Raw genomic sequence first — 57,294 nt, 5'->3', positions numbered from 1 at the left:
CACAGCATGCGCCGTTTTGGTTCCGCAGAACAACTGCGTAAAACAGCAGAAAGTACTCTGGCCACCGGCGATCCAGCATATGCGCTAGCCTTAACAGAACCTGGCGCGGGCTCTGATAATAATAGCGCCACAACAACCTGGACGCGTAAAAACGGCAAGGTTTATCTTAACGGCCAAAAAACATTTATCACCGGTGCAAAAGAATATCCTTACATGCTGGTTCTGGCGCGCGATACGGAGCCAAAAGATCCTAAAAAAGCGTTCACGCTTTGGTGGGTGGACTCAAATAAACCGGGCATAAAGATTAATCCGCTGCACAAAATTGGCTGGCACATGTTGAGTACATGCGAAGTTTATCTCGATAATGTCGAGGTGGACGAAAGCGACCGGGTCGGTGAAGAAGGCATGGGTTTCCTCAATGTCATGTACAATTTTGAGATGGAGCGTTTGATTAATGCGGCGCGCAGTACAGGTTTCGCCGAATGCGCATTTGAAGATGCCGCCCGTTACGCCAACCAGCGTATCGCCTTTGGTAAACCCATCGGCCATAACCAGATGATCCAGGAAAAGCTGGCGTTAATGGCCATCAAAATCGAAAACATGCGCAATATGGTGTTGAAAGTCGCCTGGCAGGCCGATCGGGAAGAGTCACTGCGTACCAGCGCCGCGCTGGCTAAGCTGTATTGCGCACGCACAGCGATGGAAGTGATTGACGATGCGATTCAGATTATGGGTGGGCTTGGTTATACTGACGAAGCCCGTGTCTCCCGCTTCTGGCGCGATGTTCGCTGCGAACGTATCGGTGGCGGCACGGATGAAATTATGATCTATGTGGCAGGACGCCAGATTCTGAAAGACTATCAGAACAAGTAAGGATCGTACCGGAACGTCTTATTCGGCCTGACTGCTTTACGGCATCAGGCCGAATAAATCAGATATATTTCGCCGTCAGGTATTTGGCAGCAAATACGCCTGCTCAACCAGACTATTTTTAAATTGCTTACGATAATCGTTGGGAGAACATCCTACATGCCGCATAAACAATTTGGCAAAATGGTCCACATTTTCATATCCTACCCGCCATGAAATTTCTGCCAGTGGCGACTCAGTGTTTGTCAGCGCAAACTTGGCCTCGGTCATACGTCGTTGAATAACATAGTTGATAGGGGATATATGATATTCTTTGGCAAATTCATGGCATATATAACTGACGCTGGCACGAAATTTTTTCGATAGCTGGTCAAGCGTGATTTTTTCACGATAATTATTATTGAGATAAACAAGCACATCCTTAATTAATACATCTTTTTTAATGTAGCCTTGTTCAGAACGATAGGCATTTTTAAAATTTTCATAGTAAAGTGCGGTCAGAGTGTAAGCAAATGCATCGTATACAGAGGAAGCCAATACGTTTTTCCCCTGCGGAAGTAACACGCTTAATTCATTAAAGATACTTTTAATGACCTCTTTCCCCTGAACCACGGAAACCACCGGACAGGAATGACTCTGCAATAGTTGGTTTTCTTCCCAACCTGGAAAACAAAACCCATACAGCGCACAGGTATAGGTGGTAGCCGGCGAATTGCTGTCGGATGCTACAGCGTGTAGCCGCCCCCGCTCAACGACGACAATATCGTCCGCATGCGCGACGTAGAGTGAAGAGTCAATAATTAACCTGGCTATCCCTTTTTTGACGTAAATAAGCTCTGTTTCATTATCATGCATATGATGGCCAGACTCCCAGTTTGGATCATCGCTAATGACAAAACGTGAAAATCGAGGGGTCTTGTCCTGTTCAAAAATCGTCTCCGCGGCGGAGTCAAAACAGCGCTGATACATAATAACCTCTGTCAGGTTTAAAAAGATAACCAGGATAAAATAAAGCGAGCGTCAGTGTTGTACAACCGTGGAGATTACCAGCAAAACAAGATTATTCGTTCCGAATGCAAGATATTATGTTCTTTTGCAGACAGCTCAGATTACCTGTCGATGGCGTATTATCAGACAAAAATACATAGCCGACATATCTTTGATGTTTTCTTTTAACCTCACAGAAACAACATCGCACGTTTCATGTTAAAAAATGATGATATGCTTCGCACTTATTATTCTCACTACCGTATTTATATTTTTATGACGCCCTTTTCAGATGGTTGCTAACGATTCTCTGTTCGCAGATTTTTTGTGCAAGATTGTTGGCAAGGAAAACAGATTGACCCATCGTAAACCTCTTCAGACTGCCGCAGACTATTTTCAGTCAGATTTACGTTACTTATCCGCACGCGACTCACTGGAGATGCAATGAAAATAATAACCTGCTTTAAGTTGGTGCCTGAAGAACAGGACATTACCGTGACCCCGGAGCATTCGCTCAATTTTGATCGTGCCGAGGCCAAAATCAGCCAGTTTGATTTAAATGCAATTGAGGCCGCCGCGCAGTTAGCTGGCGGTGGCGACGAGATCGCCGCGCTCACCGTCGGCGGCTCTCTGTTACAAAATTCAAAAGTCCGCAAAGATGTGTTATCCCGCGGGCCGGATGCGCTTTTCATGGTTCAGGATGCGCAACTGGAGCACGCCCTGCCCAAAGAAACCGCGCTGGCGCTAGCATCCGCGGCGGAGAAAATTGGCTTTGACCTGCTGCTCTTCGGGGAGGGCTCCGGCGATATTTATGCCCAACAGGTGGGCCTGCTGACTGGCGAACTCCTGAAACTCCCCGTCATCAACGCAGTAAGCCATATTCAACGCGACGGCGACAAAATCATCGTTGAACGCACACTGGAAGAAGACGTTGAAATTATCGAGCTCACGCTGCCCGCGGTGCTTTGCGTGACCTCAGATATTAACGTTCCACGCATCCCGTCAATGAAAGCCATTCTCGGCGCCGGGAAAAAAGCCGTTACGTCGTGGCTGGCGAGCGATATCCACTGGACCCCAACCACGCCACTGGCGGAACTGGTCGCCATCTCGGTACCGCCGCAGACAGAACGCAAGCATATCATTCTCGATAACGATTCGCCGGAAGCCATTACCGCACTGGCCGACCATTTGAAAAAATCCCTGAACTAAACCCAACGGAGAAAAATTATCATGAATCATTTAGCTAACGTATGGGTATTTAGCGATAACGTAGAGCGTTATGCCGAATTAATGACCGGCGCGCGGCAGTGGGGAGAAAAAGTTTACGCCATCGTGCAAGGAAACACGGAGATCGACTACGTGAAAGCGCTTGGCGCTGATGAGATAGTCGTTCTTGAATCGCATACGGATTTGCAGCGCGTGGAAAACTATGCCGAAACGCTGGCCTCATTATTAGGCGACCAAAATGGGCTGCTGCTCATGGCGGCGACCAAGCGCTGTAAAGCGCTGGGCGCCCGGCTGAGCATCCAGCTTGACGCCATGATGGTGAACGACGCGACGTCTATTGACCTCCTCGACGGGACGCTACACGCAGAGCATCGCATGTACGGCGGACTTGCTTTCGGCAAAGAGAAATTAAACAGTCCGCAGGCGATTATTACGCTGGCACCCGGCGTGCTGGAACCCGCCGCCCCTCTCCCCGGTCATACTTGCCCGCAGACCACGCTGGCATATATTGCCCCACGCCACGAGGTATTGTGCCAGCAGCGGCGCGCGAAATCGCTAAGCAGCGTCGATTTGAGCAAAGCCAAACGGGTCATCGGCGTAGGGCGAGGCCTGGCGGCGCAAAGCGATCTGGATATGGTGCATAAACTGGCGGCCGTTCTCGGCGCAGAAGTGGGCTGTTCCCGCCCCATTGCGGAAGGTGAAAACTGGATGGAACGTGAGCGTTATATTGGCGTATCCGGCGTTCTGTTGAAATCCGATCTCTATCTGACGCTGGGCATTTCCGGCCAAATTCAACATATGGTGGGTGGAAACGGCGCAAAAATTATTGTCGCAATTAACAAAGATAAAAACGCGCCCATTTTCAATTATGCCGATTATGGCCTGGTGGGCGATATCTATAAGGTTGTTCCTGCCCTCATCGACCAGTTAAGCCGCTAATTCCTTTTTCAACGCACATCTCCCGTCGTCGATACGGCGGGAAAGGAGCATAAAGCATGTCGGATGATAAATTTGACGCTATTGTGGTGGGCGCAGGCGTAGCAGGAACGGTCGCCGCGTATGTGATGGCAAAAGCGGGACTGGATGTACTGGTTATTGAACGCGGAAACAGCGCGGGCAGCAAAAATATGACCGGTGGCCGGCTCTACGCTCACAGTATCGAAAGTATTATGCCGGGATTCGCAACGTCCGCCCCCATCGAACGCGTCGTTACCCGTGAAAAAATCTCCTTTTTAACCGAAGAAAGCGCCGTCACACTTGATTTTCACCGCGCGCCCCCTACTCCGCCCCTTACGTCATATACCGTACTGCGCAACAAACTGGACCCGTGGTTAATGGCGCAGGCGGAGCAGGCTGGCGCGCAGTTTATCCCAGGTGTACGGGTCGACGCTCTGGTACGTGAAGGCAATCGCGTCACTGGCGTTCAGGCCGGGGATGATATTCTTGATGCGAATATTGTGATTCTCGCGGACGGCGTGAATTCCATGCTGGGCCGTTCACTGGACATGGTGCCTGCCTCGTCTGCGCATCACTATGCCGTCGGCGTAAAAGAGTTGATTGGGCTCTCTCCGGCACTTATTGAAGAGCGTTTTAATCTGGCGTCCCATGAAGGCGCCGCCTGGTTATTCGCTGGCGCGCCCTCCAACGGGCTCATGGGCGGCGGGTTTCTTTATACCAACCGCGATTCGGTTTCTCTGGGGCTGGTATGTGGCCTGGGCGACATTGCTCACGCGACCAAAAGCGTACCGCAAATGCTGGAAGATTTTAAACAGCATCCGGCGATACGCCCTTTGATTCAGGGGGGAACGCTGCTCGAATACTCCGCTCATATGGTGCCCGAAGGCGGCATAGCAATGATGCCGGAGCTGGCAAATGACGGCGTGATGATTGTCGGCGACGCCGCCGGTCTTTGCCTGAATCTCGGCTATACCGTCCGCGGCATGGATTTAGCCATCGCGTCCGCGCAAGCGGCCGCTCAAACCGCCATTGACGCTAAAGCGCGGCAAGATTTTTCCGCCGCGAGTCTTGCCGGTTACAAACGCGCGCTGGAGAAAAACGGCGTGTTACGCGATATGCGGCATTTCCGCAAACTCCCCGGATTAATGGAAAACCCACGGCTTTTTACCGAGTACCCGCGAATGGCGGCAAACATTGTGGGCGATCTGTTCACCGTTGATGGTGGTCCAGTCCCACCGTTGCGTAAAACTATCCTGTCACATGCGAAAAAAATTGGACTGGTGAATCTATTAAAAGACGGCATAAAAGGGGCTACGGCATTATGAGTTCGGACAATAAGGTGAATGTTGACGTCAAATTGGGCGTAAATAAATTTTACGTAGATGAAGGACACCCACATATCATTTTGCGCTCCTCGCCTGACATGCAGGAGTTTAATAAATTAATAAAAGCCTGCCCTGCCGGACTCTATAAGCTGGACGATGCGGGAAATATTCATTTTGACTCCGCGGGCTGCCTGGAATGCGGGACCTGCAGGGTTCTCTGCGGCAATACTCTTCTCGAAAAATGGGAATACCCGGCGGGAACGTTCGGCGTTGAGTTTCGCTACGGCTGACGCTCTGAAACACCGGATAACGACGCTACGGCGTCTTAGAGCCTATCCCAGTAGGCGTTATTGGCGCAGCCAGTTTGGACACGGACAGCGCGCAAAAACCGGAGCGTACACGTAGTACGTGAGGATTTTGAGCACTGCCCAGGTCTAAAATGGCAAGTAAAATAGCCCTAATGGGATAGGCTCTTATTCGGCTTGCCCCCGGAGATTACGTCATTTGTATTAATAGAGAACAAGTCAATGAGTGTTACATTAACGTTTGACGCCGCAAGGCGGAAAACCTATCGCGAGTCCGGCTACTGGGGCGATGCTTCACTGGGCGACTACTGGCGGCAAACCGCACGCGCCGTACCCGATAAAATCGCCGTGGTCGATAATCATGGCGCGTCCTGGACCTACGCCGCGCTCGACTACGCGGCAAGCCGCCTGGCAAACTGGTTACTGTCTCAGGGGATTCAACCGGGCGATCGCGTGGCCTTTCAGCTTCCGGGCTGGTGTGAGTTTACCCTCATTTATCTGGCCTGCCTGAAAACGGGCGCGGTATCTGTCCCGCTACTTCCCGCCTGGCGAGAAGCAGAGCTGGTTTGGGTGCTGAACAAATGTCAGGCTAAAATATTCTTCGCCCCCACCGTATTCAAACAGAATCGTCCGGTCGATCTTATCCTTCCGCTACAAAATCAACTGCGCCATCTGACGCATATTGTCGGCGTGGATAAACTGGCGCCTGCCACCACAGCGCTTGCGCTTAGTCAAATCATCGACCGCAGCGAACCGTTGCAGTCAGACATTAACATTCACGGTGATGAACTGGCGGCAGTGCTGTTTACCTCCGGCACAGAAGGAATGCCGAAAGGGGTGATGTTGACCCACAATAATATTCTTGCCAGTGAACGGGCGTATTGCGCGCGGTTGAATTTAACCTGGCAAGATGTGTTCCTGATGCCTGCGCCACTGGGCCACGCCACCGGATTTTTACACGGCGTCACCGCGCCCTTTTTAATCGGGGCGCGTAGCGTATTGCTGGACATCTTTACCCCAGAAGCCTGCCTTACCTTATTAGCGCAGCAACGCTGTACCTGTATGTCAGGCGCGACGCCGTTTATTTACGATCTGCTTTGTGCCGTTGAGCAACAGCCTGCCGACCTCTCCTCACTGCGATTCTTCTTATGCGGCGGCACGATTATTCCCAAAAAGGTTGCCCGCGACTGCCAGCAGCGCGGTATCAAATTATTGAGTATTTACGGTTCTACAGAAAGTTCTCCACACTCGATGGTTAATCTGGGTGATTCGACTTCACGCATGATGAATACCGATGGTTATGCCGCCACCGGTGTAGAAATTAAAATCGTGGATGAAGATCGCAATACGCTTCCAGCAGGCCACGAAGGCGAAGAAGCCTCGCGCGGGCCGAACGTTTTTATGGGATACCTGGACGAGCCGGAACTTACCGCCCGCGCACTGGATAACGAGGGCTGGTATTACAGCGGCGACCTCTGCCGCATGGATGAAGACGGTTATATCAAAATTACCGGGCGCAAAAAGGATATTATTATACGTGGAGGTGAAAATATCAGCAGTCGCGAGGTGGAGGATATTTTATTGCAACACCCCCGCATACACGATGCTTGCGTCGTTGCTATGCCTGATGAACGCTTAGGCGAACGTTCATGCGCGTATGTAGTCTTAAAACCGCCGCACCTTTCGCTGACGCTGGAAGAGGTGATCGCTTTTTTCAGTCGAAAACGGGTAGCGAAGTATAAATATCCGGAACGGATCGTCATCGTAGAAAAACTGCCCAGAACCGCCTCTGGCAAAGTGCAGAAGTTTCTGTTGCGGCAGGATATTATTGAGCGGCTGCGCCAGGAGCACACTGCGGTATAAATTGCCGGATGGCGACGTTAACGCCGCCATCCGGTATTACACTACTTCTTCAGTTCCGCCAGACTCAGCCAGGTCTGAACCACGGTGTCCGGGTTCAGCGACAGGCTGTCGATCCCCTCTTCCATCAGCCAGGCGGCAAAGTCTTCATGGTCGGACGGACCCTGACCGCAAATTCCAACATATTTGCCCTGTTTTTTCGCCGCGCGGATCGCCATCGACAGCAGCGCTTTCACCGCGTCGTTACGCTCGTCAAACAGTTCAGACACCACGCCGGAATCGCGATCCAGCCCCAACGCCAGCTGCGTCATGTCGTTAGAACCAATCGAGAAGCCATCAAAATACTCGAGGAACTGTTCAGCCAGCAAGGCATTGGACGGGATCTCGCACATCATGATGATCTTCAGCCCGTTCTCGCCGCGTTTAAGCCCCTGGCGCGCCAGCTCTTCGATGACCGCTTTCGCCTGGTCGACCGTCCGCACGAACGGGATCATGATTTCGACGTTGGTAAGGCCCATATCGTTGCGCACGCGTTTCACCGCTTCGCATTCCAGCGCAAAACAATCGCGGAAACTTTCTGCGACGTAACGGCCCGCGCCGCGGAAGCCCAGCATCGGGTTTTCTTCATGCGGCTCATAACGTTCGCCGCCGACCAGGTTGGCGTATTCGTTGGACTTAAAGTCAGACAGGCGAACGATGACGCGTTTCGGGTAGAAGGCGGCGCCTAACGTCGCGATCCCTTCCGTCAGTCGACCAACGTAAAATTCACGCGGCGAGTCAAACCCTTTCATCATCTCACGAATGTCGTTTTGCAGCGCGGCATCCTGGTCGTCAAACTCCAGCAGCGCGCGTGGGTGAACGCCAATCATACGGTTAATGATGAATTCCAGTCGCGCCAGACCTACGCCTTCATTCGGCAGGCAGGCAAAGTCAAATGCCCTGTCCGGGTTGCCGACGTTCATCATGACCTTCAGCGGTAGCTCTGGCATGGTATCTACGCTGGAGCTTTTTACGCTGAAATCCAGCATGTCGGCATACACATAACCGGTATCACCTTCCGCACAGGAGACGGTTACTTTTTCGCCATCTTTCATGCGTTCGGTGGCGTCGCCGCAGCCGACAACCGCCGGAATGCCCAATTCGCGGGCGATAATCGCCGCGTGACAGGTGCGCCCGCCACGGTTAGTGACAATCGCCGCCGCTTTTTTCATGATCGGTTCCCAGTCCGGGTCGGTCATATCGGTGACAAGCACATCGCCAGGCTCAATACGGTTCATTTCGCCGATATCATGAATAACTTTTACCGTACCCGCGCCGATACGATGACCAATGGCGCGACCTTCGGCAATGATTTTCCCCTGCGCATGTAGCGTATAACGCTCCATCACCTGGCCACGGGAGCGCACGGTTTCCGGACGTGCCTGCACAATAAAGAGCTTACCGGTATGACCGTCTTTCGCCCATTCGATATCCATCGGACGACCATAGTGCTGCTCAATCTGCACCGCTTGTTTCGCCAGTTCCTGCACTTCTTCGTTGGTGAGCGAGAAAATGTCGCGCTGTTGCTGCGGCACATCCTCAATCTTCACTTGCTTGCCGTGCTCCTGGGTGGCGGCGTAAACCATGCGGATTTTTTTCGACCCCATGGTGCGGCGTACGATGGCCGGACGGCCTGCCGCCAGGGTTGGCTTATGGACATAAAATTCATCCGGGTTAACCGCGCCCTGCACCACCATTTCACCCAGTCCCCATGCCGAGGTGATAAAGACCACCTGGTCAAAGCCGGATTCGGTATCGATAGAGAACATCACCCCTGACGAGGCGAGATCGGAGCGAACCATCCGCTGCACGCCAGCGGAAAGCGCTACGCCGCGATGATCATATCCCTGGTGAACGCGATAAGAGATGGCGCGATCGTTAAACAGAGAAGCAAATACGTGTTTCACTGCCACCAGCACCGCGTCGAAGCCCTGAACGTTAAGAAACGTTTCCTGTTGACCCGCAAACGAAGCATCTGGCATATCTTCCGCCGTGGCGGAGGAACGCACGGCAAAAGAGGCATTTTCATCATCCGACGAAAGCTGCGCATAGGCATCGCGGATGGCGTTTTCCAGCGCCGGCTGGAAAGGAGTGTCGATAATCCACTGGCGGATCTGCGCGCCCGCTTTCGCCAGCTGGGAGACATCATCAATATCTGTCTTATCCAGCAGCTCATAAATGCGCTGGTTTACGCCGCTTTGATCCAAAAACTGGTTAAACGCATCGGCAGTGGTTGCAAAACCATTCGGAACGGATACGCCCATGCCGGAAAGGTTAGTAATCATTTCACCCAGGGAGGCATTTTTGCCCCCAACTCTGTCTACATCATTCATGCCGAGTTGGTTATACCAAAGCACCAGCGGTGACGAGCCATTGTTGGACATCGAACAATCCTTTTGTGATAAATGAACGAGTTTAAGAAACACATAGTTGCGTATTTATCCTGGCATACTTAAACCCGCGAAAAAAACGGTGAATCGTTCAAGCAAATTTATTTTTTCATTTTTTCAGATTGTTTACGTAGTTGCGCAAACCCGCGCATAGCACGGCATTCCCTGAATAACCCCCGGTATAAACTGCGTTTCCAGGAAATGAAACACACTTTTCATTAATTATAAAAAGCGCCTGTCATTTTATAAAATAAGCGACAAGTTATACGTTTCCCGTTACTTTTAATTTATGCTTTCAGATAATTATGTTTACTCTTCAGGATGAACAGAATGGATAATGTTGTTGATCGCCATGTTTTCTATATTTCTGATGGTACCGCCATCACCGCCGAGGTCCTGGGTCACGCGGTTATGTCGCAGTTTCCGGTGACGATCAGCAGCATCACGCTGCCATTCGTGGAAAACGAAAGTCGCGCCCGCGCCGTCAAAGACCAAATTGACGCCATTTATCAGCAAACCGGCGTTCGCCCGCTGGTGTTTTACTCGATTGTTTTACCTGAAATTCGCGCCATCATCTTACAGAGCGAAGGTTTCTGCCAGGATATCGTCCAGGCGCTGGTGGCGCCGCTTCAGCAGGAGATGAAACTGGATCCGACGCCGATCGCTCATCGTACTCATGGGCTTAATCCGGGTAACCTGAACAAGTATGACGCCCGTATTGCCGCTATCGATTATACCCTGGCGCATGATGATGGCATTTCATTGCGCAACCTCGATCAGGCTCAGGTCATTTTACTTGGCGTTTCGCGCTGTGGAAAAACGCCCACCAGCCTCTATCTGGCGATGCAATTCGGTATTCGTGCGGCTAACTACCCTTTCATCGCCGATGATATGGATAATTTGACGCTGCCCACATCGTTAAAACCGCTACAACATAAACTGTTCGGCCTGACAATTGACCCTGAACGCCTGGCGGCAATTCGCGAAGAACGCCGTGAAAACAGTCGCTATGCCTCGTTGCGTCAGTGCCGCATGGAAGTGGCGGAGGTCGAAGCGCTGTATCGTAAGAATCAGATCCCCTGCCTGAACAGCACTAATTATTCCGTTGAAGAGATAGCCACCAAGATTCTCGATATTATGGGGCTTAACCGCAGGATGTACTAGCAAACTAGTTTAATGGGTTGGTTTTTGTTATCATGCCGTTCTGCCTGCGAGGTGTGACACGCCTCGCACTTGAAATCAGCAGGGATTGGTTTATCGTGATGCCCATCACTTCCCGGTAGTCCTGCCGTTGAAGCAACAAATTTCTGAGACTTGTAATGAACAGAACCGACGAACTCCGTACTGCGCGTATCGACAGCCTGGTAACACCGACCGAACTCGCGCAGCGGTATCCTGTATCGTCCTCCGTCGCCAGTCACGTTACCGACTCCCGACGCCGGATAGAAAAGATTTTAAATGGTGAAGATCCACGGCTACTGGTCGTCATTGGCCCCTGTTCGATTCACGATCTGAATGCTGCCATGGAATACGCGACGCAGCTCCAGGCACAACGCCAAAAGCATCAGGCGCGTCTGGAAATCGTCATGCGCACCTATTTTGAAAAACCGCGCACCGTTGTGGGATGGAAAGGCCTGATTTCCGATCCTGACTTGAATGGAAGTTACCGCGTCAATTATGGGCTTGAACTGGCGCGTCGCTTGCTATTGCAGGTGAACGAACTGGGAGTACCGACCGCCACAGAATTTCTTGATATGGTCACTGGCCAGTTTATTGCCGATCTGATCAGTTGGGGAGCGATTGGCGCGCGTACCACCGAAAGCCAAATCCATCGGGAAATGGCTTCTGCGCTCTCTTGTCCGGTCGGCTTTAAAAATGGTACGGATGGCAATACTCGCATTGCCGTTGACGCTATTCGCGCCTCCCGCGCCAGCCATATGTTTCTCTCGCCGGATAAAGACGGACAGATGACCATCTACCAGACGAGTGGCAACCCGTATGGGCACATCATCATGCGCGGCGGTAAAAAACCGAACTACCACGCTGAAGATATTGCCGCCGCCTGCGATACGTTGCATGAATTTGATCTGCCGGAACATCTGGTCGTCGACTTCAGCCACGGCAACTGTCAAAAACAGCATCGCCGCCAGCTGGAGGTATGTGATGATATTTGCCAGCAGATTCGTAATGGCTCCACGGCAATTGCCGGGATTATGGCCGAGAGTTTTTTACGGGAAGGCACGCAAAAAATTATCAGCGGTCAACCATTAATCTATGGTCAGTCCATTACCGATCCCTGCCTGAACTGGGAAGATACGGAAGTTTTGTTGGAAAAACTTGCCGCAGCGGTAGACAGCCGCTTTTAATAGCTCGCCCATCCTGCCGGGATGGGCGTTTCTTCGATGCGTTACCCGCCCTTTTCTCTCCCCGCGCGTATATCACTCCACAGAATTAGCACTTGCTGTTATCGCATTAATTATTGATAATAATAATCATTGTGAGTTTGATTATTAATAAATAACATGTCGCGTATGGATAACACCGAGCTGCCTCACCCTAAGGAAATAGACAATGAAACGCTTCTCCCTGCCGCTGAACGGCGCGTCAACAGTCAGGCGCTATTAGGTCCGGACGGCAAAGTCATCATCGATCACAACGGTCAGGAGTATCTGTTGCGCAAAACTCAGGCTGGTAAGCTACTGTTAACCAAATAACGCTCCGCCAGCAGACGATGCTGCTGGCGTCAGGCTAACTTGAACAACTGACCTCCAGCCGCTTTCCCCACTCCGGCGGTCGGCTGGCATAGTCATCATCTCGATCGGTAAAAGGTTGACGTAAAACTTCATGTAACCGATGCAGTTCCGCCATGTCTCCTTGTTCAGCCGCATCTATCGCGCGTTGCGCCAGCCAGTTGCGCAACACAACCGCAGGATTCACGCGTTGCATCTGCTGCTGGCGCAGCGCGTCATCCACCGCCTCTGTGCGCAATCGCGCCCGGTAGCGATCGAACCAGGCATCGAACGCCGCGCGATCGATAAACGTATCCCGCAACGGCGAGGAAGCGCTCTGTTGCTCCGTATGGCTTAACATCCGAAATGTACGGGTATAGTCACTCCCTTCGCGCGCCATCAGACTAAACAATTCATTCAGTAAAGCGTTATCGTCTTTTTGCTCGGTAAAGAAACCCAGCTTCTGGCGCATTCGCTGCCCATAGTGCGTTAACAACGCGTCCTGGTAACGATCCAGCGCTCTGTTTAACGCGTCGATCTCAATAAAAGGGGTTAACGTCTGCGCCAGACGTTGTAAATTCCACAGCGCCACCAACGGTTGATTATCGAAGCGGTAACGTCCCTGATGATCGGAATGGTTACCAATGAAGCCGGGATCGTAGTCGTCGAGAAAACCAAAGGGGCCATAGTCGATGGTCAGCCCCAGAATCGACATGTTATCCGTATTCATAACGCCGTGCGAAAAACCGACGGTTTGCCACTCGGCGATGAGTCTTCCGGTACGCGCCGCCACCTCTTCAAACCACAAAGCATATTTTTCCGGGACATCCTGCCATTGCGGCCAGTAATGACGAATAGCGAAATCAGCCAGTTGCTGAACTTTTTCCGGCTCACGGCGGTGGTAGAAATGTTCGAAATGACCAAAACGCATATGACTTTGCGCCAGACGCATTAACATCGCGCCCGTTTCCTGCGTCTCTCGCTGAACCGGCGTATCGCTGGCTACGATAGATAACGCGCGCGTAGTGGGAATACCCAGATAATGCATGGCTTCGCTGGCAAGGCTTTCTCGTATGGTTGAACGCAGGACGGCGCGTCCATCCCCCATTCGCGAATAGGGTGTTAATCCGGCGCCTTTCAGATGCCAGTCGAGGGTCGAGCCATACGCCAGGAGCTGTTCGCCCAGCAAAATACCGCGTCCGTCGCCGAGTTGTCCCGCCCAGACGCCGAACTGATGCCCGCTATATACCTGCGCGACAGGCGACATACCGGGTAATAAGGTTTCGCCGCCCCAAACGCCAGCGCCATTGGTAGCGTCAAATAACGACGCGGGAATTGCTAACTGCTGCGCCAGTTTGTCGTTATACCAAATCAGTCGCGCATTTTTTAACGGTGTGGGTAAAAGCGCGGTATACGTTGCTGGCAGTTCATCGCGCCAACGGGCAGTAAAAGACAGGGTCATAGGGCCTCCTGTCTTCAGTGTAGACGGTTAATCACCGGTTAAACACCGGCAAACAGAAAGGTTATCGCTGAACGAGTTTAATGAGCTGGCTTACCGGCACCGGAGGCCATAGTCCGCCCTGGAATGCGCTAAATCCCAATGGCGCTGCGCGCGAAAACATCGCCTCATTATCAATACCGGCAATCATCAGCGACTCGCAGCTGGAGGAGATCTGGGCAACAATAGCGTGCATGAATGGTTCGAATGAGATCATTTCAGCTCGCTGCTGAATAAAATTTTTATCCAACATGACTCGTTTGAAAAGCCCATCGAAAATAGCTTTAGTCGACGCCTCGCCTGCCCCAAAATTTGCCAGCATTAATGGGAAATGCATTGCCAGATTAGCTAACGTTTCATTGTTTTTGCCCTGGTTTAACCCAGGATAGTTCTCATTTATAGCTAATTCAAGAAACGGAAAGCGCGCTGCCCGGGAAAAAAGTTCGCTATCTAATAATAATAAGTCACTAATTGCGGGCGGTAAATTAAGCCATGCAATAAGTTTATGCTGAATAAAAAAGTGCTGACAGGTTTCTAACAACGCCAGTTTTTCAACAAACAGACAGTATTGTTCCTCCACCGAAAGACGAGGCGCTACCAACTCAGTCGGCATCCGCACGGCGCCGTCTTCAGCGGCAAACGTTGCAATAATCTCTAAACCAACAAGCCGAGCATTTTCATCCATGACGGGAAGGAAAAAGAGTTCGGAATGGTAAAGCTCATCAAGTGAAGCAATCATTACGCCAGTCCCATGGTTAGGGCGCTATTCGCCATCCAGTCACTACGGACGGAAACAGACGTAACTTCAGATACTAATTGAAGCGTCATCATTTTTCTTGTTTACCGGTGAACCGGTTCCTTTTTTTAACTTACTCTGATTATAAACCAATATCCAATGTTGTACTTTTCACAGGGCGTGAACACGCCCGTTTTTAATAAAAGTACGTTTGTAAATGCTACGGTTATATCATTATATATGATGACAACAGATGTCATAAGTTCAACCGGCGATATGTTAAAAATAGACTATAAAATTTATATCGTCTGCGAGGTTAAATTCGCCGTGCCTGCCAGAAGTTTTTTCGCCAGTACACATTATCCAGCGATGAACGCATCACGCCACGACTGGTAGAGGCATGAATAAACTCATTATTTGTATCGTAAATACCAACATGTAAACCACTTTCGCCCGAACCGGTTTTAAAGAAAACCAAATCTCCGGGCAGCAATTCATCTTTATCGATTCTGGTGCCGATTTTTGATTGTTCACGCGTATCACGAGGCAACTGCAAATCAAACTTGTCGCGCATAGTGACCACCACAAAGCCGGAACAGTCCACGCCTCTGCGACTCATGCCGCCGTAACGGTATGGCGTACCGCGCCAGGACTGCAACTGATCGTTCAGACCCGCAATGACGGTAATGGAGTCTGATAATCTGGCATTTGGCGCCGGTGCCCGATGAGTACTGCATCCTGCCAGGAACAATGCTGTGATAACAAGAAGCCAAAAACGCATGCCGCAACAATCCTCTGTTTTTATTTTGGTATTAATTTAGCGTCGAAATTACCTGCTTTTCAAGAAACGATTTTACTTAAGTGGCCGAAATGAGCGTTGGATGCCCCTCGACGTCGAGTCGTCGAAAGCGCAGACCGTAGGCTTGCGCCAGATAAGAGGGGGTGAGCACCTCTTCCCGGCGGCCGCAGGCAATGAGTTTACCGCGCTTTAGTAACCAGGCTTTATGCGCATGGCGCAGCGTGTGGTTCAGATCGTGGCTACTCATCACAATCGCAATTCCTGCCTGACATAAATGATGTAATACCCGATCCAGAGCGTTTTGTTGCGCAACATCGAGACTGTTCATTGGCTCATCAAGCAGCAATAATTGACCGACCGGATTAGCGTCGGGATGAATTTGTAGTACAACGGCAGCAAGGCGAACACGCTGCCACTCGCCACCGGAAAGCTGATTCACGCTTCGCCCCAGTTTGTCGCCTAATCCAAGCATATCGGCCACCTCGTTAAGCTGCCCGGTTCGCGTTTTATCAGGTTGATGCAATGTCAGGTAATGCCAGACCGGCATGGCGAACGGCGGATTTTGCTGTTGCGCAAGATAAGCGCGGTGTTGGGCAAGCGTTGCCGTCGCCCATGCCTCCAGCGGCGCTCCGCCAAACCTGATGCTCCCCTCGCCGGAGGTTAACCCCGCCATACGCGCCAGTAGCGTGCTTTTCCCGGCACCGTTCGGCCCGACAAGATGAAGGATCTCTCCTGCGCTTACTTCGCCGGAAAGCGGCCCCAGGCGGGTGCTCTCGGCGACATCCTTTAATTGCATCAATTGAGACATTATTTTGCCAACGTGATTTTTATGCTTTCCATCACAATAGGATCTTCAGGCGTCATATCCGGCGAAAAACGCTGTACCACCTGACCATCCCGGCCTACCAAAAATTTTTCAAAATTCCACAGAATATCATCCGGATAGAGTGGCGTACGCCCTTTGCTTACCATCCGTTCGTAAAAGCCGCTCTTCTCCGGCGCGACTGCCGTTGGCGCAGCGGCTATCAGTTTTTGATACAGCGGATGGCGCGCGTCGCCATTCACATCAATTTTACTGAACATCGGGAACGTGACGCCCCAGGTGCTGGCACAATAGGTTTTAATCTCCTCTTCGCTGCCTGGCTCCTGCCCCATAAACTGGTTGCAGGGAAAACCCAACACGACAAACCCCTGATCTGCCCACGCCTTCTGGATATTTTCCAACTGTTCATATTGCGGCGTCAGGCCACATCTGGAGGCGACGTTTACAATGAGCAGCACTTTTCCGGCGTATTTTTCAAGTGTAGTGACCTCTCCATCAATCGTCGTAACGTGAGTATTAAGAAGCGAGTTTTGCATGGTGTCTCCCTGATGTCGGTAGAATAGCGGGTTTCATCGTTAGCCTTTAATCATAGACTGCGAATGATGAAAGCAGTTGTTTACCGATGCGCTAACGCGCGGATTTGAGTAGCAGCCAGATAAACACTGGTGCCCCCAATGTGGCGGTGACCACCCCGATAGGCAGTTCAGCCGACGCCAGCGCCAGTCGGGCGACCACATCAGCCAATAGCAGGGCGATAGCCCCGGCCAGCGCGCAGCCGGGAAGTAAAACCCGGTGATCGGTTAAACCACATAAGCGCAGGATGTGCGGAATAACCAGACCGATAAAACCAATCGCCCCCGCCATCGCCACGCTGACGCCCACCATCCAGCCGGTGGCGATGACCAACAAATTGCGCCAGAACCACAGCGGCAGGCCAAGCTGCCGCGCCGAGGTTTCCCCTAGCGCCAGCATATTCAGCGGTTGCGACTGGCAACATATCCAGATCAGTACCGGGATGAGCGCAATCATTAGCCAGCTCTGCTGCCAGTCAACGCCGCCAAATCCTCCCATCATCCAGTACATTAATTGCCGCAGATCGAAAGAGGTGGAAAAATAGATAGCCCACGTCATCAGCGCGCTACAGATAATGCCCAGCGCGACGCCCGCCAACAACAAGCGGCTGGTAGAGAGATGGCGACGCGCAAAACGCAGCAGGATTAACGTAATAATGAGCGCGCCGGCTATAGCGCACAGTCCCAGCGCCCATCCTGGCAGTTGCCCCTGCCCCAGTAAGACGGCGGCAATAAGCCCAACACCGGCCCCATTCGAAACGCCGAGCAGACCCGGTTCAGCAAGTGGGTTTTCAAACAGCGCCTGCATCACGGCGCCAGATAGCGCCAGCGCAGCGCCAACCAGCAATACCGCAAGCGTGCGGGGAAGGCGAATTTGCCAGACAAACAGTTCCCCCCGGGCGCTTAACCAGTCACCGGGGGCAATCCACTGTTCGCCTGCGCATAAGCTCAGAAGTGTAGCCAGTAGCACCAGCAGTGACAGGCTCAGAAGCCAGCGAACGTTTCGTCGCTGTTGTTGGCGGGCAAAAGTCAGCATGTTATCCATTCAGCTGAAAAGAGGTAGCGTGATTTTACGGTGGGTATCCTTTACTTGAAAGAAAAAAGGCCGCAATGCGGCCTTTTTAGTTATACGGGTCATCTTTCAGGCTGACAGATACGCTGTCATCCCGCTGATCTACTTTCGGGATGGCAGCGTATCTGCCGCAATACACCCTGATGGATGTTATGCCTGGATCTGATTACTCTTCTTTGGGCGAAGCGTTTTCGACCCGGCTCTTTAACTTCTGCCCGGGTCTGAAGGTCACCACGCGCCGTGCTGTAATAGGAATATCTTCACCCGTTTTCGGGTTACGCCCCGGACGTTGATTTTTATCACGCAGATCGAAGTTACCAAAACCAGAGAGTTTCACCTGCTCACCGTTTTCCAGAGCACGACGGATCTCTTCGAAAAACAGTTCAACCAGTTCTTTGGCATCCCGCTTGCTAAGCCCAAGCTTATCAAACAGATATTCTGACATTTCAGCTTTTGTAAGCGCCATAGGTTCAATCCCTCAATGATGCCTGGAATCGCTCTTTTAATGCCTCTACACATTTGGCGACGGTAGCGGCAATCTCCTCTTCTTCGAGTGTACGGTTGGTATCCTGAAGGATCAGGCTGATAGCGAGGCTCTTATAACCCTCCGCAACACCCTTACCGCGGTACACGTCAAATAAGTTTACGCCAACTACCTGATTTACGCCAACTTTCTTACATTCGGATAAAATATCCGCTGCGGGAACGTTTTCTGCAACAACAACCGCAATATCGCGACGGTTGGCCGGGAAGCGTGAAATCTCCCGCGCCTGCGGCACGATACGGTCTGCGAGCTTATTCCATTCCAGTTCAAACACCAGCGTACGACCATTCAGATCCAGTTTACGTTCCAGTTCAGGGTGAACAACCCCAATAAAACCAATACGTTCATCTTTCAGATAAATCGCCGCAGACTGTCCCGGATGCAGAGCCGGATTCATCTCCGCCTTAAACTGGATATCACCCAGTTTGCCGGTTAAATCCAATACTGCTTCCAGATCGCCTTTCAAATCATAGAAATCAACGGTCTCTTTTGCCAGGTTCCAGTGCTCATCATAGCGGTTACCGCAAATCACGCCAGCCAGCATCAGATCCTGTCGAATACCCAGATTGGCTTGTGTATCCGGAACGAAACGTAAACCGGTTTCAAAAATACGCACGCGATTCTGCTGACGGTTTTGGTTATAGACCACCGTCGCCAACAATCCGCTCCACAGAGACAGACGCATCGCCGACATCTCAACGGAGATAGGGTTTGGCAGCAGCAGCGCTTCTGCGCCTGGATGGATGAGCTGTTGTACTTTAGGATCGACAAAGCTATAGGTAATCACTTCCTGATAGCCTTTGTCGTTCAGCATGGTTTTAACCCGCTTCAACGACAGATCGGCTTCACGGTGCGTCCCCATGATTAAACCGGCCTGAATTGGCTCGTCCGGAATATTGTTATAGCCGTAAACGCGGGCCACCTCTTCCACCAGATCTTCTTCAATCTCCATATCGAAACGCCAGGTCGGCGCTACGGCTTTCCACTCGTCCTGCCCTTCGGTCACTTCACAGCCCAGACGACGCAGAATATCACTGACCTGCTCATCCGCAATATGATGCCCGATCAGGCGATCCAGTTTACTGCGACGCAGCGTAATGGTGGCGCGTTTCGGCAACGTTGCTTCGTTGCTCACATCAATTATCGGACCCGCATCACCGCCACAGATATCAAGAAGCAGACGAGTAGCGCGCTCTATCGCTTTATATTGCAGCGCTGGGTCCACCCCGCGCTCGTAGCGGTGAGACGCATCGGTATGCAGACCGTGGCGGCGAGCGCGACCGGTGATAGACAGCGGATTAAAGTACGCACACTCCAGCAGCACATTTTGCGTTTCGCCGTTCACGCCGGAATGTTCGCCGCCAAAAATACCGGCTATCCCCAGCGCCTTATGGTGATCGGCGATCACCAGCGTGTCCGCATTTAACGTCGCTTCGCTACCGTCCAGCAGGACGACGGTTTCACCCTCTTTTGCCATCCGCACGACAATACCGCCATCAATGCGATCTTTATCGAAAGCATGCATTGGCTGACCCAGTTCGAGCAGCACATAGTTCGTGACGTCAACCACCGCATCGATGGAGCGAATACCGCAGCGACGCAGTTTCTCTTTCATCCACAGCGGCGTCGGCGCGTTAACATTGATGCCTTTTACCACCCGGCCAAGATAGCGAGGACACGCATCAGCGGCCTCTACCGTAATCGGCAGCGTATCGCTGATGGTTGCCGTAACCGGCACCATTTCAGGCTCCTGGAGCGGCGCTTTGTTCAGTACCGCCACATCACGCGCAACGCCGATGATACCTAAGCAATCCGCACGGTTCGGCGTGACGCTAATTTCGATGGTATTGTCGTCAAGCTTCAGGTATTCACGGATATCGGTACCCAGCGGCGCATCCGCCGGCAGTTCGATAATGCCGCTGTGATCGTCGGAAATCCCCAGTTCGGAGAAGGAGCACAGCATCCCTTCAGACGGTTCGCCGCGCAGTTTTGCCGCTTTAATTTTGAAATCGCCCGGCAGAATAGCGCCAATGGTGGCCACCGCTACTTTCAACCCCTGACGACAGTTTGGCGCGCCGCAGACGATATCCAACAGGCGTTCTCCGCCGACGTTGACTTTCGTTACACGCAATTTGTCAGCGTTCGGATGCTGGGCGCACTCAACCACTTCCCCAACCACAACGCCATTGAAGCTTCCCGCGACCGGCTCAACGCCGTCTACTTCCAGGCCAGCCATCGTAATCTGGTTAGCCAACGCATCGCTATCAATTGCCGGGTTAACCCACTCGCGTAACCACAGTTCGCTGAATTTCATTGTTTTATCCTGCCTTTATTTAAACTGTTTGAGGAAACGCAGATCGTTTTCGAAGAATGAACGCAGGTCGGTGACGCCATAACGCAACATGGTCAGACGTTCCATCCCCATACCAAAAGCGAAGCCAGAATAGATTTCCGGATCGATACCGACATTGCGCAGCACATTCGGATGCACCATCCCGCAGCCCAGCACTTCCAGCCATTTGCCGTTTTTCCCCATCACATCCACTTCTGCAGAAGGTTCGGTAAACGGAAAATAAGAAGGACGGAAGCGAATCTGCAGATCCTCCTCAAAGAAATTACGCAGGAAGTCGTGCAGCGTACCTTTGAGGTTGGTGAAGCTGATGTTGGTATCAACAATCAGACCTTCCATCTGATGGAACATCGGAGTATGCGTCTGGTCGTAGTCATTACGGTATACACGGCCCGGCGCAATAATACGGATCGGCGGTTGCTGCGCTTTCATCGTCCGGATCTGGACGCCAGACGTCTGGGTCCGCAGCAGACGGGTCGCGTCAAACCAGAAGGTATCATGATCGGCGCGGGCCGGATGATGACCCGGAATGTTTAACGCATCGAAGTTATGGTAGTCATCTTCGATTTCCGGGCCAGTCGCCACGGTAAAACCAAGCTCACCGAAGAAACTTTCAATACGGTCAATGGTACGCGTGACCGGATGCAGACCGCCGTTCTCAATACGGCGCCCCGGCAGGGAGATATCGATGGTTTCAGCGGCCAGACGGGCGTTAAGCGCTGCGCTTTCCAGCTCGGCTTTACGCGCGTTAAGCGCCTGTTGTACCTGCTCTTTCGCGGCGTTAATGACTGCCCCGGCTGCCGGACGCTCTTCCGGCGGCAGATCGCGTAGGGTCGTCATCTGAAGGGTTAAATGCCCTTTCTTGCCCAAATATTCGACGCGTACATTGTCTAACGCGGCAACATCTGACGCCTGGTTAATGGCGGCCGCTGCATTGGCAACCAGCTCTGCGAGATGTGACATGGTTTTCCTCATTGTGTCGGTGAAGACACCGGTTCATTGGACGTAATCTCTCGATTTCAGATACAAAAAAAGCCTCCATCAGGAGGCTTTTTTGCGCTGTTTTTCGTTTCGTTTTTCACGCGCTAGCCTCCTGGGATCAGGTGCTAAAGTAAAAAAAGAAACGGAAAATAGCAGCGTTCATGCTTGCGTTACCTTATGTGGTAAAACCGAATATCCTTTATTGAAAAGGGTTACAGGTCAATTGTCAACTCACTGAACAGTAAATAAAAGAGAGGGAGCCAGGCTCCCTCTTTTCACTGGCTTATGCCAGAGCTGCTTTCGCTTTTTCAACCAGCGCGGTGAACGCGACTTTGTCGAATACGGCGATATCAGCCAGGATCTTACGGTCGATTTCAACAGAGGCTTTTTTCAGGCCGTTGATGAATTTGCTGTAAGAAATACCGTTCTGACGTGCTGCTGCGTTGATACGCGCAATCCACAGTTGACGGAACTGACGCTTACGTTGACGACGGTCACGGTAAGCATACTGACCAGCTTTGATAACTGCCTGGAAGGCAACGCGGTATACGCGAGAACGCGCACCGTAGTAGCCTTTGGCTTGTTTCAAAATTTTCTTGTGACGTGCGCGTGCAATTACACCACGTTTTACGCGAGCCATATGTGCTCTCCTGTATCTATTCTAATTAAAAAGTTAAAAACGTTAACGGCTTATGCGTACGGCAGGCACGCGATAACCAGGCCCAGATCGCCTTTAGAAACCATGGCTTTCGGACGCAGGTGACGTTTACGTTTAGTCGCTTTTTTGGTCAGAATGTGACGCAGGTTAGCGTGCTTGTGCTTAAAACCACCTTTACCGGTTTTTTTGAAGCGCTTAGCAGCACCGCGTACGGTCTTAATTTTTGGCATTTTAATAACTTCCACTTCGCATTGTTAATAAACGAAACATAGGCGAACAAAACCTGTGAAGCCCGAAGGCTTCACAGAATTGTTACTTGAAGGCCTTACTGTTTCTTCTTAGGAGCAAGCACCATGATCATCTGACGGCCTTCGATCTTCGTTGGGAAGGATTCGACCACTGCCAGTTCTTGCAAATCGTCTTTCACGCGATTAAGCACTTCCATACCGATTTGCTGGTGGGCCATTTCACGACCGCGGAAACGCAGCGTGATTTTGGCCTTATCGCCCTCTTCGAGAAAGCGAATCAGGCTGCGGAGTTTTACCTGATAGTCGCCTTCATCTGTCCCAGGACGGAATTTAATTTCCTTCACCTGGATAACTTTTTGCTTTTTCTTCTGTTCCTTAGAAGACTTACTCTTTTCATAGAGGAATTTGCCGTAATCCATTATACGACAAACCGGCGGCTCGGCGTTAGGGCTGATTTCGACTAAGTCTACTCCGGCTTCTTCAGCTTTTTCCAGAGCTTCTCTCAGACTCACAATACCAAGCTGCTCGCCTTCCAGACCTGTTAAGCGAACTTCTTGCGCGCGAATTTCGCTATTAATACGATTCGGACGCGCCGTTTGAACTCGTTTTCCGCCTTTAATACTTTATTCCTCCAGTTGTTGAAGACTGCGGCTGCGAATCTCTTGTTGCAGCTTCTCAATCACGTCATTTACGTCCAGACTGCCCAGGTCTTTACCGCGGCGGGTGCGAACGGCAACTTTGCCTGCTTCCACCTCTTTATCACCACAGACCAACATATAAGGGACACGACGTAAAGTGTGCTCGCGGATTTTAAAGCCAATCTTCTCATTTCTCAAGTCTGCTTTTACACGAATGCCCGCATTTTGTAGTTTCTGCGTCAATTCGTTAACGTATTCAGACTGCGAATCGGTAATATTCATCACGACTACCTGAACAGGCGCGAGCCATGTCGGGAAGAAACCAGCGAACTCTTCGGTCAGGATACCGATGAAGCGTTCCATCGACCCAAGAATCGCACGGTGAATCATTACCGGCACCTTGCGCTCGTTGTCTTCGCCTACATAGGAGGCGCTCAGACGAGACGGTAAGGAGAAGTCCAGCTGTACTGTACCGCACTGCCATGCACGATCGAGGCAGTCATATAAGGTAAATTCAATTTTCGGACCGTAGAATGCGCCTTCACCCAGTTGATACTCAAACGGGATATTATTTTCTTCCAGCGCAACCGCCAGATCCGCCTCAGCACGATCCCACATCTCATCGCTGCCGATACGCTTGTCAGGACGAGTGGAAAGCTTGACGACGATCTTCTCGAAGCCAAAGGTGCTGTACATATCGTAGACCATACGAATACAAGCGTTAACTTCATCGCGAATCTGCTCTTCGGTGCAGAAGATATGCGCATCATCCTGCGTAAAGCCGCGTACGCGCATCAGACCATGCAGCGCGCCTGATGGCTCGTTACGGTGGCAGCTACCGAATTCCGCCATACGCAGCGGCAAATCACGATAGGATTTCAGACCCTGGTTAAAGATCTGAACGTGGCCCGGGCAGTTCATCGGCTTGATGCAATATTCGCGGTTTTCTGAGGATGTGGTGAACATCGCATCTTTATAGTTGTCCCAGTGCCCGGTTTTTTCCCACAGCACACGGTCCATCATGAACGGGCCTTTAACTTCTTGATACTGGTACTCTTTGAGTTTAGAACGAACAAAGACTTCCAGCTCGCGGAAGATAGTCCAGCCGTCGTTATGCCAGAACACCATGCCCGGCGCTTCTTCCTGCATATGATACAGGTCGAGCTGCTTACCAATTTTACGGTGGTCGCGTTTTGCGGCCTCTTCCAGGCGCTGCAGATAAGCGTTCAGGGCTTTTTTATCTGCCCATGCCGTACCGTAAATACGCTGCAGCATCTTATTATTGCTGTCACCGCGCCAGTATGCGCCAGCAGTTTTCATCAGTTTAAAGTGATGGCAGAAACGCATATTCGGCACGTGCGGACCACGACACATGTCGACATATTCTTCATGATGGTACAAGCCTGGCTTATCATCATGGGCGATATTTTCATCAAGAATAGCGACTTTGTAAGTCTCGCCGCGCTTCACGAAGGTTTCGCGCGCGTCATGCCAGCTCACCTTTTTCTTGATAACGTCGTAATTTTTCTCGGCGAGCTCATGCATCCGCTTTTCGAGCGCTTCGACATCTTCCTGAGTTAGCGTGCGGTCAAGATCAACGTCATAGTAAAAACCGTTGTCGACAACCGGGCCGATCGCCATTTTCGTGTGCGGCCAAAGTTGCTTGATTGCGTGACCTAACAGATGCGCGCAAGAGTGACGAATGATCTCCAGACCCTCTTCATCTTTTGCGGTGATGATGGCAAGCGTCGCATCATTTTCAATCAGATCGGAAGCATCAACCAGCTCGCCATTCACACGGCCCGCAATGGTGGCTTTCGCCAGGCCAGGACCAATGTCCAGAGCAACATCCATCGGGCTTACAGGGTGGTCATAATGGCGTTGGCTGCCATCAGGAAGAGTAATAACAGGCATGTAATATCCTTATTTGCAGTGGTGACCCATACGCAAGATCACATACAAAGAGAAAATGAATTTATTGACAGTGAGTTGTGTATCCATCTAGCCAACCATTGCTAAATTGGCGCACAACCTTCGACACAGACGAAAATCGCTATTTTCGTCCGGCATGACGATGGTAACACTAAAAAAAGGGAGATTGCATCTTTCTGTTCTACAGAACCTGAATCCCAACACACTACCCAGCACGCGTATCGTTAATGATGTACATGGTCACTCTGAGTCTCGACTTACTGCCACCGTATGAGTCATTCACATCAGATAGCTTTCGACGACCGCTATCTATATTCTCCAGATGGGGACCTGGCAGCATGCGATAACGCACAATACGAAACCCACTTTCCAAAGCACATACCAGCAAAGAGCCATTACATGCTGCTATGAAGCTTCTATAACTAGCAACGTCTCCCTTATGATGCCGTACTTGTAATTCGTCTGTGTTGCTTGAAGTATGTCGCGGCACGATGTGAGATGAGTTACTCGTCGAGTGATAGCCCTTTCTCTGTATAGTCTTTTACAGGGCTCGGGAACCTCATGATGAACCTTCGAATACCACTGTATATAAACGCAGTAACAATCATGCGTAATTATCAAAAGCATTTACATTGCTTGATGTTTGTGCCGCAAACGCTTGATAGCTTCATGCTATCGGAGGCGCAGTAGATAGGAGTGTTAATGAGTGTTAATATGTCAATAACACGGTTTTGATATCGGGAAGATAGTGATGAGTAATGATTATAGACTACCAGATTCAGAATATCTTGCCAGAAGATTTTCCGTACCACACCTTGTTTGCCTGATGGCAATATTATTAATATTTTTAATACTAAGCATTTTTTCTAAAGGCTCTATATGCTTATAATTTCATACATTGTATTATGCTTATTATTTATAGTTTATCTCTATACTCTTTCCGTAAGAATTGAGGGAAAAATAATAAATGTAATGGTCCCATACCTGATAATAACAGTGCCTACACTGTACGTGTTTGAAGGTATATTTGTATACCTCTCAGAGGTGCGGAAGTATACAGTGGAATATTTGTTTTTCTATACTTGCTATATAACATACATAGCATCATTTGTTATTTCTTATCTTTACACACAAAGAAAACCCATATACAACAAATCAAACACAAAAAATAAACCAAGGTATGTGTTTACTTCATTGTTATTCACCTTCCTTGCTTTTATCATTTACCTTCCAGTGTTGATGGAGTTCAGAGAGTACATACTTAGCCCAAGAAGAATATACGAATTAACCAGAACAGGGTATGGTATATACTTCTATCCTTCATTAATGTTTTCTCTTGTCGCTTCTATTTGCGCGTTCTTTACATACAAAAAATCAAAGTTATTTTGTATTTCCATAGTTTTATTTAACTGTATACTTATTTTCTTGCATGGTAACAAAGGACCAATATTTAGTATATTTATAGCATTCATCCTTTATCTTTCATATATTGAAAATAAAAAAATTAAATTTATGTTCCTGGTGAAATCGTTTGCTGTTATAGCAGTCATTGTAACGGCATTCTTTGCATATACGTTTACTGATGGGAATCCGATAGAAAATATGGCGAATTACTCGGATTATACCCGTAATGCTGTTCTTGTTGCTTCCTCAAACTTTGACTTTATGTACGGAAAATTACTAATGGAGAGCGAGGTTTACTCGAGAATTCCGAGGGCTATTTGGCCTGATAAGCCTGAAGATTTTGGCGCATTGTATCTGGCAAAAGTATTTTTCCCTGATGCATTCTACAGGAATCAGGGCGCTCCTGCTTTCGGGTATGGTGAACTATACGCAGATTTCGGGCTTTTTACACCAGTTTGGTTAGTTATATCTGGAGTATTTAAAGGCGTCCTGGCTAAGTATTTCTCCAATAAAACTCAGGAAACAAAGTCAGCGCATTATTTCATAATGTTCCTATTTTGCATTGGAATAAGTGTGATTCCTGTTAGCATGGGATGGTTGTTCCCTGAGCATTTGATGATTGCCTTTATAGTATACATTGCATCTTCCTTTGTTTTTTCAGCGCATATAAGATTCGTTTTACTAAGAAGCGATAAATAATTTATACGGCGGCAATGCCGCCGTTTTATTTAGTTTTGGAGCGTAAATCTTGTTGGGTTTGCTGAACAGCATTACCAACGTAAATTACTTTTGATGCATTCATGATAGTGCTTGAGTTTCCTAATAATGATTTATGAATAGCCCCTCAATTATATATTTCTCGCCGCCGGTTATTATTAGTCCTGCCGCTACTCTGCCCTAATCCACATCTACTCATATGCGGATCATCCCGAGATTATCACCGTAATATAATCTACCATTGATATCAATAAACGCTGTGTTATGAATGACAGTTCCCTGCTTAAGTTAGATTAGGTACACACATCTTACGGCACGAAAGGGATCAATGTGAAACGGTATGAAACATATATATGCGTTATTACTAGTAATAACGCGGAACTGGTGAAACAGGTTTAAACGAACGTGAATGGATGTGAATGAAGGATAGTACTTATACGCAAGATCACATACAAAGAGAAAATGAATTTATTGACAGTGAGTTGTGTATCCATCTAGCCAACCATTGCTAAATTGGCGCACAACCTTCGACACAGACGAAAATCGCTATTTTCGTCCGGCATGACGATGGTAACACTAAAAAAAGGGAGATTGCATCACTCTGTAGCAAATCAAGACCCTTGACAGGGTTTCTCCATTATCTTTCTACGCGCCGTATAGCGCTTCTCATCGACAACCTAACTTCTGCACCAGACTCCCCTTTGTCGTTTTCACCTCGCTGGCTACCGCTTCAGGCAAGGCAGACCACAGCGTCAGCACTGGCTTCGTTTTATGTTCGATAGCCTCCACGGTAACCTGATAGTCGCAAAAATTCGCCGAACGGGGCGTATTCTGATCCATAATAAACGCAGCGTAATTTCCTTCACTTTTTGACGGCGCCGTTCCGGTGAATAAAACCTTCCAGTACCCGCTGGGAATTTCTACCGTCGCATCTTCTGGCAATGTGGCGATATGCCGCTCAAAAAGGGGGCCGGTCACTACGTGCACTACAGATACATCAGCCTGTTTGGCAAGTTCGCGCACCCGGTTTTCCAGTGCAGCCCATGCTCCCTGGTTCAGGGCGGATTTCTGCGGCGTAATATTCGATAAATAATTTAACGACGGCCAGTCCGAAACGCCGCCCAATCCTGCCAACGGCGCCTGGTGTCCCCTGTCGACTTTTAATAGCGTATGGGCATTTTTATAGGCCGAAGGGGCCAACGTATCCGAGGGCGGTAAATCGGGGTCCTGCGCCCAGTTCCGCGGGCGACCGCTTGCCTGGCTGGTCTTTGTCACGCTATAGGCAACCCAGTTGGCAAATTTCGTGGCGCTATTATTATTGAGCGTATAGACATGGCGATAGATTGTTTGTTGACTTCCTCCTTGAGGACAGCCAACGCTACAGTTATCAGGTTGCTGAACGAGTACGTTACGATGGGGTAACTCGGGTGCCGATATTATATCCTGGGGAGGATACGATGTAGTACATGCGCTTAATAATACTACGGGCAGTAATTTTAGCAGATTAATGGTTTTATTCACTTTTTCTTCCTTAATAATAACTACCCTAATAATTCAGATGGCAATAATTTGTTATATTACCCTACCAGCCGTTAGATGCGCTCATCATTAAAGACAACACTATCACGGTAAAAATTAATAACAGATAAACATCGAAGACATCATAGAAAATGAGCTCAAAAGAATACAACGTGATATTCATATTGATACCAAAAAACATCGTATTATATGCATAATCGTGAAGCCAATAATTTCTCGCACTCAGATAGCGAATGAAAAATGGATATTCAATAATATCTGGCGCGTGTTTTTTAACACCATTTTTCAACATTAAGGCAACGTATCCTCTCAATGACTCGCTGCTGGCAGGAGTTTAGTTATATTTAAAGATTCAATAAGCACTGCGCATCATGCGGCTGTGCTTATTACTTTGTAAAAATAAGAGTATTCACTTTCATATTCAGGGGTAAAAAGTGAACAAATACAGCTATTGCGCAACGATGATTGCCGCCATACTCAGTACGACCACAATGGCCAATGCCAGTAGCCTTGCTATTTCAGTGGCGAATGATGATGCAGGTATATTTCAACCATCCTTAAATGCCCTTTATGGGCACCCGGCTGCAGACCGGGGTGATTATACTGCCGGGCTCTTTTTAGGCTACAGCCACGATCTCACTGACGCCAGTCAACTCTCTTTTCATATCGCGCAAGATATTTATTCTCCATCAGGCGCCAATAAGAGAAAGCCTGAAGCCGTCAAAGGCGACCGCGCGTTCAGCGCCTTTCTTCATACCGGACTGGAGTGGAATTCATTAGCCACCAATTGGTTACGTTATCGTTTAGGTACCGATATCGGCGTTATTGGTCCTGACGCAGGCGGTCAGGAGGTTCAGAATCGGGCGCATCGAATAATAGGCGCAGAAAAATACCCTGCCTGGCAGGATCAAATTGAAAACCGTTATGGTTACACGGCAAAAGGAATGGTCTCCCTTACGCCAGCTATTGATATTCTGGGTGTCAATGTGGGCTTCTATCCAGAAGTCTCTGCTGTCGGCGGCAATCTCTTCCAGTATTTGGGGTACGGCGCAACCGTTGCGCTGGGAAATGATAAGACCTTCAACTCTGATAATGGGTTTGGGTTATTGTCCCGCCGAGGGTTAATACACACTCAAAAAGAGGGATTGATCTATAAAGTATTTGCTGGCGTTGAGCGCAGGGAAGTTGATAAAAACTACACGTTACAGGGGAAAACGCTGCAAACAAAAATGGAAACGGTGGATATTAATAAAACCGTGGATGAATATCGCGTCGGTGCCACCATCGGCTATTCTCCCGTCGCATTTTCTCTTTCTTTAAACAAAGTCACGTCGGAATTTCGCACCGGAGACGACTATTCTTATATCAACGGAGACATCACCTTCTTCTTCTGAGGCGTCACCACGGAATAACCGGGTTACGTAACGTAACCCGGTACAATATTACATCTTATAGCCCAGCGTTACCGTAGTGCGACGATCGGTATGTTCAGGCGCTGATTCAGGCGGCTGCGAGTTCCACGTTAAATTATACCCCACCTTTAGACCAAAATGTTCGTTAATGGCGACATTGAGGGCTGTTTCCGAATTTAGTGTGGTGTCTTCTGCGCCAAATACTGACACCCCCTGTGTAAACTTAGCATTGTCAGTTAACTGCCAGGCATAGCTGCCGGAAGCATAACCCAACGGCTGCGTTTCAGTGGTATCGTCCGTATGTTCGTCATAGCGAACCCCTGGACCAAATTCAAAACGGAAGCTGTGCACTGGACCATTAAGGAACTGCCGCCCGTAACCGGCGGTCAGTACGTCGCGCTGACGATAACCGTTGAAACGGTCTGTCAGCCAACTGGCCTGGCCAAAGGTATAATCATAATCCGTCATATTAAAACGGTTACGCGCGCCTACCGCATATTTTTCTGAAGAGCGTTCATCATTAGAGGAGGTATTGCTGGCATTGCCCCATAATGACCAGGCAGTACGTTGTCCATACCAGGTCATCGCCGTGTCAGCCGTTAAGGAAGAACTTTTAGTATTGCCTGACTGAGCAAGGTAGCCCGCATTCAGATTACCTTCAAAAGGTTTTTTCGCGGTGGAGGGATCATCCATGACAGTAAAAACGGAATCATCGGCGGCGGCATACAGAGACGCGAACACGCCACCCGCCAGCATAACTACAGCGGGTACTGCCTTCAAAAGCTTCATTTATATAGAGTCCGTACAACTAAAAAAGAGACCACGACGGTCCCGGAAACTTTCATAGGGATCAATGACAAACGCCCCTGGAAAGGTAGCGAATTATAAGAAGCCCCGAATAACATAGCAATCAATTACTATTTCATTTTTTGAATAAGAACCCTCCCGAAGCATTCATTTATTTATATAACTTTACATCGTACTTCTTTAAATAAAGATCCGGAAAATCATATTGTTAATTCCTTCACTTTCCGGGGATTAAGTGCCAGACTGAAATCAGCCTAACAGGAGGTAACGATGGTACGTATCTATACGTTGACGCTTGCGCCCTCTCTCGATAGCGCAACAATCACGCCGCAAATTTATCCCGAAGGTAAACTGCGGTGCTCCGCGCCGGTATTCGAACCCGGCGGCGGGGGTATTAATGTCGCTCGCGCCATTGCGCATCTTGGCGGCACCGCGACCGCAATTTTCCCGGCTGGCGGCGCTACCGGCGAACATCTGGTCGCACTACTGGCTGACGAAAATGTCCCCGTGTCTACCGTCGATGCGAAAGACTGGACGCGTCAGAACCTGCACGTCCACGTCGAGTCCAGCGGCGAACAGTATCGTTTTGTTATGCCCGGCGCCACGCTGGACGATGACGAATTTCGCCAGCTCGAAGAACAGGTACTGGAAATTGAATCCGGGGCAATTCTGGTTATCAGCGGCAGCCTTCCGCCCGGCGTTAAGGTCGAGAAACTCACGCAACTGATTTCCGCCGCACAGAAGCAAGGCATTCGCTGCATTATTGATAGCTCTGGCGACGCGCTCACCGCCGCGCTGGCGCTTGGCGATATCGAACTGGTGAAACCTAACCTGAAAGAATTGAGCGCGTTGGTTAATCGCGATCTGACGCAGCCTGATGATGTGCGTAAAGCGGCCCAGGAATTAGTGCAAAGCGGCAAGGCTCGCCGGGTAGTGGTCTCTCTGGGGCCGCAAGGGGCGCTGGGCATAGACAGTGAGAATTGCATCCAGGTTGTTCCTCCCCCGGTGAAAAGTCAAAGTACTGTCGGCGCAGGCGACAGTATGGTGGGCGCGATGACGTTAAAACTGGCGCAAGACGCGTCGCTGGAAGAGATGGTGCGCTTTGGTGTGGCGGCAGGCAGCGCCGCTACGCTCAATCAAGGTACGCGTCTGTGTTCCCGTGACGATACCCAAAAAATATACGCCTATCTTTCCGCGCAATAATCGTATCCCCCTCGGCGAGGGGGATACCGGAAAATCGGTAACGGGCGGCGCATCCGCCGCTGTTAAAAACACAGTTGCTCCCAACGAGGTGAACGATGGCCAGTGGCGATATTACCCGTTATGTTATTACCGTAACCTTCCATGAAGATTCCCTGACCGAGATTAACGAACTCAATAATCATCTGACGCGCAGCGGTTTTTTGCTGACATTAACGGACGATGAAGGGAATGTGCATGAGCTCGGCACCAATACGTTTGGCTTTGTTAGCGCTCAGAGCGCTGATGAAATCAAAGCGCTTGTCGCCGGACTTGCGAAAAGCGCATTAGATAAGGATGTCGACATTACCGTGGCGACCTGGGAGGCGTGGAGTAAAAACGCACAATAAGTGCCATTCCCGCCGCGGCGCGTCCGCGATGTGCGTTAGTTCGTATTTTTTAACCGCATTTTTGCGCTAACCTTATGATCTGGCAGACAACGTGGGGAGAGACATTATGTGGCAAGCTATCAGTCGTCTTTTAAGCGAGCAAGTCGGTGAAGGCGAAATCGAACTGCGTAATGAACTGCCTGGCGGAGAAGTTCATGCCGCATGGCATTTACGTTATTCAGGCCATGATTTTTTCGTAAAGTGCGATGAACGAGAAATGCTTCGCGGTTTTACCGCTGAAGCCGATCAGCTGGAGCTGCTCTCCCGCAGTAAAACCGTTGTTGTGCCTAAGGTATGGGCGGTAGGTTCGGATCGGGATTACAGCTTTTTAGTCATGGACTACCTCTCGCCCCGCCCGCTGGATGCCCATAATGCGTTTATTCTTGGGCAACAGCTGGCGCGCCTGCACCAATGGAGCGACCAACCTCAATTCGGCCTCGATTTTGACAACGCGCTCTCTACCACGCCGCAGCCGAATACCTGGCAACGCCGTTGGTCGACTTTTTTCGCCGAACAGCGCATTGGCTGGCAACTTGAACTCGCCGCGGAAAAAGGCATTACTTTTGGTAATATTGACGCCATTGTTGAACATGTTCAGCAACGTCTGGCGTCGCATCAACCGCAGCCTTCTCTTTTGCATGGCGATCTATGGTCGGCGAACTGCGCGCTTGGCCCTGACGGCCCCTATATCTTCGATCCAGCCTGCTATTGGGGCGACAGAGAATGCGATCTGGCGATGCTGCCGCTGCATACCGATCAGCCACCGCAGATTTATGACGGCTATCAGTCCGTTTCGCCGCTACCGCTGGATTTTCTCGACAGGCAGCCGATTTACCAGCTCTACACCCTGCTTAATCGGGCAAGGCTGTTTGGCGGTCAGCACCTGGCCACTGCGCAAAAAGCGATGGATCGGCTGCTTGCGGTATAGGTACAGCCCATGCCGGATACGGGCTATCCGGCATTTTTCAGTTTACATGAAGCCTAACAAGGAAAAGAAAAAGTAGCCGAGCACGATAATAATGACCGGCAAAATATAGAGCGGGAAAAACTGTAAAAAGATGGTATGGTGCGGCACCACGATACGTGACTCTATCTGCTCACGCGTTAGCCCTTCCGCGCCTTTTGCTTTTTCCAGGATCAACTGATCTTCCACGCCTTCACGCAAAAAACGTGACTGGCGGCTCATTCTGGCGCCGGAATCCTGCATCGCCAACCCGACAAAAATCAGAATAAAAATGAGCCAGAAACCGATATTCAGGCTTCCCTGAAAATTCGGCGTCGGCGAGTTGTACCAAAAAACATTCAGAAACGGCGTATTCACGCGCATCATGTCTATCATTACGTGGGTAAAATCCAGCAATACCGCATTTATCCCCTCCTGCTTTTCACTGTGCGCATACATAAATTTAAGGACTGAGATGAGCGTGGAAAGCAGTGCCGGAATAAAAATAACCCACCCAACAACTCTTTTTAGGATTGCAATGCGTCCAGCTTGTTGATACGTCATGAGTTCCCCTTGATAAAGACGCGTCGTTTTGGCCTAAGTCTACCTGTTGATTCCCGTTTTCGCCTGATCTTTAAGGGCGATATACTAAGAACATGGTCATAATGAACGCTTAATTCGTTATTTTTTAATCTCAACAGGAGAGGTTGTGATGTCAACCCCACGTCAAATTCTTGCTGCAATTTTCGATATGGATGGACTACTGATCGATTCCGAACCGCTCTGGGATCGCGCTGAACTGGACGTGATGGCAAGTTTAGGCGTAGATATTACTCGGCGCCATGAACTGCCAGACACGCTTGGGCTACGCATTGATATGGTTGTCGATCTCTGGTTTGCGCAGCAACCGTGGAACGGCCCCGATCGCCAGGAAGTGACAAACCGTGTTATTGCCCGCGCGATTACGCTTATCGAAGAGACGCGCCCTCTTTTACCGGGTGTGCGCGAGGCCGTGGCGCTGTGTAAAGCGCAGGGGCTATTAGTGGGGCTTGCCTCGGCATCGCCGCTGCATATGCTGGAAAAAGTGCTCACCATGTTTGAACTGCGCGACAGTTTTGACGCGCTGGCCTCTGCGGAAAAATTGCCCTACAGCAAACCGCATCCGCAGGTCTATCTGGATTGTGCGGCCAAATTAGGTGTTGATCCATTAACCTGCGTGGCGCTGGAGGATTCGGTGAATGGTCTAATCGCGGCAAAGGCGGCGCGAATGCGCGCCATTGTGGTGCCAGCAGAAGAAAACCAGCCTGATCCGCGCTTTGCGCTGGCGAATGTCAAACTTAACTCACTGACAGAGCTGACGGCGGCGCATCTACTCGGTTAAGATGTTTCCGAAACAAAGTCAACGGGCAATTAGCCGCTGAGCCAGACGGCAAGCGGCTTTGACAGAGACAAAGAGTTACAACGTCACCACTTCCGCCTACTGTATAAAAACCCTATACTGTATGAATTGACAGTTTAATGGGTTTTATCATGACGGCGGAAGGACATCTTCTTTTTTCTATAGCCAGCGCGGTTTTCGCCAAGAATGCCGAGTTAACGCCCGTCCTTGCGCACGGCGACTGGTGGCATATTATTCCTTCGGCTATTTTGACCTGTCTGCTGCCGGATATCGACCACCCCAAATCTTTTCTTGGTCAGCGCCTGAAATGGGTATCGAAACCGATCGCCCGCGCGTTCGGTCACCGGGGGTTTACCCATAGTCTGCTGGCGGTCTTTGCCCTACTGGCGACCTTTTATCTCAAGGTACCGGATACGTGGATTATCCCGGCGGATGCGCTGCAAGGCATGGTACTTGGCTATTTAAGCCATATCGTCGCGGATATGCTCACCCCCGCAGGCGTTCCCTTACTGTGGCCGTGCCGCTGGCGTTTCCGCCTGCCTATTCTGGCGCCGCGCAAAGGCAATCAACTGGAGCGATTTTTATGCATGGCGTTGTTTGCCTGGGCGGTGTGGATGCCACAGTCCATGCCGGAAAACAACGTCATACGCTGGTCTTCGCAGATGATTACTATCCTGCAAATGCAGTTCAATCGTTTTATAAATCACCAGATTGATTAGTAAATCAACGCCAAAATCATTTTTGGTATAAACCATTCCATTTGAATATAAGAGCCAGCTCACAGTTCTGCTAATCTTGCGCGAACAGAATCGCTAAAACACAGCGCTTCATAATAAAAAAATCAGGAGAACGGGGATGAATTTTCCATTAATTGCGAACATTGCGGTGTTCGTCATTCTGCTGTTTGTACTGGCGCAGGCCCGTCATAAACAGTGGAGTCTGGCTAAAAAAGTGCTTGTCGGCCTTGTGATGGGCGTGGTCTTTGGTCTGGCCCTGCACACCATTTATGGCGCTGACAGTCAGGTGTTAAAAGACTCCATTCAGTGGTTCAATATTGTCGGCAACGGCTATGTGCAATTGCTACAAATGATTGTGATGCCGCTGGTATTCGCCTCTATTTTAAGCGCCGTGGCACGACTGCATAACGCCTCTCAATTGGGGAAAATCAGTTTTCTGACTATCGGCACGCTGCTGTTTACTACCCTTATCGCAGCGCTGGTGGGCGTGCTGGTCACCAATCTGTTCGGACTGACGGCGGAAGGTCTGGTTCAGGGCGGCGCGGAAACCGCGCGTCTGAATGCCATTGAGACGAGCTATGTCGGCAAAGTGGCCGATCTCAGCGTGCCGCAACTGGTGCTGTCTTTTGTACCGAAAAATCCGTTTGCGGATCTGACTGGCGCAAATCCTACGTCTATTATCAGCGTGGTGATTTTCGCCGCATTCCTGGGCGTGGCCGCGCTTAAACTGCTGAAAGATGATGCGCCAAAAGGCGAGCGTGTGCTTGTTGCTATCGATACCCTGCAAAGCTGGGTGATGAAGCTGGTGCGTCTGGTAATGCAACTTACGCCTTACGGCGTACTGGCGCTGATGACGAAAGTGGTTGCCGGCTCTAATCTGCAGGACATCATTAAGCTTGGAAGCTTCGTGGTAGCGTCATATCTTGGTCTGGCGATAATGTTTGTGGTTCACGGCATACTATTGGGCGTGAACGGGATTAGCCCGCTGAAATATTTCCGCAAGGTGTGGCCGGTGCTGACATTTGCCTTTACCAGCCGCTCCAGCGCCGCCTCCATTCCACTTAATGTCGAAGCGCAAACCCGCCGCCTGGGCGTGCCGGAGTCCATCGCCAGCTTTGCTGCCTCTTTTGGCGCGACCATCGGCCAAAACGGTTGTGCCGGTCTTTATCCTGCAATGTTAGCGGTAATGGTTGCGCCGACGGTCGGCATCAACCCCTTAGACCCCGTATGGATAGCCACGCTGGTGGGTATCGTTACCGTAAGTTCGGCGGGTGTTGCCGGCGTTGGCGGCGGCGCGACCTTCGCCGCGCTGATTGTGCTGCCTGCCATGGGCTTACCGGTCACGCTGGTCGCGCTGTTAATCTCCGTCGAACCGTTGATTGATATGGGCCGTACCGCACTGAACGTGAGCGGCTCAATGACCGCGGGTACGCTGACCAGCCAGTGGCTGAAGCAGACCGATAAAACCATTCTCGATAGCGAAGAAGACGCTGAACTGGCGCATCGATAATACATTATCGGGAGTTCACATCGTCTGAGACACGACGATCGGCAACTCAAAATGTCTGTCACTAAAAACGCCGGTCTCCAGTACCGGCGTTTTGTTTTTTTCTTAGTCAGCGATTTCGTTTTCCTGGCGAACCTGATTCGCCCAACGTTGCGCCGATTCTGGCACGCTAAAGGCGGGCGACCGTTGAAATGACTCCCCCGTCAGAACAAAGGCAACATATTTACCGCGCAGTATCCAGACGTCGCGAAACGTATCCATTTTTATCGCATGTTCCGGCGGCGCGGGTTCAACACGCGGAATATAGCTAATAATCTGGCGATTTTGCTGGCGAAGAGGTTTCATCATTAATGCTTCACTAAAAGAGGCTAAGAGCCTATCCCATTAGGGCTATTTTACTTGCCATTTTGGTCCTGGGCAGTGCTCAAAATCCTCACGTACTACGTGTACGCTCCGGTTTTTGCGCGCTGTCCGTGTCCAAACTGGCTGCGCCAATAACGCCTACTGGGATAGGCTCTAAGGCTAAAAATCAGAAAAACACTATTTTAGCCGATCTTCGCCCCCGACGTCCTGTTCCGCGCGTGCGATTTCCCTATTGAGCCTTGTCTGCCGTTCCGCTCTCCCCCGGCATAATTGCTGAAATGTTCTATAGTTAGAGTGATTTTGACTACTACCACGCCCATTTCAGTGATGAAAGCAGGAGACGAGTTCAATGTCGCATAATGAGAAATCCCCCCATCAGTCCCCCGTGCATGATACCCGTGAATCACAGCCCGGCCTGGACTCCCTGGCGCCGTCAGACGGTTCACATCGCCCAACGCCAGAACCGACGCCGCCGGGCGCGCAACCAACGGCCCCCGGCAGCTTAAAAGCGCCCGAGACCGCGAATGATAAGCTCACCGCCCTCGACGCCTTTCGTAAAGGCAGCGAAAATTATGCGCTGACCACCAATCAGGGCGTGCGCATCGCCGACGATCAAAATTCTCTTCGCGCCGGCAGCCGTGGCCCTACGCTGTTGGAAGATTTTATCCTGCGCGAAAAAATTACCCACTTTGACCATGAGCGTATCCCGGAGAGGATCGTTCACGCCCGCGGATCAGCAGCGCACGGCTATTTTCAGTCATATAAAGACCTGAGCGACATCACGAAAGCCGCGTTTCTGTGCGATCCACAGAAAATTACCCCGGTCTTTGTTCGCTTTTCGACAGTACAGGGCGGCGCGGGGTCTGCTGATACCGTACGTGATATCCGCGGTTTTGCGACCAAATTTTATACCGAAGAGGGAATTTTCGATCTCGTCGGTAATAACACGCCGATCTTTTTTATCCAGGATGCGCATAAGTTTCCGGATTTTGTGCACGCCGTTAAGCCCGAACCACATTGGGCCATTCCGCAAGGACAGAGCGCGCACGACACCTTCTGGGACTATGTTTCCTTACAGCCTGAGACGCTGCACAACGTCATGTGGGCAATGTCGGATCGCGGCATTCCACGCAGTTATCGGACGATGGAAGGGTTCGGCATTCACACCTTCCGTCTGATCAATGCGCAAGGGAAAGCGACCTTTGTCCGTTTCCACTGGAAACCGTTGGCGGGTAAAGCCTCGCTGGTATGGGATGAGTCACAAAAACTGACCGGTCGCGATCCGGATTTTCACCGCCGGGATCTGTGGGAGGCCATCGAAGCGGGCGATTTCCCGGAATACGAGCTGGGCCTACAACTCATTGCCGAAGAGGATGAATTTAAATTCGATTTTGATCTGCTCGATCCGACCAAACTGATTCCGGAAGAGTTGGTGCCAGTACAACGCGTCGGCAAAATGGTGTTAAACCGTAATCCGGATAACTTTTTCGCTGAAAACGAACAGGCGGCATTTCATCCAGGGCATATTGTTCCCGGCATTGATTTTACCAACGATCCGCTGTTACAGGGGCGTCTGTTCTCTTATACCGACACGCAAATCAGTCGTCTGGGCGGGCCAAACTTCCACGAAATTCCGATTAACCGCCCTACCTGCCCCTACCATAACTTCCAGCGTGACGGTATGCACCGGATGGATATCGACACCAATCCGGCGAACTATGAACCGAACTCCATTAATGACAACTGGCCGCGCGAAACGCCGCCAGCGCCAAAACGCGGCGGCTTCGAATCATACCAGGAACGCGTGGATGGCAATAAAATACGCGAACGCAGCCCCTCTTTCGGTGAATATTACTCGCATCCTCGCCTGTTCTGGCTCAGTCAGACGCCGATAGAACAGCAGCATATTATTGACGCGTTCAGCTTTGAACTGGGTAAAGTCGCCCGCGCGTATATTCGGGAGCGGGTGGTCGATCAGTTAGCGCATATTGATGTCACGCTGGCTCAGGGCGTCGCGCATAATCTCGGTTTTGCACTCACCCATGAGCAAACGCAAATTGCCCCGCCTCCTGATGTCAACGGTCTGAAAAAAGATCCGGCGCTCAGCCTGTATGCGGTGCCGGACGGCGATGTTAAAGGCCGAGTGGTCGCTATTCTGCTGAACGACAAGGTTAACGCCGCCGAACTGTTGACCATTTTGCAGGCTTTAAAAGCCAAAGGCGTCCACGCAAAACTGCTCTATTCACGGATGGGTGAAGTAACGGCTGATGACGGTTCAACATTAACTATTGCGGCAACCTTTGCCGGCGCGCCGTCGCTAACGGTCGATGCGGTAATAGTACCGTGCGGCAATATTGCCGATATCGAGAGTTGCGGCGATGCTCGTTACTACCTTCTGGAAGCCTACAAACATCTGAAGCCCATCGCACTGGCAGGCGACGCCCGACGGTTTAAGGCGCTTTTAAACATTGATAGCCAGGGGGAAGAAGGACTTGTTGAGGCAGATAACGTTGACCACCACTTTATGGACACTCTGCTGACGCTGATGGCGGCACACCGTGTCTGGTCGCGTGCGGGGAAAATTAACGCGATTCCTGCATAAACGGCAAAAAATGCGGCGCATTCTTGCGCCGCAAACTCAGGAGCTAAATATCAAGAAAACAGCCAGGACGATATCCACGTTCCGCAATCGCTGCCTTGAGTGACGCAGACGTCAACACCTCCAGTTCAGTTAAGCGGGGGTAACAATAGGCGCTCTGGCGAATAATGTTATCCACAAACGCCGGATGACACATCACCTCCAGAGAGGCTTCTCCTCGATGCGCCGAGGCATCCAGAATGCGTAAAAAGCACGCTTCGGTGATCTCCTCGCCGTAAAATTCACTACTAAATCCTTGAGTGCTGCGCAAATCCGACGGCAGATCGTCGGCGTTCAACACCGTCTGGCGGTCAATACGTAACGCAATCCCGCGCTGCGCCGCAAAGTGGGCGACGATGGGGAAAATTTGCGGGAACATATGCACATGATGGTGACTGTCGAGATGCGTTGGCTCGCGGCCAAATACGTCGATGAAACGCTGATACTGACACGCCAGTTCATGCGCAATTTCATCCAGCGGAAGCGTATCCTCCTCCGCCATTTGCCAGATCCATTTCCCCAACAGGCCGTCTCGCGTCAGGCCCGGCATCTCTGACACCGGTTTGCCTAACGTCAAAACAAAATGCATTCCCACCCCAAGCGCAGGCAGCTCGCGGCTAAGCTGCGCCGCATGGTCAATAGCCTCGCCATTGACCAGCGCCGTCGTGGAGGTCACAACGCCGTTGCGATATGCTTCAACAATGCCGTAATTTTGCCCTTTACTCAGGCCAAAATCATCGGCATTCACAATCAACACGCGTTCCATAGCCTACCTCTGTCAGTGGTGCTTACCTTTAAGCGCTTCGATGCAAGCGGCAAAATTAGGCAGCCATTTTTCATGCGCCAGAATGAGCTCACGCGCCAGGACTTCTGCGTCGCGGTCGGAATGCACCAGCGGACTCAGGTTAAGCGCCAGCAGCACATCATTAAAGTTTCCGCTCAGCGCCGCATTGCTGGCCGCGACCTCAAATCCTTTAATAGTGTGGATAAGCCCCAGCACTTTTTCGTCAAAACGGGTGATACGCGGGTGCGGCGTCGCGCCATTGCGTCCCAGAATGCAGGTCATTTCCACCGCCCAGTCCGCCGGGATATTCTCGACATGCCCATGATGTGGAATATTAACGTAATGCTCAGTCTGCTTGTCATTATAAATAGCGTTAATGACTTCACAAGCGGCATCGGAATAATAAGCGCCGCCGCGTTGCTCAAGCTCTTTCGGCTTCACGTTTAGCTCAGGATTTTTGTACAAGTCGAAGAGTTGTTTCTCCACTTTTTGTACGACCTGAGCGCGCGCGCCGCCTTTGTAATATTCGCCCATTTCAATCGCCAACATCTCTTTTTGCTTGAAGTAATACAACAAATAAGAGCACGGCAGCATGTTCAGCGAGCGAATCAATCCTTCACTAAACGGCAGATCAAAGATATTTTTTACGGTTGACGCTTTCAACTGACCGGACGCCACGCCATCCAGTAATTCTGCGAACCGTGAGGTGCCATTCACCAGCACATCTTTAATAAAGACCATATGGTTTAGACCAAACAGGTCAATGGAAAGATCGTCAGTCTCATTCAGCGCCAGCACGTCATGAATAAACATTTTCATGCCGACAGGAATATTACATACGCCAATGAACTTTTTAAAGTTGGTATGACGATAAACCGCTTCCGTCACCATCCCCGCCGGGTTAGTAAAGTTAATGACCCACGCATTCGGACATAATTCTTCAACATCCTTAATGATGTCAAAAATAACCGGAATGGTACGCAACCCTTTAAATAAACCGCCAGCGCCGTTGGTTTCTTGCCCCAGATAGCCGTGGCTAAGCGGGATACGCTCGTCCAGTTCACGGGCTTTGAGTTGACCAACGCGTAGCTGGGTAGTGACAAAATTAGCGTCTTTCAGCGCTTCCCGGCGATCCAGCGTTTTATACAATTTTAGCGGAACGCCTGCTTTATCAATCATTCGCTGGCAGAGATCATAAATAATGCCCAGCTTCTCTTTCCCGTCTTCAACGTCAACCAGCCATAATTCGGTAACAGGTAATTCATGGTAGCGCTTAATAAAGCCTTCAAGTAATTCAGGGGTGTAGCTGCTCCCGCCACCAATAGTGACGACTTTTAATTTCTGGCTCATAATATCTCCCTTCAGTGTATGACACTGATATGTATTACGCTATGCCCGCTCGTAAGAAATAGCGTGACGTTCCCCGCGCTATTGGGGCAAGCGTGAAATGTAATTAATCGAGCAATGCAAACCGTTACTCATTAATTTCCGTCAATCGCTTCCGATAACTATTCGGCGTAAATGAGGTCATCTTCTTAAACGTTTTAATAAACAGACTTGGACTGCTATACCCGGCTTCATAAGCAATATCCGTAACCGAATAGTTGGTCATTTCCAACTGTTTCTTGGCAAAATTAATGCGAATCTCATTAATGATTTGCATCGGCGTTTTGCTGTAATAACGTCGGGTGGCGCGCGTCAGATACTCCTGGGATTTTGCCGACAGGCGCACCATATTTTCCAGCGCATGTTCGCCAAACTGCGTTTTATCATGCATTATCTCCACGGTTGCTTTCAGCCATTGTGGAATATCATCATAAACCTGCTCTTCGCGGTAATGGCGTAAGCGGTTTATAATATAAAATGTCACCACTTCGATAAATTCGTCGAGCCCATTGCCGCGAAAATTCAACGACGCAATCACCGTTTCAATATAGGTAAGGAAGGTGCTATTCGCCCTGTATACCTGCGATGCCACAAAACAAAACGGCAGTAACGGAAGATAATGCTGTTCAAAAAAACGTTTACTAATTCCTACGTTCAGAATACGCGTTGCGCCAAACTCATAGAAACTTTGGTGATTCGACCCCACCGGGATAAAAACAAAATCTCCACGTTCCAGCAGCACACGCTTCCCGTTAATCTCCTGGTAATAACGTCCGGTTAATACCAGGGTAAATTCATAGTAGTCGTGCTGATGCAGCCCGGTGACGCTTTCCGTCTTGTTATAGATAAACACATGGAAATTTTTGCCATTGAAGAGCTGCTGCTCATAAACCGTTTTGATTTCCGTTGCGTTAACCTGTAGCTGCATCATCCGCCCCCTGTTATTTCAGTTTCTCATGGAGCTCAATCAACTCGGCGATCAGTTCACGAGCCAGCATTGAGGTCATCAAATGATCCTGAGCGTGAACCAGGACCAGACTGACTTTCATTTTGCCTTCGCCCTGATCGCCTTCGATGAGTTTTGTCTGCACAAGATGCGCTTCATTGAGCGCTATGCGCGACTGGTCCATCATCGCTTTCGCCGCCTCAAAATCGCCTTCTTTCGCTTTTCTGAGCGCGCCATATGCCAGGCTGCGCGCCTGACCAGAATTGATGATAAGCCCCATAACGACTTCTTCGAGTTCCTCAGCCGCTGTCTGGTTATCTACAACATTTTCAAGATCAAACATAGTCTTTCCTCTGATTCAGCCCGGCATGGCATCCCATGCCGGCGCGGAGTTTAGAATTTCAGTGCGTTAGCGATATCTTCTTCGCTTTCTTCCTGCTCGATGGCGTTCTGCGCTTTGTTAGCCACCACCACGAAGGGGAGATAAATCAGGGTAGCGACCGCCAGGTTAAATAGCGCAACCAGCAACGCGGCGACACTGCCGTTGGTGTTAAAGAACGCCCCCAACCCGGTTGGCATGGTCCACGGCGCAATATTGGTAATCGGCGGAATAATACCCAAATAGTAAGCCACCAGCGTAATCGCCGCCAGAATCGGCTGAACCAGAATGAAGGGGATAAACATCACCGGGTTCATAATAATCGGCAGGCCAAACAGGATGGGTTCGTTAATCTGGAAGATACCTGACGGCAGCGCCAGTTTTGCCACCTGGCGATAGTCCGCGCGACGGGATGCCAGGAAGATAGCGATGATCAGACCCAGCGTTGCGCCGCTACCACCGAGGAAGATATAAGAATCCAGCATCGGTTTCGCCCAGATATGGAACGTTTTACCGGCTTCCAGTGCCGCATCGACGGAGCCATACTGCTGGTAAATAGAGATGTTTTCCAGCGCCCAGGGCGTCATGATGCCGCTGTCCAGCGCGGTCAGCGCCAGCGAACCATGAATACCAAAGAACCACAGCAGCGGTACAAAAATGACATATGCCCACCCTACCACGCTACCCAGCGATGCCAGCGGCGTAGAGATAGTGTCCATAATAATCTGATGGAAGTTAGAACCGTAATTAGACAGCGCCCAGGCAATAATCCCCATAATAGAGAGAATAATAAAGCCGGGAATTAATGCTGAGAATGAACGAGACACCGAAGCCGGTACGCTGTCCGGTAGTTTAATCACCCAGTTGCGCCGGACAATAAATGTAAACATCTCCGCGACCACCAGGCCAATAATAATACCGGAGATAATATTCGCGCCGCCCAGCCAGTTAGCGCCTACGGCATAGGCCTCGCCGACACTATACGGCGTTACGGTCATAAATGCCGCCACGGAAAGCAATCCGGCGGCCAGCGCATCAACCTTGCGCTCTTCCGCCAGCGCCATGCCGATAAAAAATGGCGCCATGAGCGACATAATGCCCAATGTGCCGTTATAGACGTTCCCGCCGATGCCTTTCAATCCATTAAGTGTTTCAATGGTTGAGGCATCAAGCCGAATGCCCATGGAATAAAAAAACGACCCCTCCCCAAAGCTCAGGAAAACGTTATTAATTAATACAAACATCGCCCCCGCAAGGGTTAATGGCATTAAACGAATAAAGCCGTTCTTGATTGCATTAACGTGTGGCTGCTTTCCTATTTTTACAGCAAAAGGAAGGAGTACCTTTTCAAGTGAAGCAATGACGTTACTCATAGAAAAATACCCTTAAATACCGCAATAAAATATTGCGGTTAGTGTATGAAATAACTCTTTGACGGGAAAAATTAAAAAATAATTAATTCGCGGCGGCTTTTTTAATTGCCGCTACCGCAGCTTTAAGCACGCCTAAGCCATCTACCTTGCCGTACAACATTGAATCAATGACTTCTACCGGTTTACCGGGTAATAAACGCTGAATTTCGGGGAGCATATAAGCAATTTGCGGGCCTAATAACACGACGTCCGCTGCCGGGCCTTTTTCACCGGCCAGGGTTTCAGGGAATGCTTCAATAATCACCGGCACTTCATATTTTTCAGCCTGAGCGCGCATTTTTGATACCAGTAACGATGTTGACATGCCCGCAGAACAAAACAGATAAATGTGTTTCTTTTCCATAAAAACCTTCCTCATGTGCGATTATCTGTCAACCAGATACGCCGCAAGCCTCAACCTGCATCCATACTCTGGGCGACTTGCGTAACCGGATTTACTTTTTTAGGTGGCTGAAATGAGTATACGGGATCGGACCGCCGGATGGTATTTCCTTGACCCACTAAATTGTCTCTCATTGACCTGGCGTTATGACCCCCCTCACATTTCGGGCAAATAATTCGCGATAATAAATAAGGTTATGGCAGGCACAAAAAAACCGGCTCGCAGGCCGGTTTCCTTGAATGTTCAGGCAATGTACAGTTGTTACTGCTTCGGCGCCTGTGGGTCAGTGTCGTACTCCGCACAGGTCTGGTAGCCGGAGTTAATCACGTGCCCGGTATCATCCAGCGCAACAAAGTAGGTTTCCGCTTTACCATCACGTTGACCCAGGATGTAGGTCTGACAGGTACCGCGCGCATGAATCATACTCACTTCAGATGACGGTTTGCCCGCAATCTGCGCAACTTGCGCCCTGCTCATTCCTTTTTTAACATCTTTAACGACAGGCTCAACAAATTGGTCTTTTGTACGATCATACGCCGTACAGCCTGCCAGCATAGTCATTACCGCCGCTGCGCTTAAAATTCCTGCTACGTTCTTGTTCATTTTCCGTCCTCTTGTTTATCAGCGTGTTATGTAAGCCTGGAATACATCAGAATATTTTTCAAGCCGCGACCCGCCACAAAAAGTCTTTCGGAAAATTCTCTAACGCAGCGACATGTTGTTTTAAACACCGCTTAGCCCGCCAAACCTTGTTGTTTCAGCGGCGAAGGGTTAGCTTTAACAGGGTAAAGATTCATTTTTTTAATGTCGAAGGGGGTTAAATGACTCTGCAGCAAGAGATAATCCAGGCGCTTGGCGCGAAACCGCATATCAACCCTGAAGAAGAAATTCGCCGCAGCGTGGATTTTCTTAAAGCGTACCTGGAAACCTATCCCTTTTTGAAATCGCTGGTGTTAGGCATCAGCGGCGGGCAGGATTCGACGCTGGCCGGGAAACTCAGCCAGATGGCTATCGCCGAATTGCGAGAAGAGACCGGTGATAATGCGCTGCAGTTTATCGCCGTTCGTCTGCCTTATGGCGTACAGGCCGATGAACAGGATTGCCAGGACGCCATTGCTTTTATTCAGCCGGACAGAGTACTCACCGTCAATATTAAAGGCGCCGTCCTCGCCAGCGAACAGGCGCTGCGCGAAGCGGGAATTGAGCTGAGCGATTTTGTTCGCGGCAATGAAAAAGCGCGTGAGCGAATGAAAGCGCAATATAGCATCGCCGGTATGACTCACGGCGTCGTGGTGGGCACCGACCATGCGGCGGAAGCGATAACTGGGTTCTTCACCAAATATGGCGACGGCGGTACCGATATTAACCCGCTTCATCGCCTTAACAAACGCCAGGGCAAACAGCTTCTCGCAGCGCTGGGCTGTCCTGAGCATCTGTATAAAAAAGTCCCCACCGCCGATTTGGAAGACGACCGCCCTTCACTGCCTGATGAAGCCGCGCTGGGCGTAACGTATGACAATATTGACGATTACCTGGAAGGCAAAACGCTGGACCCCGCCATCGCTAAAACTATCGAAGGCTGGTATGTAAAAACTGAACATAAGCGCCGTTTACCGATTACGGTATTCGACGACTTTTGGAAAAGGTAAGCGTACTTCTACTGTTGTGCCGGATATCGCTCGTCTATCCGGCCTCCTCTCTTCCCAGCCTCTTTTTTAATCACCCATCCGCTGTTATACTGGATGAATAACCAGTTAACGGAGATCACTGTGGTACGGCGTCAATCAGCCCCCCGCCTTGAGTTTGAAGCGGCGGCCATTTACGAATATCCAGAACATTTACGTCCTTTCCTCAGCGAAGCGCCAGCCTTACCGGGCGTCTATGTATTTCATAGCGAAAGCGATACGCTGCCGCTTTATATCGGTAAAAGCGTGAATATTCGCAGCCGGGTGCTCTCACATCTGCGAACGCCTGACGAGGCCGCTATGCTGCGACAGGCGCGGCGGATAAGCTGGATCTGCACCGCTGGGGAAATGGGCGCGTTGCTGCTGGAGGCACGGCTGATCAAAGAACAACAGCCGCTGTTTAACAAGCGGTTACGTCGTAATCGCCAGCTTTGCTCGCTACAGTTGAGCGAACAAAAAATTGAGGTCGTTTCCGCCCGCAGCGTCGATTTTTCCCATGAGCCAAACCTGTTTGGCCTCTTCGCCAACCGTCGGGCGGCGCTGCAAAGCTTACAGAACCTCGCCGATGAACAAAAATTGTGTTATGGCCTGCTGGGGCTTGAACCGGTAAGCCGTGGGCGCGCCTGTTTTCGTTTCGCTCTGAAGCGCTGCGCTGGCGCGTGTTGTGGGCAAGAAACCCCGCAGGCGCATTTTCTTCGTCTGCAGGCCTCGCTGGAACGGTTACGTGTGGTTTGCTGGCCCTGGAAAGGCGCTATCGCGTTAAAAGAGAGCCGTCCACAAATGACCCAGTTCCACATTATCAACAACTGGTTATGGCTGGGGGCGGTCCCCTCGCTGGATGAGGCCGCCACGCTGGTGCGCACCCCTGCGGGCTTTGATCAGGACGGCTATAAGATTCTCTGTAAACCGTTAATGTCAGGTCAATATGAGATCATTGAACTGCACACCGACTGTCGCCAGTCATAAAGAAAACCGCCGATCCTGTCCACCTCAACGATTGTGTTGTCGACAAGACCGGCGGTCTTAAATTATGCGGAAAGTTATTCTGCCGCAGCAGGCATTTTACCTTCTTGCGCCGGGCGTTCTGTCAGACGCTTCTCAAAATTAGCGTTATATTGCTTTTTCTGCTCCGGCGTCAGAACGTTATAAATTTTATTCTGGGTTTCCATATGCGCCAGCATATTGGCCTTGCGCTGCGCTTCCATTTTCGTAATTTGCGCTTCGGCTTTGGCTTTATCGAAGGTATCGCTGGCAATAATATCATGCATGGCGCGACGCTCTTCCAGCAGCGGACGTTTCATTTGCTCGCGCTGCGCTTTTATAATGTCGCGAATTTGTTGCTTCTGCGCGTCTGTCAGGTTCAGGTTTTTAAACATCATATCGTGATGTGGGCCAAATTTACCTTTATGCTGCATCATTGGCTTCGCATCCGCTGGCGCGGCGGTGGTAGTCTCAGCGGCATGAGCCAGATTCGCAGCCCCCATCGCCAGGGTAGAGGCAACAAATAGAGCAGTCAGTTTACGCATATTTCCATCCTTCCTTTCAGTTATTTTTACGGCATATTTAAAACAGCGCCGTGTTGTCGTGATTAACTTTAACCGTCTTAGCGTCAATTAGTCATAACAACGGTAAAACAATGAAAGTATAAAAAACACTTTTTCGCCAATTGTGAAGAAAAAAAGAATAAATTGCGCAGAGTTGAAAGAGAAATATACAACAGCATGATATAGCAGAAATTATGCAGAACTATAACGCAGCAACGCTTATTAATAAAGCAATTCTCCAGGAATAATCCGTAATAGCATGAAACTGTGTCCCAAATCATCCCTGTAATCCTAACGTGAGCTTACAGGGACATTTATCAGGGCAGTCTTTCCAGCATTAATCCAGCCCGCAATCCGCAGGCGACAGAGGGATTAGGAAAGAGAACATATTCAACGTCATGCGTCACCGTCACGCGCTTATCCCCCTCCTCGGCCAGCAACGTTCCCTTCGCAAAGGCAGTAAAATTCAGCGTTTGCGCATCCATATAAAGCGCGAACTTGTCGCTGTGACGCGTGATTTGCGACACCACCCGATAGCGTAGCGGCGGCGAAAACGAGGTTGACGTTTCGACACCGCTCAGCAACGCCGACAACGCCTGCGAGGTTACGTTGAACTGCGTCAGATCGTTTTGCCTAAACGGCAACGCCTTTCCCAACTCCAGCGTACAGGAAAGCGCGCCGAAATGTTCAGAGCTAAAGTGCGTAAACGTACCGCCGGGCGCCTGATGAAATACCAACGCCTCTAGTCCTGCCGCGCCCAGCCACGCCAGAAAATCTGTCTCCCACGGGCGGTCGCGCTGCGGCAATACGCCAAAACGCAAATGATGCGAGCCACGAATGGCGGTATGCAGATCCAGATGCCAGCGTACCCGCGCCTGGCCAGATGAAAAGAAGGTATCCAGACTTAGCTCCAGCTCACGCGCCCGCCGCGTTTCATCGCTTTCGGCAAAGGACTGCCAACGCCCGCCAAACATACGGTTCATATCGCTGTGACAATAGCGTATTCCCGCCGCCAGCGCCTGCGGATTGCCGAGTACCACCAGCACTCGCCACGTTAACGTCAAGCTGCCTGAATACAGCGCCGACAGCAGCTTATCCAGCATCTCGACCGGCGCGGTTTCATTGCCGTGTATCCCCGCAGAAAGAATTAACGCGCGGTCGACCGGCGCATCGGGCGTGAGTTCAAGCAGACCATGGCTTAACCAGCGCCAGCGAAAACCCGCGCCCTTCCCCTGCCTCACCCGTGGTGTCGTGCCGCTTAGCGTCAACGCCAGAAAGTTATCCATCAGCCGCCCCCGTTTGCTGGAAAGGATAAACCGACCCCAAATCCAGCAGACGCGTTAACACATCCAGCGCCTCCCGGCCTTCTCGCAATAATAACGGATCGGCCAGATCGGCGGCGGTCAGGCGATCGCGATAATAACGATCCGCCCACGCGTTAAGGGCCGTAAACAGAGCGTCATTCATCATTACCGCTGGATTCACCGCCCGTCGTTCTTCTTCTGTTAACACCACGCGTAATCGCAGACAGGCCGGGCCGCCGCCGTTGGCCATACTTTCTCGCAAATCAAACACCTGTATCGCGCTGATGGGGTTATCCTCCGCCACCAGCTTATTCAGATAGCGCCAGACGCCGGCATGGTCCTGACATTCCCGCGGCAACACTAACAGCATTGAGCCGTCGTCACGGCTTAGCAACTGACTATTAAACAGGTAGGTCGCCACAGCATCTGATACAGAAACCTCTTCGGCGGGCACCTCTATCGCCATAAAACCGTCAACGCGCGTACGCAACTGATTAATGAGCACTTTCTGCCGGGCAAACGCCGCTTCGTGACAAAACAATACCTGTCGATTCGAAACGGCGATGACATCATTATGGAATACGCCTTGATCGATGACCTCCGGGTTCTGCTGAGCGAAGATAACCTGTTGCGGATTCACCTGGTTAAGACGCGCCACGGCCTCGCTGGCTTCGCGGCTCTGGCGCGCCGGATAACGAGCGGGTCGTATTTCATTCTCCTCTTCGCGCCCATAGACAAAAAGCTGCACGCCTGCCGAACCATACTCGCCGCCAAGACGGTTATGATTCGCCGCGCCTTCATCTCCCAATAATGCGACCTGCGGTAACGCGCTATGCACTGAAAACTGGTTTTCATCGCGAAATATGGCGCGTAGCAGCGCTTCGGTCACAGGCGCCTCAAGAGCGCGATGAAATTTATTGTTTAAATTCGCCACCGTCAGGTGGACTTTCCCGTCCAGCGCGTCTGCCGATGGGCAAACCGTCGCCGCATTCGCAACCCACATTGGCGACGCGGAACTCACGCTGGAAAGCCAGCGTGGCGCCTGACGCGCAACCTTATCCAGAATCTGCTCATCGCTACCCGTGAAGCCGAGCTGACGCAACGCCGGAATAAAAGGCCGCTCATGCGGCGGGATCACCGCCTGGAGAAAGCCGGCATCCGCCAGAGCTTTCATCTTTAGCAGCCCCTGCTTTACCGCCAGACGAGGATTCGACACCTGAAAACGGTGGCGGGTCGATGCCTCATTGCCGAAGGATAGCCCGGCATAATGGTGCGTAAGCCCCACCAGCCCGTCAAAATTAACTTCATGCGCCGTCATACCGCCTCCCTGCGAGAAAAGTCGAGGCCGGGGCTTAATGTCGCAGGCAACGTCAGTTCGGGAGATTCCAGACTGGCCATCGGCCAGGCGCAATAATCGGCGGCATACCAGGCGCTGGGCCGATGGTTGCCAGACGCGCCGATACCACCAAACGGCGCGGTACTCGCTGCCCCGGTGAGCGGTTTATTCCAGTTAACGATCCCTGCCCGCGCCTCCAGCAAGAGCTGTTCGAACTGCGCGCGATCCGTCGACACCAACCCACACGACAGACCAAAACGGGTATTATTCGCCAGACGAATCGCCTCATCGAAATGCGCATAACGCCAGACGTTCAGCAGCGGACCAAACACCTCTTCATCCGGCACATCCGCGACGCCCGTCAGCTCAATGATGCCAGGCGTCAGCAGAGAGGTTCCCTCTTTGACCTTCCGCGGCGCCAGTAGCGTGCGACCGCCTAATGCCTCTCGTTGACGCCAGGCCTCCATCACATGCTGTGCCGCCTGCGCTGAAATCAGTCCCCCGATAAACGGCTGCGGATCGTCGTCCCATCTGCCGGGCTGCAGACGTCCGGCGACGTCAACCAGCCGCGCCAGAAATGCATCTCCCTGCGCACCCTGTTTTACCAGAAGGCGTCGCGCGCAGGTACAGCGCTGTCCGGCGGTAATAAACGCCGATTGCAGCGTCAGATGTACCGCCGCATCTGTATTTGCCACATCCTCAATAATGAGCGGATTGTTTCCGCCCATTTCAAGGGCCAGTATTTTTTCCGGCTGGCCGGATAGCTGGCGATGAAGCTGATATCCGGTACTGGCGCTGCCGGTAAACAGCAGTCCGTCGAGATCGTCGAGCGAACTTAGCGCTTGTCCGGTCTCCCGGCCGCCCTGCACCAGATTAAGAACGCCTGCCGGTAGCCCCGCCCGTTCCCAGAGTTTTATTACCGTTTCCCCGGTCCATGGCGTTAGCTCGCTAGGTTTGAAGATCAGCGTATTGCCTGCCAGCAACGCGGGCACAATATGGCCATTCGGTAAATGGCCGGGAAAGTTATAAGGGCCGAATACCGCCAGCACACCGTGAGGACGATGGCGCAACGTCGCGGCGCCATCGACAAGTTCGCTTTTTTGTTCGCCTGTTCTGGCATGGTAAGCCTTAATCGAGATGGCAATCTTATTGATCATCGCCGTCACTTCCGTTGCCGCCTCCCAGCGCGGTTTACCGGTTTCACGCGCGATGACCTCCGTGAGCTCGGCTTTATGCGCCTCCAGCAGGGCGGCAAATTTCTCTACGATAGCCTGTCGTGCCGCAAAAGGCTGTCTGGCCCAACGAGGAAACGCCGCGCGCGCCACCTGGCAGGCCTCGGCGACCTGTGCCGCATTAGCGTCATTCCCCTGCCAAAGTATCTCCGCACTCACCGGGTTCGTTTTGCGGCGGCGTTCGCCCTGACCGGTTATCCAGTCGCCGTTTATCCATAGCGTCATACGGTTTTCTCCTCAGCGCAAAGGCGTACCAGCCGAACGTGGTCGCCCGCGCGACATTTCAGCGCATCCAACTGCGCGGCGGTAAGTACAAGCCGTGAAGTCTGCGGATCGGCACGCACCAGCGCGGCCCGAAAGTGGTGATAGTTTTCATTGGCGACCAGACATGCCGGATAGTCGCCAGGCGCGGGTTGCCCTTCCGCGACTTCCACCAGTCGGCTTTTACGAATGGCCCGCACGCGGTCAATATCACACTCCAGCGTCGGCCCACCGTCGAAGATGTCGATATAGTGGCGATAGCGAAAACCTTCCTTTTCCAGCACCGCGCGGGCTGGCGCCGTTTGCGGGTGGACTTCGCCAATCACGGCCTGTGCCTCTTCAGATAAGAAGTGGGTATAAATAGGATGTTTGGGCATCAGCTCGGCGATAAACGCTTTTTGCCCGGTACCGCATAAAAAATCCGCCCGGCTGAAATCCATAGAAAAAAAGCGTTTGCCGAGACTTTGCCAGAAGGGAGAATAACCGTGCTCGTCAATGACGCCGCGCATTTCCGCCACCACTTTCTCATTGAATTTATCGCGAAACGCGGCCATAAACATAAAGCGCGATTTTGACAACAGGTAGCCGTTACCCTCTTTACGCCATTCGGGATCGAGAAACAGCGTGCAAAGCTCACTGCTGCCGGTATGATCATTACTCAGGAATAATGTTGGCAACGCGTTATATACATTCAGCTCTTTGGAGGCATGAACCAGCGTACCGACACGATAGTTATACCAGGGGTCGTTAAGGCCGACCGCGACCTCAATGGCGCAGATCCCGCCGACCTCACCCGTTTCACTATCCTCGAGAACGAATACATATCCTTGTTCGCCTTTTGGCAGCTCGCCGGACCAGGTTTTTAGCGCGCGTTCAATGCGGGCCGCCAGCGTCGCTTCATTTGCCGGTAGCGAGGTTAAGCCGCCGCCCGTTTTGCCTGCAAGCTGCATCAGCGCGGCGATATCCGCATGTTCGACAGGACGAATCACCCGCATGATGCGCCTCCCGTCTGAAGGCGTTCGCACGCCAGGGCAAAACGATCAAGCCCGGTGGCTATCTCCTCGTCGCTAACATTTAACGCTGGCGCAAAACGCACCACGTCGCCGCCGGCGATGAGCACCATCACGCCTGCTTTTGCCGCTTCCTGGGCGATGAGTTTGGCTTTTCCGGCAAACTCCGTCTGTAGCACACAACCAAGCAGTAGCCCCAGACCGCGAATTTCACTGAACATGCCAAAACGTGCATTAATGGTATTTAGGCGCTCAATAAACGCATCGTGGCGCTGTCTGACGCCGTTTTGCATCTCCGGCGTATTGATGATATCCAGTACTTTTCCGGCAACTGCCGTCGCCAGCGGATTACCGCCGTAGGTGGTGCCATGCGTGCCTGGCGTCATAACGCTGGCATAGTCTTGCGTGGTCAGCATCGCGCCGATCGGGAAGCCCCCACCCAACGCTTTAGCAGTCGTCAGGATATCGGGCGTAACGCCATAATGCATATATGCATACAGTTCGCCGGTACGTCCGACGCCCGTCTGCACCTCATCAAAAATCAGTAACGCCTGATGCCGGTCGCACAATTCACGCAGCCCCTGCAAAAAAGCTTTCGTGGCGGGGATCACGCCGCCCTCGCCCTGCACAGGCTCTACGATTACGGCGCAGGTATTGTCATCAATGAGCGCGCTGGCGGAGTTCAGATCGTTATAGGCTGCATGACGAATATCCGGCGGCAGCGGCGCAAAGTCCTGTGAATAGGTGGGTTGACCGCCAGCGCTGACGGTAAAGAGCGTGCGACCATGGAACGCGTTTTTAAAGGCTACAATGCCGCTTTTATGATTGCCGACACGATCGTGGGCATATTTGCGCGCCAGTTTTAATGCTGCTTCATTTGCTTCAGCGCCTGAATTACAAAAGAAAACGCGTTCGGCGAAGGTCGCGTCGATCAGTTTTTTCGCCAGTCGCAGCGCCGGTTCATTGGTGTAACCGTTCCCGGTATGCCAGAAGCGATTCGCCTGTTCATTTAACGCCTCGCGCAGCGCCGGATGCGCATGTCCCAATGCGTTGACCGCGATCCCGCCAGCAAAATCAATGTACTCTTTCCCCTGCTGATCCCACAGGCGTGAGCCTTCTCCGCGTACAGGAATAAAAGGCGCGGGAACATATACCGGCACCATCCATTCATCAAAGTTTTCGCGCGTAACTGACAGAGACATAGCGACCTCTTTTGGTAAAAATAAAGTTATTTATATGTTAATTAATATGAGTGTTTGCGCTGTAAATGTAGATTGCAGCATTCGTGCCAGCCAGCGTTAACATTGCATAAACAGAAGTGATAAACGGTAAATCAATGGGTTACAGCGTAGCGATATTCACTTTTACTGCATGAAAAGTGAATATTTCCGCATAATCGGTGGCTAAAAAGAGGAAAAAGCGAAATATTATTCAGTTGCCAAATATAATTCTGGAATTGTGATCTTATACGAAATTTACTGGAAATTACCGCCCCGTTCTGGCGCATCTGCACGCAAACCGTGCCATTTTCGCGCTATAGAAAACACCATACGCTTCCATTGGCCGAATCTGACGATGAGTGGCAGTCACCCGGTAAAATTTCTGTTACCATCCCAACACGATTCACCTTGCAAAGTGGCAGTGACTATGAAATTTGTCTCTTTTAATATCAACGGCCTGCGCGCCCGTCCCCATCAGCTTGAAGCGATTGTCGAAAAACACCAGCCCGATGTGATCGGTCTACAGGAGACAAAAGTCCACGACGAAATGTTCCCGCTCGAAGAGGTCGCGAAGCTGGGCTATAACGTTTTCTATCATGGACAAAAGGGCCATTACGGCGTCGCGCTGCTAACAAAAGCCACGCCCATTTCCGTCAGACGCGGTTTCCCGGATGATGGCGAAGAGGCGCAACGCCGCATTATCATGGCGGAAATCCCCTCGCCGCTGGGTAATATCACCGTCATTAACGGCTATTTCCCGCAGGGGGAAAACCGGGATCATCCGTTGAAGTTCCCCGCGAAAGCGCAGTTTTACCAGAACTTGCAAAACTATCTTGAAACGGAACTCAAGTGCGATAATCCGGTATTAATTATGGGCGACATGAATATCAGCCCGACCGATCTGGATATTGGCATCGGCGAAGAGAACCGCAAACGCTGGCTGCGTACCGGTAAATGCTCCTTCCTGCCGGAGGAGCGTGAATGGATGTCACGGTTACTGAAGTGGGGATTAGTGGACACGTTCCGTCAGGCGAATCCGCAAACGATGGATAAATTTTCGTGGTTTGATTACCGCTCAAAAGGTTTCGTGGATAATCGCGGACTGCGCATTGACCTCTTGCTGGCAAGCGCTCCGCTGGCGGAACGTTGCGCAGAAACCGGTATAGACTACGACATTCGCAGTATGGAAAAACCCTCCGACCATGCGCCGGTCTGGGCGACGTTTCGTGTTTGATTCCGCTATCTGATTAACCGTAAGGCCGGGATAGCGCGACGCTTCCCGGCAGGAATAACGACCTTAACGACAATGATAAAAAAACTCGATGTTGTTGCCGCCATCATTGAATGCGACGGCAAAATTCTGCTGGCCCAGCGCCCAGCTCATGCGGATCAAGCCGGTTTATGGGAGTTTGCCGGCGGTAAAGTCGAACCCGGCGAAACCCAGCCGCAGGCGCTTATCCGCGAGCTACGCGAAGAGTTAGGGATTGACGCCACGCCCGGCGTCTATATCGCCAGCCATCAACGCGACGTGTCTGGCCGACGGATTCATTTGCACGCCTGGCATGTGCCTGCGTTTAACGGTCTGATACGTGCGCTGGAACATCAGGCATTAGCCTGGTGTACGCCGGAAGAGGCGCTGGAATACCCCCTCGCCCCGGCGGATATTCCGCTATTGCAGGCGTTTATGGCTTTACGCGACGCCAGACTAACGGATTCGTGCTGATGGTTTTTTCGTCACGCTGGCACTGGAGCACGACG

The 57,294-nt window shown here is 51.0% G+C and carries 56 protein-coding genes, 2 pseudogenes and 1 other annotated feature (2 of these 59 cut by a window edge); of the genes and pseudogenes, 22 read left to right on the top strand and 36 right to left on the bottom strand.

Annotation, left to right across the window (positions count from 1 at the left end):
- Positions 1-873 carry the 3' portion of an acyl-CoA dehydrogenase gene (locus J1G48_RS10260; protein ID WP_000347819.1) on the top strand. 279 nt of this gene lie to the left of the window's left edge, so the window shows 873 of its 1,152 coding nt (coding positions 280-1,152); its start codon lies beyond the left edge, outside the window; it ends in the stop codon at positions 871-873.
- A 75-nt stretch (positions 874-948) separates the two neighbouring features.
- On the opposite strand, the gene J1G48_RS10255 is transcribed toward J1G48_RS10260, so the two are convergent.
- Positions 949-1,839, bottom strand: a complete 891-nt coding sequence (locus tag J1G48_RS10255; RefSeq protein WP_000284832.1) for an AraC family transcriptional regulator — start codon at positions 1,837-1,839, stop codon at positions 949-951.
- A gap of 462 nt (positions 1,840-2,301) precedes the next feature.
- Here J1G48_RS10255 and J1G48_RS10250 point away from each other — a divergent pair, with 462 nt between their 5' ends.
- The 5 genes from J1G48_RS10250 (at position 2,302) to fadK (ending at position 7,534) form a co-directional block, all read left to right on the top strand.
- Positions 2,302-3,066 (top strand): electron transfer flavoprotein, encoded by a 765-nt coding sequence (locus J1G48_RS10250; protein WP_000692101.1) that lies wholly within the window; start codon positions 2,302-2,304, stop codon positions 3,064-3,066.
- 21 nt (positions 3,067-3,087) lie between these two features.
- Positions 3,088-4,023: an electron transfer flavoprotein subunit alpha gene (locus tag J1G48_RS10245; RefSeq protein ID WP_001015883.1), complete on the top strand. Its 936-nt coding sequence runs from the start codon at positions 3,088-3,090 to the stop codon at positions 4,021-4,023.
- A 56-nt stretch (positions 4,024-4,079) separates the two neighbouring features.
- Positions 4,080-5,366 (top strand): FAD-dependent oxidoreductase, encoded by a 1,287-nt coding sequence (locus J1G48_RS10240; RefSeq protein ID WP_001278555.1) that lies wholly within the window; start codon positions 4,080-4,082, stop codon positions 5,364-5,366.
- Entirely contained in the window at positions 5,363-5,656 is a 294-nt protein-coding gene (locus tag J1G48_RS10235) for a ferredoxin family protein (RefSeq protein WP_000093362.1), read from the top strand. The genes J1G48_RS10240 and J1G48_RS10235 overlap by 4 nt, the downstream gene beginning before the upstream one ends.
- Before the next feature lie 237 nt (positions 5,657-5,893).
- On the top strand, positions 5,894-7,534 hold the full coding sequence (gene fadK / locus J1G48_RS10230; protein ID WP_000117499.1) for a medium-chain fatty-acid--CoA ligase: 1,641 nt from the start codon (positions 5,894-5,896) through the stop codon (positions 7,532-7,534).
- Between the two features lie 41 nt (positions 7,535-7,575).
- Here the strand turns inward: fadK and ppsA are convergent, their stop codons facing one another.
- Positions 7,576-9,954, bottom strand: a complete 2,379-nt coding sequence (gene ppsA, locus J1G48_RS10225) for a phosphoenolpyruvate synthase (protein WP_000069336.1) — start codon at positions 9,952-9,954, stop codon at positions 7,576-7,578.
- Positions 9,955-10,290: 336 nt separating this feature from the next.
- Between ppsA and ppsR the strand changes: the two genes are divergently transcribed.
- The 3 genes from ppsR to hemP all read left to right on the top strand — a co-directional run bounded on the left by ppsR (position 10,291) and on the right by hemP (position 12,674).
- Entirely contained in the window at positions 10,291-11,124 is an 834-nt protein-coding gene (ppsR, locus tag J1G48_RS10220) for a posphoenolpyruvate synthetase regulatory kinase/phosphorylase PpsR (RefSeq protein ID WP_000370992.1), read from the top strand.
- A 155-nt stretch (positions 11,125-11,279) separates the two neighbouring features.
- Positions 11,280-12,326: a 3-deoxy-7-phosphoheptulonate synthase AroH gene (gene aroH, locus J1G48_RS10215; RefSeq protein WP_001082196.1), complete on the top strand. Its 1,047-nt coding sequence runs from the start codon at positions 11,280-11,282 to the stop codon at positions 12,324-12,326.
- Positions 12,327-12,482: 156 nt separating this feature from the next.
- On the top strand, positions 12,483-12,674 hold the full coding sequence (gene hemP / locus J1G48_RS10210) for a hemin uptake protein HemP (RefSeq protein ID WP_000089115.1): 192 nt from the start codon (positions 12,483-12,485) through the stop codon (positions 12,672-12,674).
- A gap of 34 nt (positions 12,675-12,708) precedes the next feature.
- Here hemP and selO read toward each other — a convergent pair whose 3' ends face one another.
- The 14 genes from selO to thrS form a co-directional block, all read right to left on the bottom strand.
- Positions 12,709-14,151 (bottom strand): protein adenylyltransferase SelO, encoded by a 1,443-nt coding sequence (gene selO, locus J1G48_RS10205; RefSeq protein WP_058662143.1) that lies wholly within the window; start codon positions 14,149-14,151, stop codon positions 12,709-12,711.
- Positions 14,152-14,212: 61 nt separating this feature from the next.
- Positions 14,213-14,926, bottom strand: coding sequence for an anti-FlhDC factor YdiV (ydiV, locus tag J1G48_RS10200; protein ID WP_000562003.1), 714 nt, complete (start codon positions 14,924-14,926; stop codon positions 14,213-14,215).
- 313 nt (positions 14,927-15,239) lie between these two features.
- The gene (locus J1G48_RS10195; RefSeq protein ID WP_001213256.1) at positions 15,240-15,704 is read right to left on the bottom strand and encodes an NlpC/P60 family protein; all 465 of its coding nucleotides are present in this window, start codon (positions 15,702-15,704) and stop codon (positions 15,240-15,242) included.
- Between the two features lie 76 nt (positions 15,705-15,780).
- Positions 15,781-16,530, bottom strand: coding sequence for a vitamin B12 ABC transporter ATP-binding protein BtuD (gene btuD / locus J1G48_RS10190; protein WP_000080608.1), 750 nt, complete (start codon positions 16,528-16,530; stop codon positions 15,781-15,783).
- A complete protein-coding gene (locus J1G48_RS10185; protein ID WP_001181567.1) occupies positions 16,530-17,081 on the bottom strand; it encodes a glutathione peroxidase in 552 nt (183 codons plus the stop codon). Before J1G48_RS10185 ends, btuD begins: the two co-directional genes overlap by 1 nt.
- A 91-nt stretch (positions 17,082-17,172) precedes the next feature.
- Entirely contained in the window at positions 17,173-18,153 is a 981-nt protein-coding gene (btuC, locus tag J1G48_RS10180) for a vitamin B12 ABC transporter permease BtuC (RefSeq protein WP_000954982.1), read from the bottom strand.
- A 202-nt stretch (positions 18,154-18,355) separates the two neighbouring features.
- Positions 18,356-18,655 (bottom strand): integration host factor subunit alpha, encoded by a 300-nt coding sequence (ihfA, locus tag J1G48_RS10175; protein WP_001229266.1) that lies wholly within the window; start codon positions 18,653-18,655, stop codon positions 18,356-18,358.
- 4 nt (positions 18,656-18,659) lie between these two features.
- Positions 18,660-21,047: a phenylalanine--tRNA ligase subunit beta gene (gene pheT / locus J1G48_RS10170; RefSeq protein ID WP_000672408.1), complete on the bottom strand. Its 2,388-nt coding sequence runs from the start codon at positions 21,045-21,047 to the stop codon at positions 18,660-18,662.
- 15 nt (positions 21,048-21,062) lie between these two features.
- Positions 21,063-22,046 (bottom strand): phenylalanine--tRNA ligase subunit alpha, encoded by a 984-nt coding sequence (gene pheS / locus J1G48_RS10165; protein ID WP_000018570.1) that lies wholly within the window; start codon positions 22,044-22,046, stop codon positions 21,063-21,065.
- 62 nt (positions 22,047-22,108) lie between these two features.
- Positions 22,109-22,232, bottom strand: a sequence feature (Phe leader region).
- Positions 22,183-22,227, bottom strand: coding sequence for a pheST operon leader peptide PheM (gene pheM / locus J1G48_RS10160; RefSeq protein WP_001386830.1), 45 nt, complete (start codon positions 22,225-22,227; stop codon positions 22,183-22,185). Its footprint overlaps the feature before it by 45 nt.
- A gap of 115 nt (positions 22,233-22,347) precedes the next feature.
- Positions 22,348-22,704 (bottom strand): 50S ribosomal protein L20, encoded by a 357-nt coding sequence (gene rplT / locus J1G48_RS10155; RefSeq protein WP_000124850.1) that lies wholly within the window; start codon positions 22,702-22,704, stop codon positions 22,348-22,350.
- Positions 22,705-22,754: 50 nt separating this feature from the next.
- Complete coding sequence (gene rpmI, locus J1G48_RS10150) at positions 22,755-22,952, bottom strand: 50S ribosomal protein L35 (RefSeq protein WP_001124225.1); 198 nt, start codon at positions 22,950-22,952, stop codon at positions 22,755-22,757.
- 95 nt (positions 22,953-23,047) lie between these two features.
- Positions 23,048-23,590 carry a translation initiation factor IF-3 gene (gene infC / locus J1G48_RS10145; protein WP_001574431.1) on the bottom strand — a complete coding sequence of 181 codons (543 nt, stop codon included), beginning with the start codon at positions 23,588-23,590 and terminating at the stop codon, positions 23,048-23,050.
- Positions 23,591-23,593: 3 nt separating this feature from the next.
- Positions 23,594-25,522, bottom strand: a complete 1,929-nt coding sequence (thrS, locus tag J1G48_RS10140; RefSeq protein WP_001144217.1) for a threonine--tRNA ligase — start codon at positions 25,520-25,522, stop codon at positions 23,594-23,596.
- An 897-nt stretch (positions 25,523-26,419) separates the two neighbouring features.
- On the opposite strand from thrS, the gene J1G48_RS10135 reads away from it, so the two are divergent.
- Complete coding sequence (locus tag J1G48_RS10135) at positions 26,420-27,643, top strand: O-antigen polymerase (RefSeq protein WP_000905565.1); 1,224 nt, start codon at positions 26,420-26,422, stop codon at positions 27,641-27,643.
- 306 nt (positions 27,644-27,949) lie between these two features.
- Here J1G48_RS10135 and J1G48_RS10130 read toward each other — a convergent pair.
- The 3 genes and pseudogenes from J1G48_RS10130 to J1G48_RS10120 form a co-directional block, all read right to left on the bottom strand.
- Positions 27,950-28,155: pseudogene (locus J1G48_RS10130) on the bottom strand (hypothetical protein).
- Positions 28,156-28,327: 172 nt separating this feature from the next.
- Positions 28,328-29,182: a DNA/RNA non-specific endonuclease gene (locus tag J1G48_RS10125; RefSeq protein WP_001044086.1), complete on the bottom strand. Its 855-nt coding sequence runs from the start codon at positions 29,180-29,182 to the stop codon at positions 28,328-28,330.
- A gap of 20 nt (positions 29,183-29,202) precedes the next feature.
- Positions 29,203-29,492, bottom strand: a pseudogene (locus J1G48_RS10120) (hypothetical protein).
- Positions 29,493-29,634: 142 nt separating this feature from the next.
- On the opposite strand from J1G48_RS10120, the gene J1G48_RS10115 reads away from it, so the two are divergent.
- Positions 29,635-30,594, top strand: a complete 960-nt coding sequence (locus tag J1G48_RS10115; protein WP_001046438.1) for a lipid A deacylase LpxR family protein — start codon at positions 29,635-29,637, stop codon at positions 30,592-30,594.
- Between the two features lie 48 nt (positions 30,595-30,642).
- Here the strand turns inward: J1G48_RS10115 and J1G48_RS10110 are convergent, their stop codons facing one another.
- Positions 30,643-31,401 carry a YdiY family protein gene (locus J1G48_RS10110; protein WP_000770981.1) on the bottom strand — a complete coding sequence of 253 codons (759 nt, stop codon included), beginning with the start codon at positions 31,399-31,401 and terminating at the stop codon, positions 30,643-30,645.
- Positions 31,402-31,689: 288 nt separating this feature from the next.
- Here J1G48_RS10110 and pfkB point away from each other — a divergent pair, with 288 nt between their 5' ends.
- The 3 genes from pfkB (at position 31,690) to J1G48_RS10095 (ending at position 33,975) form a co-directional block, all read left to right on the top strand.
- Entirely contained in the window at positions 31,690-32,622 is a 933-nt protein-coding gene (gene pfkB, locus J1G48_RS10105; protein ID WP_000251707.1) for a 6-phosphofructokinase II, read from the top strand.
- Positions 32,623-32,717: 95 nt separating this feature from the next.
- The gene (ghoS, locus tag J1G48_RS10100; RefSeq protein ID WP_000146133.1) at positions 32,718-33,008 is read left to right on the top strand and encodes a type V toxin-antitoxin system endoribonuclease antitoxin GhoS; all 291 of its coding nucleotides are present in this window, start codon (positions 32,718-32,720) and stop codon (positions 33,006-33,008) included.
- Positions 33,009-33,114: 106 nt separating this feature from the next.
- The gene (locus J1G48_RS10095; RefSeq protein WP_000267688.1) at positions 33,115-33,975 is read left to right on the top strand and encodes a fructosamine kinase family protein; all 861 of its coding nucleotides are present in this window, start codon (positions 33,115-33,117) and stop codon (positions 33,973-33,975) included.
- A 42-nt stretch (positions 33,976-34,017) separates the two neighbouring features.
- On the opposite strand, the gene J1G48_RS10090 is transcribed toward J1G48_RS10095, so the two are convergent.
- On the bottom strand, positions 34,018-34,554 hold the full coding sequence (locus J1G48_RS10090) for a YniB family protein (RefSeq protein WP_000222155.1): 537 nt from the start codon (positions 34,552-34,554) through the stop codon (positions 34,018-34,020).
- A gap of 148 nt (positions 34,555-34,702) precedes the next feature.
- Between J1G48_RS10090 and hxpB the strand changes: the two genes are divergently transcribed.
- The 3 genes from hxpB to tcyP all read left to right on the top strand — a co-directional run bounded on the left by hxpB (position 34,703) and on the right by tcyP (position 37,636).
- Positions 34,703-35,371, top strand: coding sequence for a hexitol phosphatase HxpB (gene hxpB, locus J1G48_RS10085; RefSeq protein ID WP_000106848.1), 669 nt, complete (start codon positions 34,703-34,705; stop codon positions 35,369-35,371).
- A gap of 137 nt (positions 35,372-35,508) precedes the next feature.
- Positions 35,509-36,108 carry a metal-dependent hydrolase gene (locus tag J1G48_RS10080; protein ID WP_000505804.1) on the top strand — a complete coding sequence of 200 codons (600 nt, stop codon included), beginning with the start codon at positions 35,509-35,511 and terminating at the stop codon, positions 36,106-36,108.
- A 136-nt stretch (positions 36,109-36,244) separates the two neighbouring features.
- Complete coding sequence (tcyP, locus tag J1G48_RS10075) at positions 36,245-37,636, top strand: cystine/sulfocysteine:cation symporter (RefSeq protein ID WP_001010662.1); 1,392 nt, start codon at positions 36,245-36,247, stop codon at positions 37,634-37,636.
- Positions 37,637-37,738: 102 nt separating this feature from the next.
- Here the strand turns inward: tcyP and cedA are convergent, their stop codons facing one another.
- A complete protein-coding gene (gene cedA, locus J1G48_RS10070; RefSeq protein ID WP_000977510.1) occupies positions 37,739-37,981 on the bottom strand; it encodes a cell division activator CedA in 243 nt (80 codons plus the stop codon).
- 364 nt (positions 37,982-38,345) lie between these two features.
- Between cedA and katE the strand changes: the two genes are divergently transcribed.
- Positions 38,346-40,598: a catalase HPII gene (katE, locus tag J1G48_RS10065; protein WP_000019109.1), complete on the top strand. Its 2,253-nt coding sequence runs from the start codon at positions 38,346-38,348 to the stop codon at positions 40,596-40,598.
- A 43-nt stretch (positions 40,599-40,641) separates the two neighbouring features.
- Here the strand turns inward: katE and chbG are convergent, their stop codons facing one another.
- From chbG to osmE, 7 genes are all read right to left on the bottom strand, one after another.
- Entirely contained in the window at positions 40,642-41,400 is a 759-nt protein-coding gene (gene chbG / locus J1G48_RS10060) for a chitin disaccharide deacetylase (RefSeq protein WP_000442726.1), read from the bottom strand.
- A 12-nt stretch (positions 41,401-41,412) separates the two neighbouring features.
- Entirely contained in the window at positions 41,413-42,768 is a 1,356-nt protein-coding gene (locus J1G48_RS10055; protein ID WP_000078780.1) for a 6-phospho-beta-glucosidase, read from the bottom strand.
- Positions 42,769-42,892: 124 nt separating this feature from the next.
- Complete coding sequence (gene chbR / locus J1G48_RS10050) at positions 42,893-43,735, bottom strand: transcriptional regulator ChbR (RefSeq protein WP_000983393.1); 843 nt, start codon at positions 43,733-43,735, stop codon at positions 42,893-42,895.
- Positions 43,736-43,745: 10 nt separating this feature from the next.
- Positions 43,746-44,093 carry a PTS N,N'-diacetylchitobiose transporter subunit IIA gene (gene chbA, locus J1G48_RS10045; RefSeq protein ID WP_000459883.1) on the bottom strand — a complete coding sequence of 116 codons (348 nt, stop codon included), beginning with the start codon at positions 44,091-44,093 and terminating at the stop codon, positions 43,746-43,748.
- A 50-nt stretch (positions 44,094-44,143) separates the two neighbouring features.
- Positions 44,144-45,502, bottom strand: coding sequence for a PTS N,N'-diacetylchitobiose transporter subunit IIC (gene chbC, locus J1G48_RS10040; RefSeq protein WP_000073063.1), 1,359 nt, complete (start codon positions 45,500-45,502; stop codon positions 44,144-44,146).
- A gap of 82 nt (positions 45,503-45,584) precedes the next feature.
- Entirely contained in the window at positions 45,585-45,905 is a 321-nt protein-coding gene (gene chbB, locus J1G48_RS10035) for a PTS N,N'-diacetylchitobiose transporter subunit IIB (protein WP_000412161.1), read from the bottom strand.
- A gap of 300 nt (positions 45,906-46,205) precedes the next feature.
- Positions 46,206-46,547: an osmotically-inducible lipoprotein OsmE gene (gene osmE / locus J1G48_RS10030; RefSeq protein ID WP_001039301.1), complete on the bottom strand. Its 342-nt coding sequence runs from the start codon at positions 46,545-46,547 to the stop codon at positions 46,206-46,208.
- A gap of 218 nt (positions 46,548-46,765) precedes the next feature.
- Here osmE and nadE point away from each other — a divergent pair, with 218 nt between their 5' ends.
- Entirely contained in the window at positions 46,766-47,593 is an 828-nt protein-coding gene (gene nadE / locus J1G48_RS10025) for an ammonia-dependent NAD(+) synthetase (RefSeq protein WP_000174977.1), read from the top strand.
- A 120-nt stretch (positions 47,594-47,713) separates the two neighbouring features.
- On the top strand, positions 47,714-48,595 hold the full coding sequence (cho, locus tag J1G48_RS10020) for an excinuclease Cho (RefSeq protein ID WP_001677055.1): 882 nt from the start codon (positions 47,714-47,716) through the stop codon (positions 48,593-48,595).
- Positions 48,596-48,669: 74 nt separating this feature from the next.
- On the opposite strand, the gene spy is transcribed toward cho, so the two are convergent.
- The 6 genes from spy to J1G48_RS09990 all read right to left on the bottom strand — a co-directional run bounded on the left by spy (position 48,670) and on the right by J1G48_RS09990 (position 55,518).
- Positions 48,670-49,155, bottom strand: a complete 486-nt coding sequence (spy, locus tag J1G48_RS10015; protein ID WP_001228996.1) for an ATP-independent periplasmic protein-refolding chaperone Spy — start codon at positions 49,153-49,155, stop codon at positions 48,670-48,672.
- A 335-nt stretch (positions 49,156-49,490) separates the two neighbouring features.
- Entirely contained in the window at positions 49,491-50,459 is a 969-nt protein-coding gene (gene astE / locus J1G48_RS10010; RefSeq protein ID WP_000368441.1) for a succinylglutamate desuccinylase, read from the bottom strand.
- Positions 50,452-51,795, bottom strand: coding sequence for an N-succinylarginine dihydrolase (astB, locus tag J1G48_RS10005; RefSeq protein ID WP_000123938.1), 1,344 nt, complete (start codon positions 51,793-51,795; stop codon positions 50,452-50,454). Before astB ends, astE begins: the two co-directional genes overlap by 8 nt.
- Positions 51,792-53,270 (bottom strand): succinylglutamate-semialdehyde dehydrogenase, encoded by a 1,479-nt coding sequence (gene astD, locus J1G48_RS10000; protein WP_000177285.1) that lies wholly within the window; start codon positions 53,268-53,270, stop codon positions 51,792-51,794. Before astD ends, astB begins: the two co-directional genes overlap by 4 nt.
- Entirely contained in the window at positions 53,267-54,301 is a 1,035-nt protein-coding gene (gene astA / locus J1G48_RS09995) for an arginine N-succinyltransferase (protein ID WP_001263889.1), read from the bottom strand. The genes astD and astA overlap by 4 nt, the downstream gene beginning before the upstream one ends.
- A complete protein-coding gene (locus J1G48_RS09990) occupies positions 54,292-55,518 on the bottom strand; it encodes an aspartate aminotransferase family protein (RefSeq protein ID WP_000059503.1) in 1,227 nt (408 codons plus the stop codon). The genes astA and J1G48_RS09990 overlap by 10 nt, the downstream gene beginning before the upstream one ends.
- 445 nt (positions 55,519-55,963) lie before the next feature.
- Between J1G48_RS09990 and xthA the strand changes: the two genes are divergently transcribed.
- Together xthA and J1G48_RS09980 are read left to right on the top strand one after the other, a co-directional pair.
- Positions 55,964-56,770, top strand: coding sequence for an exodeoxyribonuclease III (gene xthA / locus J1G48_RS09985; protein ID WP_000673950.1), 807 nt, complete (start codon positions 55,964-55,966; stop codon positions 56,768-56,770).
- A 72-nt stretch (positions 56,771-56,842) separates the two neighbouring features.
- Positions 56,843-57,259 carry a pyrimidine (deoxy)nucleoside triphosphate diphosphatase gene (locus J1G48_RS09980; RefSeq protein WP_000592133.1) on the top strand — a complete coding sequence of 139 codons (417 nt, stop codon included), beginning with the start codon at positions 56,843-56,845 and terminating at the stop codon, positions 57,257-57,259.
- Here the strand turns inward: J1G48_RS09980 and J1G48_RS09975 are convergent.
- A protein-coding gene (locus tag J1G48_RS09975; protein WP_000336848.1) for a YnjH family protein crosses the window boundary here: on the bottom strand, positions 57,219-57,294 show its 3' portion. It continues 200 nt past the right edge of the window; 76 of the gene's 276 nt are visible here — the last part of the coding sequence; the start codon falls outside the window, past its right edge; the stop codon is at positions 57,219-57,221. The genes J1G48_RS09980 and J1G48_RS09975 overlap by 41 nt on opposite strands.

It is taken from the genome of Salmonella sp. SAL-020, assembly GCF_017372215.1.
GTDB lineage: Bacteria > Pseudomonadota > Gammaproteobacteria > Enterobacterales > Enterobacteriaceae > Salmonella > Salmonella enterica.
This window is presented reverse-complemented; position numbering and strand designations above follow the sequence as displayed.

Excerpts from the sequence above, each read along its gene's own strand:
- J1G48_RS10255 (WP_000284832.1), bottom strand. The coding sequence starts at position 1,839 with ATGTATCAGCGCTGTTTTGACTCCGCCGCGGAGACGATTTTTGAACAG.
- J1G48_RS10250 (WP_000692101.1), top strand. The coding sequence starts at position 2,302 with ATGAAAATAATAACCTGCTTTAAGTTGGTGCCTGAAGAACAGGACATT.
- J1G48_RS10245 (WP_001015883.1), top strand. The coding sequence starts at position 3,088 with ATGAATCATTTAGCTAACGTATGGGTATTTAGCGATAACGTAGAGCGT.
- J1G48_RS10240 (WP_001278555.1), top strand. The coding sequence starts at position 4,080 with ATGTCGGATGATAAATTTGACGCTATTGTGGTGGGCGCAGGCGTAGCA.
- J1G48_RS10235 (WP_000093362.1), top strand. The coding sequence starts at position 5,363 with ATGAGTTCGGACAATAAGGTGAATGTTGACGTCAAATTGGGCGTAAAT.
- fadK (WP_000117499.1), top strand. The coding sequence starts at position 5,894 with ATGAGTGTTACATTAACGTTTGACGCCGCAAGGCGGAAAACCTATCGC.
- ppsA (WP_000069336.1), bottom strand. The coding sequence starts at position 9,954 with ATGTCCAACAATGGCTCGTCACCGCTGGTGCTTTGGTATAACCAACTC.
- ppsR (WP_000370992.1), top strand. The coding sequence starts at position 10,291 with ATGGATAATGTTGTTGATCGCCATGTTTTCTATATTTCTGATGGTACC.
- aroH (WP_001082196.1), top strand. The coding sequence starts at position 11,280 with ATGAACAGAACCGACGAACTCCGTACTGCGCGTATCGACAGCCTGGTA.
- hemP (WP_000089115.1), top strand. The coding sequence starts at position 12,483 with ATGTCGCGTATGGATAACACCGAGCTGCCTCACCCTAAGGAAATAGAC.
- selO (WP_058662143.1), bottom strand. The coding sequence starts at position 14,151 with ATGACCCTGTCTTTTACTGCCCGTTGGCGCGATGAACTGCCAGCAACG.
- ydiV (WP_000562003.1), bottom strand. The coding sequence starts at position 14,926 with ATGATTGCTTCACTTGATGAGCTTTACCATTCCGAACTCTTTTTCCTT.
- J1G48_RS10195 (WP_001213256.1), bottom strand. The coding sequence starts at position 15,704 with ATGCGTTTTTGGCTTCTTGTTATCACAGCATTGTTCCTGGCAGGATGC.
- btuD (WP_000080608.1), bottom strand. The coding sequence starts at position 16,530 with ATGTCTCAATTGATGCAATTAAAGGATGTCGCCGAGAGCACCCGCCTG.
- J1G48_RS10185 (WP_001181567.1), bottom strand. The coding sequence starts at position 17,081 with ATGCAAAACTCGCTTCTTAATACTCACGTTACGACGATTGATGGAGAG.
- btuC (WP_000954982.1), bottom strand. The coding sequence starts at position 18,153 with ATGCTGACTTTTGCCCGCCAACAACAGCGACGAAACGTTCGCTGGCTT.
- ihfA (WP_001229266.1), bottom strand. The coding sequence starts at position 18,655 with ATGGCGCTTACAAAAGCTGAAATGTCAGAATATCTGTTTGATAAGCTT.
- pheT (WP_000672408.1), bottom strand. The coding sequence starts at position 21,047 with ATGAAATTCAGCGAACTGTGGTTACGCGAGTGGGTTAACCCGGCAATT.
- pheS (WP_000018570.1), bottom strand. The coding sequence starts at position 22,046 with ATGTCACATCTCGCAGAGCTGGTTGCCAATGCAGCGGCCGCCATTAAC.
- rplT (WP_000124850.1), bottom strand. The coding sequence starts at position 22,704 with ATGGCTCGCGTAAAACGTGGTGTAATTGCACGCGCACGTCACAAGAAA.
- rpmI (WP_001124225.1), bottom strand. The coding sequence starts at position 22,952 with ATGCCAAAAATTAAGACCGTACGCGGTGCTGCTAAGCGCTTCAAAAAA.
- thrS (WP_001144217.1), bottom strand. The coding sequence starts at position 25,522 with ATGCCTGTTATTACTCTTCCTGATGGCAGCCAACGCCATTATGACCAC.
- J1G48_RS10135 (WP_000905565.1), top strand. The coding sequence starts at position 26,420 with ATGCTTATAATTTCATACATTGTATTATGCTTATTATTTATAGTTTAT.
- J1G48_RS10110 (WP_000770981.1), bottom strand. The coding sequence starts at position 31,401 with ATGAAGCTTTTGAAGGCAGTACCCGCTGTAGTTATGCTGGCGGGTGGC.
- pfkB (WP_000251707.1), top strand. The coding sequence starts at position 31,690 with ATGGTACGTATCTATACGTTGACGCTTGCGCCCTCTCTCGATAGCGCA.
- ghoS (WP_000146133.1), top strand. The coding sequence starts at position 32,718 with ATGGCCAGTGGCGATATTACCCGTTATGTTATTACCGTAACCTTCCAT.
- J1G48_RS10095 (WP_000267688.1), top strand. The coding sequence starts at position 33,115 with ATGTGGCAAGCTATCAGTCGTCTTTTAAGCGAGCAAGTCGGTGAAGGC.
- J1G48_RS10090 (WP_000222155.1), bottom strand. The coding sequence starts at position 34,554 with ATGACGTATCAACAAGCTGGACGCATTGCAATCCTAAAAAGAGTTGTT.
- hxpB (WP_000106848.1), top strand. The coding sequence starts at position 34,703 with ATGTCAACCCCACGTCAAATTCTTGCTGCAATTTTCGATATGGATGGA.
- J1G48_RS10080 (WP_000505804.1), top strand. The coding sequence starts at position 35,509 with ATGGGTTTTATCATGACGGCGGAAGGACATCTTCTTTTTTCTATAGCC.
- tcyP (WP_001010662.1), top strand. The coding sequence starts at position 36,245 with ATGAATTTTCCATTAATTGCGAACATTGCGGTGTTCGTCATTCTGCTG.
- cedA (WP_000977510.1), bottom strand. The coding sequence starts at position 37,981 with ATGATGAAACCTCTTCGCCAGCAAAATCGCCAGATTATTAGCTATATT.
- katE (WP_000019109.1), top strand. The coding sequence starts at position 38,346 with ATGTCGCATAATGAGAAATCCCCCCATCAGTCCCCCGTGCATGATACC.
- chbG (WP_000442726.1), bottom strand. The coding sequence starts at position 41,400 with ATGGAACGCGTGTTGATTGTGAATGCCGATGATTTTGGCCTGAGTAAA.
- J1G48_RS10055 (WP_000078780.1), bottom strand. The coding sequence starts at position 42,768 with ATGAGCCAGAAATTAAAAGTCGTCACTATTGGTGGCGGGAGCAGCTAC.
- chbR (WP_000983393.1), bottom strand. The coding sequence starts at position 43,735 with ATGATGCAGCTACAGGTTAACGCAACGGAAATCAAAACGGTTTATGAG.
- chbA (WP_000459883.1), bottom strand. The coding sequence starts at position 44,093 with ATGTTTGATCTTGAAAATGTTGTAGATAACCAGACAGCGGCTGAGGAA.
- chbC (WP_000073063.1), bottom strand. The coding sequence starts at position 45,502 with ATGAGTAACGTCATTGCTTCACTTGAAAAGGTACTCCTTCCTTTTGCT.
- chbB (WP_000412161.1), bottom strand. The coding sequence starts at position 45,905 with ATGGAAAAGAAACACATTTATCTGTTTTGTTCTGCGGGCATGTCAACA.
- osmE (WP_001039301.1), bottom strand. The coding sequence starts at position 46,547 with ATGAACAAGAACGTAGCAGGAATTTTAAGCGCAGCGGCGGTAATGACT.
- nadE (WP_000174977.1), top strand. The coding sequence starts at position 46,766 with ATGACTCTGCAGCAAGAGATAATCCAGGCGCTTGGCGCGAAACCGCAT.
- spy (WP_001228996.1), bottom strand. The coding sequence starts at position 49,155 with ATGCGTAAACTGACTGCTCTATTTGTTGCCTCTACCCTGGCGATGGGG.
- astE (WP_000368441.1), bottom strand. The coding sequence starts at position 50,459 with ATGGATAACTTTCTGGCGTTGACGCTAAGCGGCACGACACCACGGGTG.
- astB (WP_000123938.1), bottom strand. The coding sequence starts at position 51,795 with ATGACGGCGCATGAAGTTAATTTTGACGGGCTGGTGGGGCTTACGCAC.
- astD (WP_000177285.1), bottom strand. The coding sequence starts at position 53,270 with ATGACGCTATGGATAAACGGCGACTGGATAACCGGTCAGGGCGAACGC.
- astA (WP_001263889.1), bottom strand. The coding sequence starts at position 54,301 with ATGCGGGTGATTCGTCCTGTCGAACATGCGGATATCGCCGCGCTGATG.
- J1G48_RS09990 (WP_000059503.1), bottom strand. The coding sequence starts at position 55,518 with ATGTCTCTGTCAGTTACGCGCGAAAACTTTGATGAATGGATGGTGCCG.
- xthA (WP_000673950.1), top strand. The coding sequence starts at position 55,964 with ATGAAATTTGTCTCTTTTAATATCAACGGCCTGCGCGCCCGTCCCCAT.
- J1G48_RS09980 (WP_000592133.1), top strand. The coding sequence starts at position 56,843 with ATGATAAAAAAACTCGATGTTGTTGCCGCCATCATTGAATGCGACGGC.